Origin of the sequence: Anaerobacillus sp., assembly GCF_046314235.1 — a bacterium.
GTDB lineage: Bacteria > Bacillota > Bacilli > Bacillales > Anaerobacillaceae > Anaerobacillus.
This window is the reverse complement of record NZ_JBKBWN010000004.1, coordinates 346,030-389,229: the sequence shown is the minus strand read 5'-3', so window position 1 is coordinate 389,229 and position 43,200 is coordinate 346,030. Positions and strand designations below refer to the sequence as shown.

40 protein-coding genes and 3 other annotated features (1 of these 43 only partly in view) are annotated in these 43,200 nt (G+C 35.8%); of the genes, 4 read left to right on the top strand and 36 right to left on the bottom strand.

What is annotated here, in order from left to right; genetic code table 11:
* Positions 1-395: 395 nt before the first annotated feature.
* The 5 genes from ACK4M9_RS07940 to zapA all read right to left on the bottom strand — a co-directional run bounded on the left by ACK4M9_RS07940 (position 396) and on the right by zapA (position 5,900).
* The gene (locus ACK4M9_RS07940; RefSeq protein WP_409849203.1) at positions 396-806 is read right to left on the bottom strand and encodes a DUF350 domain-containing protein; all 411 of its coding nucleotides are present in this window, start codon (positions 804-806) and stop codon (positions 396-398) included.
* A gap of 77 nt (positions 807-883) precedes the next feature.
* Positions 884-3,241: an endonuclease MutS2 gene (locus ACK4M9_RS07935; protein ID WP_409849161.1), complete on the bottom strand. Its 2,358-nt coding sequence runs from the start codon at positions 3,239-3,241 to the stop codon at positions 884-886.
* 13 nt (positions 3,242-3,254) lie between these two features.
* On the bottom strand, positions 3,255-4,970 hold the full coding sequence (polX, locus tag ACK4M9_RS07930; protein WP_409849159.1) for a DNA polymerase/3'-5' exonuclease PolX: 1,716 nt from the start codon (positions 4,968-4,970) through the stop codon (positions 3,255-3,257).
* A 126-nt stretch (positions 4,971-5,096) separates the two neighbouring features.
* A complete protein-coding gene (locus ACK4M9_RS07925) occupies positions 5,097-5,636 on the bottom strand; it encodes a CvpA family protein (protein ID WP_409849157.1) in 540 nt (179 codons plus the stop codon).
* Positions 5,637-5,639: 3 nt separating this feature from the next.
* The gene (zapA, locus tag ACK4M9_RS07920) at positions 5,640-5,900 is read right to left on the bottom strand and encodes a cell division protein ZapA (RefSeq protein ID WP_409849155.1); all 261 of its coding nucleotides are present in this window, start codon (positions 5,898-5,900) and stop codon (positions 5,640-5,642) included.
* A 397-nt stretch (positions 5,901-6,297) separates the two neighbouring features.
* Here zapA and rnhC point away from each other — a divergent pair, with 397 nt between their 5' ends.
* Positions 6,298-7,239: a ribonuclease HIII gene (gene rnhC, locus ACK4M9_RS07915; protein WP_409849153.1), complete on the top strand. Its 942-nt coding sequence runs from the start codon at positions 6,298-6,300 to the stop codon at positions 7,237-7,239.
* A 22-nt stretch (positions 7,240-7,261) separates the two neighbouring features.
* Here the strand turns inward: rnhC and ACK4M9_RS07910 are convergent, their stop codons facing one another.
* From ACK4M9_RS07910 to ACK4M9_RS07895, 4 genes are all read right to left on the bottom strand, one after another.
* Positions 7,262-7,693, bottom strand: coding sequence for a hypothetical protein (locus ACK4M9_RS07910; RefSeq protein WP_409849151.1), 432 nt, complete (start codon positions 7,691-7,693; stop codon positions 7,262-7,264).
* A gap of 124 nt (positions 7,694-7,817) precedes the next feature.
* Complete coding sequence (gene pheT / locus ACK4M9_RS07905) at positions 7,818-10,244, bottom strand: phenylalanine--tRNA ligase subunit beta (RefSeq protein WP_409849149.1); 2,427 nt, start codon at positions 10,242-10,244, stop codon at positions 7,818-7,820.
* Between the two features lie 53 nt (positions 10,245-10,297).
* Positions 10,298-11,332 carry a phenylalanine--tRNA ligase subunit alpha gene (gene pheS, locus ACK4M9_RS07900; protein WP_409849147.1) on the bottom strand — a complete coding sequence of 345 codons (1,035 nt, stop codon included), beginning with the start codon at positions 11,330-11,332 and terminating at the stop codon, positions 10,298-10,300.
* A gap of 132 nt (positions 11,333-11,464) precedes the next feature.
* Positions 11,465-11,695 (bottom strand) — a binding site (T-box leader).
* Between the two features lie 88 nt (positions 11,696-11,783).
* Positions 11,784-12,545, bottom strand: coding sequence for a TrmH family RNA methyltransferase (locus ACK4M9_RS07895; RefSeq protein ID WP_409849145.1), 762 nt, complete (start codon positions 12,543-12,545; stop codon positions 11,784-11,786).
* Between the two features lie 177 nt (positions 12,546-12,722).
* On the opposite strand from ACK4M9_RS07895, the gene sspI reads away from it, so the two are divergent.
* Complete coding sequence (gene sspI, locus ACK4M9_RS07890; RefSeq protein WP_409849143.1) at positions 12,723-12,932, top strand: small acid-soluble spore protein SspI; 210 nt, start codon at positions 12,723-12,725, stop codon at positions 12,930-12,932.
* A 45-nt stretch (positions 12,933-12,977) separates the two neighbouring features.
* Here sspI and ACK4M9_RS07885 read toward each other — a convergent pair whose 3' ends face one another.
* The 3 genes from ACK4M9_RS07885 to ACK4M9_RS07875 form a co-directional block, all read right to left on the bottom strand.
* On the bottom strand, positions 12,978-13,115 hold the full coding sequence (locus ACK4M9_RS07885) for a hypothetical protein (RefSeq protein ID WP_409849141.1): 138 nt from the start codon (positions 13,113-13,115) through the stop codon (positions 12,978-12,980).
* 149 nt (positions 13,116-13,264) lie between these two features.
* Complete coding sequence (locus tag ACK4M9_RS07880) at positions 13,265-14,341, bottom strand: M42 family metallopeptidase (RefSeq protein WP_409849139.1); 1,077 nt, start codon at positions 14,339-14,341, stop codon at positions 13,265-13,267.
* Positions 14,342-14,604: 263 nt separating this feature from the next.
* Positions 14,605-15,090, bottom strand: coding sequence for a dUTP diphosphatase (locus tag ACK4M9_RS07875; RefSeq protein ID WP_409849138.1), 486 nt, complete (start codon positions 15,088-15,090; stop codon positions 14,605-14,607).
* A gap of 129 nt (positions 15,091-15,219) precedes the next feature.
* On the opposite strand from ACK4M9_RS07875, the gene ACK4M9_RS07870 reads away from it, so the two are divergent.
* Positions 15,220-15,603, top strand: coding sequence for a sigma-w pathway protein ysdB (locus ACK4M9_RS07870; RefSeq protein ID WP_409849136.1), 384 nt, complete (start codon positions 15,220-15,222; stop codon positions 15,601-15,603).
* Between the two features lie 167 nt (positions 15,604-15,770).
* Here the strand turns inward: ACK4M9_RS07870 and ACK4M9_RS07865 are convergent, their stop codons facing one another.
* The 6 genes from ACK4M9_RS07865 to ACK4M9_RS07840 all read right to left on the bottom strand — a co-directional run bounded on the left by ACK4M9_RS07865 (position 15,771) and on the right by ACK4M9_RS07840 (position 20,660).
* Positions 15,771-16,355, bottom strand: coding sequence for a TVP38/TMEM64 family protein (locus tag ACK4M9_RS07865; protein ID WP_409849134.1), 585 nt, complete (start codon positions 16,353-16,355; stop codon positions 15,771-15,773).
* A gap of 66 nt (positions 16,356-16,421) precedes the next feature.
* Entirely contained in the window at positions 16,422-16,685 is a 264-nt protein-coding gene (locus tag ACK4M9_RS07860) for a DUF1294 domain-containing protein (RefSeq protein ID WP_409849132.1), read from the bottom strand.
* 129 nt (positions 16,686-16,814) lie between these two features.
* The gene (gene rplT / locus ACK4M9_RS07855; RefSeq protein WP_409849130.1) at positions 16,815-17,168 is read right to left on the bottom strand and encodes a 50S ribosomal protein L20; all 354 of its coding nucleotides are present in this window, start codon (positions 17,166-17,168) and stop codon (positions 16,815-16,817) included.
* 46 nt (positions 17,169-17,214) lie between these two features.
* On the bottom strand, positions 17,215-17,415 hold the full coding sequence (gene rpmI / locus ACK4M9_RS07850) for a 50S ribosomal protein L35 (RefSeq protein ID WP_071315687.1): 201 nt from the start codon (positions 17,413-17,415) through the stop codon (positions 17,215-17,217).
* A gap of 47 nt (positions 17,416-17,462) precedes the next feature.
* Entirely contained in the window at positions 17,463-17,966 is a 504-nt protein-coding gene (gene infC, locus ACK4M9_RS07845; RefSeq protein ID WP_409849128.1) for a translation initiation factor IF-3, read from the bottom strand.
* 161 nt (positions 17,967-18,127) lie between these two features.
* Positions 18,128-18,248: a sequence feature (ribosomal protein L20 leader region), on the bottom strand.
* Positions 18,249-18,485: 237 nt separating this feature from the next.
* A complete protein-coding gene (locus ACK4M9_RS07840) occupies positions 18,486-20,660 on the bottom strand; it encodes a sensor domain-containing protein (protein WP_409849126.1) in 2,175 nt (724 codons plus the stop codon).
* Positions 20,661-20,919: 259 nt separating this feature from the next.
* Between ACK4M9_RS07840 and ACK4M9_RS07835 the strand changes: the two genes are divergently transcribed.
* Positions 20,920-21,360, top strand: coding sequence for a hypothetical protein (locus ACK4M9_RS07835; protein ID WP_409849124.1), 441 nt, complete (start codon positions 20,920-20,922; stop codon positions 21,358-21,360).
* Between the two features lie 46 nt (positions 21,361-21,406).
* Here ACK4M9_RS07835 and thrS read toward each other — a convergent pair whose 3' ends face one another.
* The 18 genes from thrS to mdh form a co-directional block, all read right to left on the bottom strand.
* Positions 21,407-23,329, bottom strand: a complete 1,923-nt coding sequence (gene thrS, locus ACK4M9_RS07830) for a threonine--tRNA ligase (protein ID WP_409849122.1) — start codon at positions 23,327-23,329, stop codon at positions 21,407-21,409.
* A 59-nt stretch (positions 23,330-23,388) separates the two neighbouring features.
* Positions 23,389-23,610: a binding site (T-box leader), on the bottom strand.
* A 283-nt stretch (positions 23,611-23,893) separates the two neighbouring features.
* Positions 23,894-24,754 carry a putative sporulation protein YtxC gene (gene ytxC, locus ACK4M9_RS07825; RefSeq protein ID WP_409849120.1) on the bottom strand — a complete coding sequence of 287 codons (861 nt, stop codon included), beginning with the start codon at positions 24,752-24,754 and terminating at the stop codon, positions 23,894-23,896.
* Positions 24,755-24,905: 151 nt separating this feature from the next.
* Positions 24,906-26,015 carry a cyclic dehypoxanthinyl futalosine synthase gene (gene mqnC / locus ACK4M9_RS07820; RefSeq protein ID WP_409849118.1) on the bottom strand — a complete coding sequence of 370 codons (1,110 nt, stop codon included), beginning with the start codon at positions 26,013-26,015 and terminating at the stop codon, positions 24,906-24,908.
* Positions 26,016-26,185: 170 nt separating this feature from the next.
* On the bottom strand, positions 26,186-27,115 hold the full coding sequence (gene dnaI / locus ACK4M9_RS07815; RefSeq protein ID WP_409849116.1) for a primosomal protein DnaI: 930 nt from the start codon (positions 27,113-27,115) through the stop codon (positions 26,186-26,188).
* Positions 27,116-27,118: 3 nt separating this feature from the next.
* Complete coding sequence (locus ACK4M9_RS07810; protein ID WP_409849114.1) at positions 27,119-28,567, bottom strand: replication initiation and membrane attachment family protein; 1,449 nt, start codon at positions 28,565-28,567, stop codon at positions 27,119-27,121.
* Between the two features lie 183 nt (positions 28,568-28,750).
* Entirely contained in the window at positions 28,751-29,215 is a 465-nt protein-coding gene (gene nrdR / locus ACK4M9_RS07805; RefSeq protein WP_409849112.1) for a transcriptional regulator NrdR, read from the bottom strand.
* A gap of 162 nt (positions 29,216-29,377) precedes the next feature.
* Entirely contained in the window at positions 29,378-29,773 is a 396-nt protein-coding gene (locus ACK4M9_RS07800) for a hypothetical protein (RefSeq protein WP_409849110.1), read from the bottom strand.
* Positions 29,774-30,378: 605 nt separating this feature from the next.
* On the bottom strand, positions 30,379-31,413 hold the full coding sequence (locus tag ACK4M9_RS07795; protein ID WP_409849108.1) for a glyceraldehyde-3-phosphate dehydrogenase: 1,035 nt from the start codon (positions 31,411-31,413) through the stop codon (positions 30,379-30,381).
* A 244-nt stretch (positions 31,414-31,657) separates the two neighbouring features.
* Positions 31,658-32,251 carry a dephospho-CoA kinase gene (gene coaE, locus ACK4M9_RS07790; RefSeq protein ID WP_409849106.1) on the bottom strand — a complete coding sequence of 198 codons (594 nt, stop codon included), beginning with the start codon at positions 32,249-32,251 and terminating at the stop codon, positions 31,658-31,660.
* A gap of 15 nt (positions 32,252-32,266) precedes the next feature.
* Complete coding sequence (gene ytaF / locus ACK4M9_RS07785; protein WP_409849104.1) at positions 32,267-32,902, bottom strand: sporulation membrane protein YtaF; 636 nt, start codon at positions 32,900-32,902, stop codon at positions 32,267-32,269.
* A gap of 94 nt (positions 32,903-32,996) precedes the next feature.
* Positions 32,997-33,827 carry a DNA-formamidopyrimidine glycosylase gene (gene mutM, locus ACK4M9_RS07780; RefSeq protein WP_409849102.1) on the bottom strand — a complete coding sequence of 277 codons (831 nt, stop codon included), beginning with the start codon at positions 33,825-33,827 and terminating at the stop codon, positions 32,997-32,999.
* 60 nt (positions 33,828-33,887) lie between these two features.
* Positions 33,888-36,503, bottom strand: coding sequence for a DNA polymerase I (gene polA, locus ACK4M9_RS07775; protein WP_409849201.1), 2,616 nt, complete (start codon positions 36,501-36,503; stop codon positions 33,888-33,890).
* A gap of 209 nt (positions 36,504-36,712) precedes the next feature.
* Positions 36,713-37,642, bottom strand: coding sequence for a protease modulator HflC (gene hflC / locus ACK4M9_RS07770; RefSeq protein ID WP_409849100.1), 930 nt, complete (start codon positions 37,640-37,642; stop codon positions 36,713-36,715).
* On the bottom strand, positions 37,642-38,625 hold the full coding sequence (gene hflK, locus ACK4M9_RS07765) for an FtsH protease activity modulator HflK (RefSeq protein WP_409849099.1): 984 nt from the start codon (positions 38,623-38,625) through the stop codon (positions 37,642-37,644). The genes hflC and hflK overlap by 1 nt, the downstream gene beginning before the upstream one ends.
* 328 nt (positions 38,626-38,953) lie before the next feature.
* Positions 38,954-40,729 (bottom strand): two-component system histidine kinase PnpS, encoded by a 1,776-nt coding sequence (pnpS, locus tag ACK4M9_RS07760; protein WP_409849097.1) that lies wholly within the window; start codon positions 40,727-40,729, stop codon positions 38,954-38,956.
* Entirely contained in the window at positions 40,722-41,441 is a 720-nt protein-coding gene (locus ACK4M9_RS07755; protein ID WP_409849095.1) for a response regulator transcription factor, read from the bottom strand. The genes pnpS and ACK4M9_RS07755 overlap by 8 nt, the downstream gene beginning before the upstream one ends.
* Before the next feature lie 228 nt (positions 41,442-41,669).
* Positions 41,670-42,149, bottom strand: coding sequence for a MaoC/PaaZ C-terminal domain-containing protein (locus ACK4M9_RS07750; protein ID WP_409849093.1), 480 nt, complete (start codon positions 42,147-42,149; stop codon positions 41,670-41,672).
* 285 nt (positions 42,150-42,434) lie between these two features.
* Positions 42,435-43,200 carry the 3' portion of a malate dehydrogenase gene (mdh, locus tag ACK4M9_RS07745; RefSeq protein ID WP_409849091.1) on the bottom strand. Its footprint extends 173 nt past the window's final position, so the window shows 766 of its 939 coding nt (coding positions 174-939); its start codon lies beyond the right edge, outside the window; it ends in the stop codon at positions 42,435-42,437.

Genomic DNA, 43,200 nt, shown 5'->3' with positions numbered 1-43,200 from the left:
CCAAAAAAGATTAAACGGCCTTAGCCCTATGGAATTTAGAGCTAAAGCCGCTTAAATCATTTTTATTATTTCCACTGTCTACTTGACAGGGGGCAGTTCACATGTGTCAGTCTCTTTCTTTTAACCAAAATTAATTTAATACGAGCTTTGTTTCGGTGTTAAGATTTCCAAAGGTTTAATAAGATACGTTTATTTTTAGTGACAATAGTCGGAAATTAATTTTTATCAGTCAAGACTACGCAATGAAAAATAAATAAACAATCCCTGCAAGCATAAAAATCCCACAAAAAACAAATAAAACTTTCCAAAGTGTTTCCAAATACTTCTCTCCATTCCCTAATTTAAGAGTTGAGCTATGATTGGTTGTAAAAGCTGGCATCTCTCTTATTTTTCAGTTATTTAATTATCCCAGCTCCGATAACAAATGAAAGTCCGACAGAAATGATAAATGAAAGTAACCCAACTGCTCGGTTATCTTGAGCAATTTCCTCGTCAACTTTAAACTTTGGTGTTAAAAATTCAAAAATAAAATAACCGAACAAAAGCAAGGTAAATCCATAGGCTCCCCATATTAACATTGTTAAGATAGAGTCATTATGCTGGATTGAAAATCGAAAGATGTTTGCTACACCAAAGATTTTCCCGCCTGTTGCTAAGGCAACGGATAAGTTTCCCTTCTTAATTTCTTCCCAATTGTTATATTTTGTCACGGTTTCAAAAATAGCTAAAAATAAGACAGTTGCTAAAACGACGACGCTATAGGAAGCTGCCGTGTATACAAACTCAATTTGGAACAAGCGATCCATATATTTTCCAACTCCCATAAAGAAAAAAATTAAATGCACGAATGCTGCTCCACACTCGTTTTCTAGCTTATGATATATTATTTAAATTGTACAATTGTATTCCCAAGGCCGCCTTCACTCATACCTGCCATCTTTAATTCTTTTACATGAGGGTGTGTTTTTAGCAGTTGTAAAACACCCTTTCTTAAGGCGCCTGTTCCTTTACCGTGAATAATAGATACTTGGCTGTAACCAGCTAGCAGAGCATCGTCTAAATATTTTTCAACCCGAAGCATTGCATCCTCAAAGCGCTCTCCTCTTAAATCTAATTCAGGCTTAACATGATGAGAAGTACCACGAACTGTTGCCATTGGCTTTTGTTCAACTGGTTTTGGACGCTCAATTAACTGAAGGTCATTTATTGCTACTTTCATCTTCATAATCCCCATTTGTACTAGGAACTCTTTCTCAGAGATTTTTTCGACAACATGGCCCTTTTGGTTAAAGCTAATTACTTTAACCTCATCACCCGGTAATAGCTGTTTGACGATATTTTTTACAACAGCTTTTTTCTTCTGTTCTGTTAGTTTTGGAGCTGCTTCATTTAAACGTTTTTTCGCATCGATTAACTGATGCTCTTTGACAATGTTAGCATCTTTTTGAAGCTCTCTTAGTTCTTCAATGATAAACTCAGCTTCTTCTTTTGCAGTTTCAACTGCTTCTAACGCTTTCTTTTCCGCCGCTTCGATTATCTTTTCTTTTTCCAATTCAAGTTCCGATAATTTAGCAACTAATTGTTTACGTAATCGTTCAGCCTCTTCGCGAATTTTCACAGCTTCTTCAATTTCTTTCTCTGCCTGTTTTTGGCTTGTTTCAAGAGAGGTTATCATATTTTCTACTTTATTTGTCTCTGTAGAGATTTGCGCTTTTGCTTTATCGATAATGTCTGTATTCAGACCAAGTCGTTTGGAAATTGCAAAGGCGTTACTACGACCTGGAACACCAATAAGCAACCGATAGGTAGGACTCAATGTTTCAACGTCAAATTCAACACTAGCATTAATCGCTCCAGGGCGATTATAGGCATATGCCTTTAGTTCACTATAATGTGTAGTTGCGACGATTCTTGCACCTCGTTGATATACATCATCTAAAATTGCGATAGCCAATGCCGCACCTTCAGTTGGGTCTGTACCTGCTCCAAGCTCATCAAATAAGACGAGACTTTCATGATCAACATGCTCCAAAATATCAATAATATTAACCATGTGCGATGAGAATGTACTTAAATTCTGCTCAATCGACTGTTCATCACCAATATCAGCAAAAATAGATTGGAAGATCGCCATTTCAGAACCTTCATCGACAGGAACATGTAAACCAGATTGCATCATGAGCGTGAGTAAGCCGGTTGTTTTTAATGTGACTGTTTTACCACCTGTATTTGGCCCTGTAATGACGATTGAGCTATAGGTTTTCCCTAGCTCAATATCAATTGGCACTACTTCTTCATCTAGAATAAGAGGGTGGCGTGCCTTTTTCATACTAATAAACCCTAGGTCATTTAGTTTAGGTTGAGTTGCTTTAATTGCACTTGAATATAGGGCTTTGGCAAAAATAAAATCTACTTCTGCCAGAATCCGTACATTTTGCGTTAGTTCATCACTTACTTCGGAAACACTTGCTGTAAGCTCATGTAAGATTTTCTCGATTTCTTGTTTTTCTTTAGCACGAACTTCTCGTAGTTGATTGTTAATCGACACGACAGCCTGGGGTTCAATAAATAATGTTGCTCCTGATGCAGATTGATCGTGAATTAACCCTCCGAAATTATTACGATATTCTTGCTTAACGGGAATGACATAGCGATCATTGCGAATTGTAATAATCGAGTCTGATAACATTTTTTGATTATTTGATGAGCGAATCATACTCTCTAGCTTTGAACGAACAGAGGCCTCATGGCTTTTAATTTGTTGACGAATTGTCCTAAGAGTCGGACTAGCTGAATCTAGGACATGCCCATTGTCGTCAATGCACATTTTTATTTCGCGTTCAACATCAGTTAAAGGAGTAATAATCGCTACTAGCTCTTGTAATATAGGTAACTCTATTTCATCTTCAATCATATCTTCAATAAACTTCTTAAAGCGGCGACCACCATAAATCGTGCTAGCTATATCTAATAGTTCCAACTCATTGAGCATGCCACCGATTTGGGCACGCTTCACACTTGCTCTAATGTCACGAATTCCACCTAATGGTGCTTGCCCCTTTAGACGAATGACTTTCGCTCCCTCAAACGTTGCATTTTGCGCTTCTTGTATTTCCTCAATGTTCACCATTGGACTGAGTTCTTCAACTTTTCTTCGTCCAAGAGAGGAACTAACATGCTGTAATAGCTGGTCTTTCATTTTATCGTACTCGAGGAGACGACATACACGCTGTTGTAACAACTGCTCCAACTCCTTATTTGTTTCTATTTAAATAGTTTAGAACATCTGAAAGTTCCCAACTGTTAATAACGTTTTCCTTTTTGAGCCAACCTTTCCTTGCACTAGCAACTCCAATTTCCATATGTTCTAGCATGTCCAAATTATGAGCGTCTGTATTAATAATAATACGAGCTCCTTTCTCTTGAGCTTTTTTAATCCAGAGAGCGGACAAGTCAAGGCGGTGCGGATTTGCATTTAGTTCAAGCGCTGTATCTGTTTCTATTGCGATATCAATTAACAACTCGACATCAACATCATATCCCTCTCTTTTACCAATAAGCCTTCCGGTAGGGTGAGCAATTAAATCGACATGATGGCTTTGTAAAGCTGTTGTTAAACGCCTCATAATTGTTTCCCGATCTTGTGAAAAAGAAGAATGTATAGAAGCTATTACAAAGTCTACTTCTTCAATGACGTCATCTGCATAATCTAGTGTTCCATCTGGTAAAATATCCATTTCCACTCCAGCTAGAATCGTAAAATCTTCCCACTTCTCATTTAATTTAGCGATTTCTTCTCGTTGCGCTTTTAATCTTACTTCTGTAAGACCGTTAGCCACCTTTAAAAATTTTGAGTGGTCGGTAATAGCTATATAGGAATATCCCATTTCTCTAGCTCTTTCAGCCATTTCTTCAATGGAATTTGCTCCATCACTCCACGTCGAGTGCATATGAAGATCACCGCGGATATCCTTCAATGTAATTAACTCATTTGGCTGTTGCCAAGCATCAATTTCTCCATCACCTTCTCGTACTTCAGGTGGTATGAACTCGAGCCCAAAATGATTAAAAAACTGTTCTTCAGACACAAATGTAATAACTTCACCAGTTTCCAAATTCTCAACACCATATTCACTTATTTTCTCGCCACGATCTTTGGCAAGCTGCCTCATTTTAACATTATGGTCCTTAGACCCTGTAAAATGGTGTAGAGCAGTAGCAAACTCTTCATCTTTTACGAGACGAAAATCCACAGAAATTCGGAGATCTTCAAATTTTAGTTGTAATGAAACTTTTGTATCTCCACTAGCGATAACATCACCGACATTTTGAAATTTCAAAAGTTCCTCTTTCACCGTTTTAGGATCTGCTGTTGCGATAATATAGTCTAAATCTTTTACCGTTTCCCTTAACCTACGTAAGCTTCCTGCTCGACAAAAACGAATAATCCCATCCATTTTTGCAAGGTTCTCTTCAACTTTTTGGGCAACTGGTAGCACTAAAGCAATCGGCAAACGCTCCGGCTGTTTCCCAAACTCTTCAATAGCCGCTAATATTTTTTCTTCCGTTTTCTTGCCAAACCCTGCGAGAACTTGGACCTTTTCATCTATACAAGCTTGCTTCAATGTTTCAACATCAACGACTTCTAACTCTTGATATAGCTTACCAATCTTTTTCCCACCAAGCCCTGGTAACTTCAATAATGGAATTAACCCACATGGCAGTTCATCTTTTAATTCGTCTAATAGACTTGATTTCCCTTCATGTTTTAACTCCTCAATCACTGTAGCTGTTCCTTTTCCGATACCTTTAAGTTTTGAGACATCCTCAATTTGATCTAATATTCTTTCATCCATTTCTAATGCTTGAGCTGCTTTTCGATATGCTGACACCTTAAAACTATTTTCACCCTTAATTTCCATATATATAGCAATCGTTTCTAACGCTTGAATTACTTGTTTTTTATTCATAAAATCCCCTCACTCCTAAGCTAAAAAACTTCCTCAACCTTTATGATACCTAGTTTAGATAGGACAAATCAACCTATACAACTGAAGGGACTGACTTTATTACAAAGTGGCAGTCCCTCATAGTGGCTAAAACCTATTTTCGATCCATAATTCTTTTAATTGATTTGACAAAATTGGTGTATAATCTAAAATCAATTTTGCTAAAGTGGATTCTTTTAACGTGTCTTGAACAAGTTCGACTGGTAATAAAGCTGCTATATGTAAAACAACAACTAAAATCAACAAAACTTCTAAGAAGCAAAGAATTCCACCGAGCCAACCATTAATAACGTTTAAAATCGGTAAATGTGCCAAGAAGTCAAACATTGACCCAATAATTTGCATCGCTATTTTTGTTCCAAAAAATAAAATAGCAAAAGCAATCCCACTATAATAGACGTGTTCACCATTAAATGCATCTATTAACATAAACGCAGGATTATCGCTTGGAAACTGCGGGTATGGAATCCATAAGCGAATATGAACTGCCAAATCGCTGTAATAACGGTATGCAACAAAAAAAGCAATGATAAAGCCTGTCAAATGAATTAATTGTAAAACAAAGCCTCTTCGAAAACCAATAAAGAAGCTAGTAATTAGTAGAATAATTAATAATAAACTAAGCATGTTTTAATTTTCCCCATCTCTCTTTTTACGTTCTTGTTCCATTTGTCTTCTTAAGCGCAAATATTCATCACTAATATTAACTGCTGTCAAAACGGCAAGCTGCGTCTTGTCTAAGTAAGGGTTAATTTTACGCATTTCTTTCATTTTCTGATCGACAAAATTAGCCACTTCATGAATGTGACTGACATCCGCTTTGCCGGAAATAACATAATTTTGACCATTTATTAATACCGTTGTTCGTCGTTTACCTGGTTCTTCTCCCACAACGAGCCTCCCTTTAGAAAAACTTTTGCCAACTCCTGAAATTCATCCTACCAAACCTCTGTGCTTTATGTGCTTAACACTTTGTAACTTCGACTTTTAAAAATTATCTTATTGTAACGTGTAAAAAACACTTCCCTTTTTAAGAACCTATGTATTAGTCGAGAAAATAAAAAGAATAGCAAAACTTTAATGCCGCATCTTACAGAATTAACTACTTTAATTATAACAAAAATCTTAGATTCTATCATAACACGAACGGCAACGATTGAAAATATGGTGAACGACAATTGAGAAAGATTGGGAATTAGTGATACAATTAAACCGACGAATTTCAAAGCGAATCAATCTAGGAATTGTACGTATTTTTTTATTTTGAGAATATAAAGGGGTTTTCAGTTTGTCACAGCGAGTTTTAATTTTAGATAGTAGCACAATAGAAAAAATGAAGACATTTTATCAAGATGATTTAGCAACTAAGCTACCTCAAGGCGCACTCTTTGCAGCTAAGCCTCATAATTGCTCGATCACTGCATACAAGTCAGGTAAGGTATTATTTCAAGGTGCAAATCATGAGCAAGAAGCTTTGATTTGGGCTGAATTTGCTAAAAGACAACCTCAACCTAATAGTAGATCAAAAGTTGTTAAAGAAAAAACTGGTGGGAACAGCGCTCATTTTTCCCGCATGTCTTTAATTGGCTCTGATGAAGTAGGAACTGGTGACTACTTTGGACCAATCACAGTTGTTGCTACTTTTGTATCTAAAGAGGATTTTGCAGAACTTACAGAACTTGGTGTCAAAGATTCCAAAGGTATGAAAGATGACCAGATTTCCAAAATTGCAAAGATATTAATTAAGAAAATACCATACAGTCTATTAGTACTTCCAAATGAAAAATATAATTCATTACAGGCAAAAGGTATGAACCAAGGAAAAATGAAGGCGATATTACATAATCAAGCGTTGCTTCATTTAAAAAAGAAGCTGACTACTCCCTATGACGGCATTTTAATCGATCAGTTTGTTGAACGTGGAATTTACTATCGTTATATCGCAGACCAAAAGGATAAGGTGCAAGAAGATAACATGTTTTTTCAGACAAAGGCAGAATCACTTCACTTATCAGTTGCAGCCGCATCGATTATCGCTCGCTATTCCTTTGTAAAGGAAATGGATAAGTTAAGTGAACAGGCTGGTTTTGAAATTCCAAAAGGGGCGGGAAATCATGTAGATAAAGCCGCTGCAAAACTTATCGAAATTCACGGTGTGGATGCGCTAACTAAATTTTGCAAAGTACACTTTGCCAATACAGAAAAAGCAAAAAAACTCCTAAAGCATTGATCGCAATACTTTAGGAGCCTTTTTATTCTTTTTGACGATTTTTAATTCGTTGTAAATTACCGTAAAAACGATTTTCTGAAGCTAATTCTTCCCATTTAGTTTTATTATTTACAACAAGAACATCTATTGATATCTCGTCTGGTTGTTTGTCAATTTCCTTGGCTACTTGGTTACGGAATTGATTATTCTTAATTATTCCTTGCTTAACAAGTTTAAACTCATGACTCGTAACAAAACAGGCAATTTTCGTTTCGCCACAATAAATACAAGAATGACCTAGCATTAGACTTGTTAGCTCATGAGTAACGAGCGAATTAATCACCCACTTATTTTCTTTTAATAGATATAGGAAATCCGTTGCATACTCAAGTGGATGATGATCCATTTGAAAGATCACATGCCAAACACAATAATCTACTTTCTTTAAGGATACGATATTAGAAATTGTATACATTTCGAGACCCCTCCTATCTAAACTATACTTGAAACATAGTGAGTAGACAATTGCTAATTAAAGTCGCTGAACTTCCTTTCTCTATAAAAAGAACGGAAGGGATTTTTTCCTTCCGTTCTTGTCTTTATGCTCTTAGTGTTACTCCTAATTGTTCTTTTAATCCTTCTAGTACTTGACTATGAACCTTTGTTACTTCTTCATCTGTAAGTGTTTTGCTCGGATCGAAGTACGTCAACGAAAATGCTAATGATTTTAATCCAGCCTCCATTTTGTCTCCTTGGTATAAGTCAAATAGTCGAACTGACTTTAATAACTTACCTCCATGCTCGACAATGACATCTTTTACAGCTTGTGCTTGAAGAGTTTCATCAACTACAAGTGCGATATCTCTCGAAATTGCTGGGTATTTTGGAATTTCTTCATAGAAAACATCTTTTCCTGCAAAAGATAAGACCGCTTCTAAGTCTACTTGGAAAACGAATGTTTCATTTAAATCCAACTCTTTTTGAAGGGTAGGGTGAATTTGACCTACAAAGCCAACCTCATTACCTGCTAAGGTAATTGCAGCGGTCCGTCCTGGGTGAAAACCAGATTTTTTCGCTACCTCATAACGAATACTGCTGGTTACACCCAAACTTTCAAACAACCCCTCTAAAACACCTTTTGCTACAAAGAAATCAACCTTCTTTTTCTCACCTTGCCAAAGGTGACTTTGCCAAGTTCCAGTAAGTGCCCCAGCTACCATTTCCTTTTCTTTCGGTTGTTCTTTTAGCTCTTTTTCTTCAGTTAAGAAAATTGAGCCTACTTCATAGATGGCAACATCATCAAGTTTACGATTATTGTTGTATTGTAGTACATCTAGCACGTGTGGAATTAAACTAGTTCTAAGTGTACTACGATCTTCGCTCATTGGCATTGCTAAACGAATTGGAGTGACATTACCGACATCTTCCACAAAAGCACTTGCTTTCTTTGCACTTGTTAAGGAATAGGTAATTGCTTGATTTAAGCCAACACTTTCTAAAAAGCGTCGGACTTTACGTCGCTGCATTTGATATGGCGTTAATGAGCCAGCTGTTGTTAAACCGACTGGAAGTGTCGTAGGTATGTGGTCATAACCATAAAGCCTTGCTACTTCTTCAATTAAGTCTGCTTCAATCGTAATATCTGCTCTTCTGGTTGGAACATAAACGCTAAACAAATCATCACTTTGAGAAAATAGGAATTGAAGTCTCTTAAAGATTTGCGCTACAATCTCCTCTGTTAACTCAGTCCCTAAGGCTTGATTAATTTTTTCTACAGTAATATTGATCTGTAACGGTTTTACGTCAAGTTCATTTACTTCGGCACAGCCCTCAACGATTGATCCACCTGCAAGTTCACAAATTAAATGGGCTGCCCGCTCGGCAGCTAACGCTACTCGATTTGGATCAATTCCTTTTTCAAAGCGAACACTCGAATCACTTCGTAAGCCTAAATCTTTCGAAGCTCTTCTAACTGTTTTCCCTTTAAAATAGGCAGCTTCAAGTAAGATTGTCGTTGTGTCAATTTGCACTTCTGATTTAGCTCCACCCATAACACCGGCAACAGCAACAGGCTCTATACCGTTTGTAATGACAAGGTGGTCTTTCGAAAGTTTACGTGTTGTGTCATCTAAAGTAACAATTTCTTCGCCGTCTGTCGCTCTTCTAACGACTACTTCTTTAGAGCCAAAGCGGTCATAGTCAAAAGCATGAAGTGGTTGGCCATATTCTAAAAGTACATAGTTAGTTATATCAACAACGTTACTGATTGGACGGATTCCAGCTGCCATTAATCTATTTTGTAACCATAGAGGTGAAGTAGCTACTTTTACGTCTTTAATAACCATGGCACGATACAACGGATTATCTTCAAGGCTTTCAACTTTCACTTGAATATAATCTGAGACATGGTCTGAACAATTTTGAATAATTGGAATTGGAATGTTGACTTCTCTACTTAAAATCGCACCCACTTCATAAGCAACCCCAAACATATTTAAACAATCAGCACGATTTGGTGTTAAATCAAGTTCTAACACTTCATCATGTAAGTTTAAATATTCTAATGCATCTTTGCCAACTTCTACATTTTGAGGGAATACAAAAATACCTTCAGATACTTCTTTAGGGACGAATTTTGTTTCAACTCCTAATTCTTGAAGAGAACAGATCATTCCATTAGAAGCTTGACCACGTAGCTTTGCTTTTTTAATTTTAAAATTACCAGGTAACACTGCGCCCACTTTAGCAACGGCTACTTTTTGATCTTGAGCAACGTTTTTCGCTCCGCAGACAATTTGAACAAGCTCTTCTTCACCTACATCTACTTGACATAAGCTTAACTTATCAGCATCAGGATGCTGCTCTCGTGAGACAACATGCCCAACGACAACATTTGAAACCCCTTTATTTAATTGATGAACAATATCAACAGCAACACCGCTTCTAGTTAAGCGTTCTGCTAATTCTACAGCCGTAATATCACTAAGCTGGACATAATCTTTAAGCCAATTAAAAGATACTAACACACTAGTTTCCTCCTCGATATAAAAGCGCAGAGCGCTCATTGTTTTGTAATGATTTATGCTCGTTTGAACTGTTCTAAAAACCGTTTATCATTCAAGTAAAAATGACGAATATCATCAATACCGTATTTTAACATCGCTAATCGCTCAACACCCATTCCAAAAGCAAAACCTGAGTATTTGTTAGGATCAAAACCACCCATTTCTAAAACACGCGGGTGAACCATTCCAGCACCTAACACTTCAATCCAACCTGTTTCTTTACAGATACGGCAACCATTGCCATTACAAATCACACACGAAATATCTACTTCTACGGATGGTTCAGTAAACGGGAAAAAGCTTGGTCTTAATCTAATTTTTTGGTCAGGTCCAAAGAATTTTTTAGCAAACTCTAAAAGGACCCCTTTTAAATCACTCATCCGAACATTTTCATCAATGTACAGACCTTCAACTTGCATAAATTGATGTGAGTGTGTTGCATCATCATCATCACGACGGAATACTTTTCCTGGACAAATAATTTTTACTGGACCTTGACCATTAAACTTTTCCATTGTTCTGGCTTGAACTGGTGATGTATGAGTTCGTAGCAAAATATCATCTGTTATATAGAAAGAATCTTGCATATCGCGAGCAGGATGGTCCTTCGGTAAATTTAACGCTTCAAAGTTGTAATAGTCTGTTTCTACTTCAGGCCCTTCCGCCACTTCGAAGCCCAAACCAATAAAGATGTCTTCAATCGTTTCTACTACGGCAGTGAGAGGATGACTAGAACCTACTTGAACCGGACGACCTGGTAACGTAACATCAATGCTTTCAGTAGCTAATTTCTTTTCAACCTCAAGTTCTTCTAGCTTTGATACCTTCTCTTCTAACTTATTTGCAATTGCTCCTCTTACATCATTAGCTAATTGACCAATCACTGGACGCTCCTCTTCAGAAAGCTTTCCCATTCCTCTTAAGACTTCTGTTATCGGACCCTTTTTTCCTAAGTAAGAAACTTTAATATCCTGCAACTCTTTTAATGATGTCGCTGCTTTAATTTGGCTTAAAGCCTCTTGCTCTAACTCCTTTAAACGTTCTTGCATTGTTTTTCCTCCTTTATTTATGTACCTAAGATTTCTTATAATTAGAGTACTAGCTTGTTGCTAAGTTCTAAGGCGTTAAGATCTATTTCTCCTTTACCTTAAAAAGGTAAAAATAAAAAAGCCTCTCATCCCAAAAGGGACGAAAAGCTTCGCGGTACCACCCTAATTAACGAATCAAACTGAAACGTTCACTCTAACTTGATAACGGTCTTTGACCGATGCAACCTTAATAAGTACTTCTTATGTTCCGGTGCCGACTCTAGAGCGAATTCAATTGCTTCTATCATAGAAACGCTTCCAGCCTAAGGCGTCTCATCCCTGGATGACGTATGGCAATTTACTACTCTCTTTCACAGTCTTTCAAATATGAAATTCGTTTACAATTATAAATTATTTTTTTCGAGAAGGCAAATCTTCTTTTGAACTTTATAAGTACAATCCAGGTTTAGCGTTATTTCCTTAAATGGTAAAGCAATATCCCAGCGGCAATCGAAACGTTCAAGGATTCTGCTTGTCCATAAATAGGAATGTACAAGTTTTCATCTGTTAAATGCATTAGTACATTGGAAAGACCACTGCCTTCATTCCCTACTAATAAGGCAAAGCTTTCTTGACTTTCAACGTCTTTATAAGCTTTTGCGTCTTCATTTAAAGCTGTTCCATAAATAGGTATGTATGCTTCCTTAAGTTTTTCAACCCATTCTACAAGATCGCCTTTTATAACTGGTAAATGGAACAACGAACCTTGCGTTGATCGCATGACTTTACTATTATAAACATCAACGGTTCCATGACCGAGGATGACACCAGATAGTCCTACACTGTCTGCTGTTCTTATCATTGTCCCTAAGTTTCCTGGATCCTGAACTTGATCAATTAATAAGTACTTTCCATTTCTCTCAAGCTGTAATGGCTTTCTCCCTAAAAGTTCACAAATAGCAACTACGCCTTGAGGAGTTTCTGTTTCACAAATTTCTTTCATAATTTTTTCATTCACTATGTAAACTTGGACATTATCGATCTCCCATTTGGATGGGATGATAAAATTTTCTTCAATATAAATTTCGTTAATGATTACATTTGAGTTTAATGCCTCTTCAACAAGATGTTCTCCCTCAATTAAGAAACTCCCTAATTTTTCTCTACCCTTACGTGTATGTAATTTTCTCGCATTTTTAATTCTCACATTTTTCGTTGATTCAATACGTTCCATTGTAAACTCCTTTTTCAATGTAAAAAATGTAGATCTTTCCTCAATTACGCTACTTTGTATACATTTTTATTTTTTACAAGTTCTATTCATATTCTCGTCCATATGCTGGCATACTATAACAGAACTGCCAAATGGCTCTGATTATTTTTTTATTTTACCATAAAGGAGTGGCCAACATTGGGATTTAATTTACGTGGTGCAATTTTAGCAAATGTCGCTAATAGTACTGAAGATGATGTAAAAGCAACAATTGATGATGCAATGCAAAGTGGCGAAGAGAAAATGCTACCAGGTTTAGGTGTATTATTTGAGGTATACTGGAAGCAAGCAGATGAAGAAAGTAGACAGCAAGTTATTTCTTCGATTTCACAAGGGTTACAAAGATAAGAAAAAGCTTGGCAAATTGCCAAGCTTTTTCTTATCTTTGTTTATTTAACGTGCATTTTGAACTTTCCTCAGGATCTCATATGCCTCAGTTCCTGCAAGTACAATAAGTTCTTCCAACATCTCATCTCTAATAAGATCAAGACGAATGATCTCTACAGCTAATTTTAATGCTTCTTTTTTCATGTCTTAATCCCCCAATCAACTTTAAGTTACTTTATTTTAACGGGGATTAGATCATACTGCAGTAATTTCGGAAGATTTTGTTACGTTAATAATTATCAACCATATTCACTACGAGGTACACTGACACTTATGGGTCAGCATCGTTATTTTTAATCAAATGTAATTTTCGCTACTGTCTCTTTGTCTAACTTTTTGATCACTTCAACAATTAATTTAACTGCGTTTTCAAAGTCGTCTCTGTGTAAAATTGCTGCATGACTGTGAATGTAGCGAGTTGCAATCGTAATTGCTAAAGCTGGTGAGCCATTTGCAGTTAAATGAATAGCACCTGCATCTGTACCTCCACCTGCTACATAATCAAATTGGTATGGGATTCCTGCTTCATCAGCAGTATCCGTTACAAAATCACGAAGGCCTTTATGAGCGATCATTGACGCATCATACATGATGATTTGTGGACCATTGCCCATTTTTGCTAATGCTTCCTTGTCCGTGACTCCAGGCGTATCTCCAGCAATACCTACATCTACTGCAAAGCCAATGTCTGGTTGGATATTGTGGGCAGAAGTCCTTGCTCCACGCAGACCTACTTCTTCTTGAACTGTACCTACACCGTATACAGTGTTAGGATGCTCAACGTCTTTTAACTGACGAAGCACTTCAATGGCGATGGCACAACCAATGCGATTATCCCAAGCCTTTGCCATTAGCATTTTTTCATTTTTCATCACTGTGAACTCGCAAACTGGAACAATTGCATCTCCTGGACGCAACCCAAACTCCATTGCCTCTTCTTTACTTGAAGCTCCAATATCAATGAACATATCTTTTATTTCAACTGGTTTTTTACGAGCTTCTGGAGGTAAAATATGTGGTGGTTTTGAACCAATAACCCCAGGAACATAACCATTACGCGTCATAATTGTCACTCGCTGAGCAAGCATTACTTGGCCCCACCAACCGCCGACGGTTTGAAAGCGTACAAACCCTTTCTCATCAATGCTTGTCACCATCAAACCGATTTCATCTAAATGGCCTGCTACCATAATTTTCGGTTCAGCTGCTGTTCCTGTTTTCTTAGCAATTAAACTACCAAGATTATCTTGTGTCACTTCATCAGCAAATGGTTCAATGTACTTTCTCATTACATCGCGAGGTTCTTTTTCGTTTCCTGGAATTCCATTTGCGTCTGTTAAATCTTTTAACATCTTTAAAGTGTTATCCATATGTATATACCCCCTATAAAAATTATCTACCTGAGTGAATTTCATCATTACCTTAATTGAGCTATATCAATCTAAATGTAGTTGCGAACGGTTTCTACGCAACTACATTTAGAACTTAATAGCGAAAATAATGAATGATGAAATTCATTAACAAATACAATTATAACGATACCCGAAATAAATCTCAATGATTAGCCAATGATGTTAGCTACCACACTTCGTACAAGCAAAAATGTATAAATAATGCTCTAAACTTTTTGCGGCTAGTAGCCCTGATTTTGTCGTTGGTGGTTCACTTCATTTTTCCCTATGTAAGCCGCTTCTATTTCTGTCGATGTGAAATTTAAAAGAGTTCCTAAAAACCAATACTGTTGGAAAAGTTCAATAAACTCTTTTTTTACTTTTGTTCTTGCTAGCTGACTACTTTGCTCATAAATCATTGAGAATTGTTTAGTCAAATTCCCTTCGTTTTCTTGATCTTCTACTGAGATATCGACTGTCTGTAAATCAATTCCGATTGAAAGCAAAAAATGAATGCCATCAACGTATTCCTCTAAAATAACCTCTTTTGGGCTCGCTTGTTTTAAACTCCAATATTTAAAGCACCTCGTCTCATTCGCAAGTTCCCCTAGTTCAACTTGAAAAGCTAAAATTTTCTCATCAATTAAATTGACATTCATAAGCTTGTGCTCGTTTCTAATACGTTCATCAAGCTCCTTTTGCATTTGAAACATTTGTTTGAAATTCATAAAAATTAATCAACTCCATAACTAAAAAATTTGAAACTTTTTTGTTATTCATTCGTAGCTAAATATAAGATAGTTTTTTTTGTCATTACGTAATATACTAAGATGAACTTTAGCTAGGGGTGAAGAGCAATGGCTGTTTTTCTGTTTCGACTTTTAATTTTAATTGCCTTGTTTATTTTAGCATATAGTGCCATTAAATATTTGGTGAATCCAAAACGAAAACTTGAATTAGCTCACGAGAAGAAACTATTTTATTTTTTAGATGACAGTCAAAATGTGCGAAAAAACTTTTTGATTACTTACCGGGGTGTCCTTTTTGAAGGTGAAAAGTATTTAGGGACAACGGAAAATGCCTTCGAGGTTGTAAGTGTGCAAGTATGGGCTAAAAGCACAGATAAGTTACAAGGCCTAAATAAAGAAGACTTTTATTTTATTGAAAAAGAAATTTTATTGGCATACCCTAATACGACAATTAATTGGAAAAGTCCAATTAAGGAATTATTATTACGTTAAGAAAGCGTGGATTAGTAATGAGGCTGTCCCATAAATGTCAGAGCACCGCGAAGTCATACTATAAATAGGTTTGTACAAAATCTATTTATAGTAGGCTCGGTGACTGATACTTTGATTATGGGACAGCCTCACTTTTTATTAGCTATCGTATAAAACCGGTATAAACTTCATTCTCCTACAGAAAAAAACTTTCTCCACTGAATGCTCTTCTGTTTTTCGATACTTCTTTTTCTTACACCTATAAAAATGACCGATAAAAATAGCAATAGAAAAATCGAATAAAACAACGGTAAATCTATAATCATTTGTCCAAAACTTGTAAAAATGACTCCCGGTAAAATAACACCTAGAAACGAATATTTTGCATATTCCTTAAATGAGTTAGTTTGTTCCATTACATATAACGACAATAGATGAAAGTGAGCGAAAGGGACCATTCTCAAAATCATAATTTGATTCATTGTTAATGGACGATTTTTAAGCATCTTATTATTCATTTTTTCAAACCTTGAAAGGACATTTGGAAACTTTCTGACTATAAAATAAAAAATAATACACATTAAGGTCAGACCAATAATAGAAAATATAGAGCCGTAAATTACCCCAAATAAATAGCCGCCGACCATACAAACAAAAATAACGGGAAGAAACAATAACGGGCGAATAAGGTGAAATAAAACAAATAAGATAGGTGCTATTACACCGCTCTGTTCAATATAGATGGGAATGGATTCTGATAACTGCTCAATCATGTGTTCCCTCCTCCTTTTAAAAAGCGGACTTTTAGAACAACCTCTATAAAGCAATATGATATAGAATTATAGATAATAACCAATGAGGATGATTTGTAGTAAAAAGATCATAGGTATTCCTATTTTAAATGATAAATGCTTCGTTTTATGACGAAACAACCTCATTGCGATAAAAATGCCGATACTGCCGCCTGCAAGTGCCAACATAAAAAGACTTCTTTCTGGTATCCGCCAGTCGCCACGTCGGGCTTTTTGCTTGTCTACATACATATAAATGAATGAAATCAGGTTAATCAAGAAAGCATATGCGACTAGTGCTTTGATTGTCACTGCTAAAACCAACTTTCTTTTAATTACGTTAGATTTGTTTCGTAACATCTTAACTAGATATTTTAACTCTACACTCTAAAAGAGAAAAAAGCCACTCTCATGGTCGAGAGCGACTTTTCAATTTTGTATTTATAGACTCGCTTTTGCTTTTGCAGCTAATTCTGCGAAAGTTTTTTCGTCATTGATTGCTAAGTCAGCAAGCATTTTACGGTTCACGTCAATACCAGCAACTTTTAATCCGTGCATTAAACGGCTATATGAAAGACCGTTAATACGAGCAGCTGCGTTAATACGAGTGATCCAAAGCTTACGGAAGTCGCGTTTCTTTTGACGACGATCACGGTAAGCATAAAGTAATGATTTCATTACTTGGACTTGCGCAGTTTTAAATAATCTATGTTTGGAACCATGGTAACCTTTAGCTAACTTTAATACTTTCTTACGACGACGACGAGCGACATAACCGCCTTTTACTCTTGGCATCGTGTTTCCCTCCTCAAATTCTCAACATTCTGTTGAAAAAAATCAATTATTTTTTGTACGTTAACATTTCACGAATACGTTTGTAGTCTCCACTAGAAACAATAGCGGCTTTACGAAGCTTACGTTTTGCTTTTGTTGATTTGTTTGCAAATAAGTGACTTGTGTATGCGTGCGAGCGCTTAAGCTTTCCAGAGCCTGTTTTCTTAAAACGTTTTGCCGCACCACGGTGAGTTTTCATTTTAGGCATCGGTAAATCCTCCCTTATTCATTCCTACTATTTAAAACCAGTTAAGTTTATTTTTCAGCTTTTGGTGCTAAAATTAAGAACATGCTTCGGCCTTCCATTTTTGGAGCCGATTCAATCGTTGCAATGTCTTCACATTCTTTAGCTAAACGCTCTAAAACAACTTTACCGATCTGAGAATGAGTAATAGCACGACCGCGGAAACGAATCGCCGCTTTTACTTTATCTCCTTTTTCAAGAAATTTTCTTGCATTACGAAGCTTAGTGTTAAAATCATTTAACTCAATCGTTGGGCTCAAGCGAACCTCTTTGGTTGTGATGATCTTCTGATTTTTACGAGCTTCTTTATCTTTCTTTTGCTGTTCATATCTAAACTTTCCGTAGTCCATAATACGACATACTGGCGGTTTAGCAGCAGGTGCAACCATAACTAAGTCAAGGTTTGCGTTTTGCGCCATTTCTAAAGCTTCTTGTCTCGTTTTGACCCCAATTTGATCTCCGTTAGCGCCAATAAGACGAACTTCTCGAGCACGTATGCCCTCATTGACTAACATGTCTTTACTAATAACTAGCCACCTCCATGATATTTTAGAAAAACTTTGCTAATTGAAAGCAATCGTAAACCTAGTTTAACGTAGATGAACATTTCAGTTGCTCTACTAAAAGGACCAAGCATGAAAAAGCTACTTACTCATTTGGAAGATTGACTGTCTTTTCCAAATAAAAAAGGTGTAGACGCATAAACGCCCACACCTGTATTGATTTGTAATCAACTAAAGTAACCTGCAAACTCAATTAGTCAGCCAGGTGAGAAGCGGGCGCTTCTTCTTGCATTGGTTCCAATATTTAATTCACTAGGTAACTATATCAAGAAGCAATTAGTTTGTCAACTTATCGCAGTAAGTAATTAGTGTTTAGTTTTGTTACTCGCAAAACTCTTTAGAAGTCTTCGAAAAACTTTCCTATTTTACACTTCAACTCTTCTACAAATAATTACGTAAAGTATAAAAATTCGACTTGTTCATCTTAACAAGAAACTAGGAAACATTTCAAGTGTTTTTTTAAAAATTATACTAGAAATTATTGTCATGTTTTTCTAAAAAATTTTTAACATCATCAGCAGGAATTGGCCGACTAAAGTAATAACCCTGCATTTCATCGCAATTTTCTGCTTGTAAATAATGTAACACTTCCAGGTTTTCTACTCCTTCTGCAACAACCCTTAAACCCAAATTATGCGCTAAATTAATAATCGAAGAAACAATCGCTCGATCTCCATCATTCTCTGGAAGTTCATACACAAATGTTTGATCAATCTTCAATGTCGAAATTGGAAACTTTTTCAAGTAACTTAATGATGAATAACCTGTACCAAAATCATCAATAGCAATTTGAATGCCTAATTCCTTAATTGCTTCAAGAGTACTAATCGTTGACTTTGTACTGTCGAGTAAACTATTCTCAGTTATCTCAAGTTCTAGTGATTTCGGTGATAACGCGACTCCCTCTAAAATCTTTGTAACATCAGAAACAAAACTAGGATGTTGAAAATGTTTCGTTGCAATATTTACACTGACCCTCAAGTTAGAATGACCTTGATCGTGCCACTTTTTCAACTGTGTACAAGCTTCTTTTAAGACCCAATCCCCTAAAGGAATAATTAGTCCACAATCTTCTGCTACTTGGATAAAGTCTAGAGGCGGTATATAGCCTTTTTCGGGATGAAACCAGCGAATAAGTGCTTCTAATCCAACAATTTTATTTTTCCGAATATCCAGTTGTGGCTGATAAAACAGCTGCAACTGCTCACCAATTTCCAATGCTTTACGGAGATCATTTTCAATTTTGAGCTTTCTGACTAACGATTCGTTCATCCATGAGTCATAAAACAAGTACGTATTACGGCCTTTGTCTTTCGCTGCAAATAAAGCAATATCACAGTTTTTCACGAGATCTTCAGGAGTTTCTCCTCCTGATGGATAGACAGCTACACCAATACTAACTTTCAGATGAATATCTGCTTGTTTGTATAAAAATGGACTTTCAAAAACCTTTATTAGAAATTCGCATACTTTTTGAACAGATTCTTCTGAAATATCATCTAAGACAAAAACAAATTCATCACCACCAAGGTGATATAACCTTGATGATTTTGCGTAGTTTCTAATATTCAACTTTTGTAAACGGTGTGCAGCCATAATTAAAATATAGTCCCCAACTGCGTGACCTAACGTATCATTGATCCGTTTAAAATGGTCTAAATCTATAAATAGGACAGCAATTTGTTTATTCACTTCTCCTGCTTCAGAAAGCAAATACGATAAATCTTTGTCAAGGACTCTTCGATTTGGTAAGTCTGTTAATGAGTCGTGATATGCCATATGTTCAACAATTAGCTCAGAATTTTTCAAATCGCTAATATCACTGACAGAACCTACAATTTCTCTTACTAGTCCTTCTCGGTAGAATGGAGAGAGCGTAACAAATAAATATTTTTTATTATATCTCACTTCAAATTTACTTGTGCCACCATTGAACGTTTCTTCAACTGGTTTTAATAGCCTTTTGTAGATATCCTCAGGAAATATATCGATGACAGCTTTGTGTAAGTGTTCTGTTTCATCAATTCCTAATTCTTTAGCCAACTTCCCAGCAATTAATGTAAAAACGAATGAGTTGTCTTGACATTTCTCGAGCTTAAAAACAAAATTATCTAAACTCTGCATTACTTGTACAAAATCATTTTTTAGTAATTCCCTCACTTTATCTTCATAAAGCTTACCTTCAGTAATATCTGTGCGGACCGAGATAAATTTAAAAGGAACACCATGCTCATCTTTTAATGGGAAAATCACGGTTTTTACCCAATATTCACTGCCGTCTTTCGCGCGATTTTTCACTTCACCTTCCCAAACATCTCCTGAAGTGATAGTTGTCCACATTTGTTTGAAAAATTCATCAGTATGGTATCCTGATTTAAGTAGGGTGTGACTTTTGCCTACTAATTCTTCGCGCGTATATTTAGAAACTTGGCAAAATGTATCATTAACACTTAAAATGATGCCGCGTTTATCTGTTATGGTGACGATCGTTGATTGGTCAAGTGCGTTACAAATATCAGTTAAATCATCCAGAATTGCCAGTACTTCTTCATTATTCAATTGTAAATTTATAAGTTGTTCTCTTAATTCTGAGATTAAACTTGTTGGGGAAATAGATCCTTCTATATTCACAACTTTAGTCAACATTATTCCTCCTTGAGAAGACAAGCTTCCCCTTGCCAGATAGAAATCGTATCTATTTCATATATCGGGTTTATTCGTCATTTATTTACTATCAATTTAGCATAACATCTTTTTTTAAGTCTGTGCTATAAAAATGTTACCAATAATTAAACTTCTACAATAGGATAAATTTATATTAATTGATTCATACTGCTATAGTATCTGTAGAAAATTATTTTCGTGAAAATCCGAATAACGTCGTTAACAAAGGGAAGGTGAACAAGTGAGTAAATATTTATTAGTCTTTTTCAGTGTCTTACTTCTTCCGCTCCAAACTGTACTAGGGCAAGAGCAAAATTATTTAGAAGAAAAATACTTACCGCAATTTCAGGAAATTGAACACCTAGCCGTTACATCACTCAATGAACTAATTAATGAAGCTTATATTGAATATGAGCGGAAAAAGGAAAATGGTGAGCATACTCTCCCAATTCTTTTTTCTTACATCGAAAAGGGGAAAAAGATTGAAAGGGATATTGACCTTGCATTTCAAAGTTTGTTGACTGAAATGAAAACGGAGATAAAAGCAAAAGGACTACAAGAGGATATCGCAATTCGATACGAGCAGCAATATTTAAAATCGAAACGAAAAAACAAATTAAATATCTTAAAAAACATCACAATTGATGGACCTACTATTCATTTAGAGAAAAAGTTTAACTAAGAATAGAAAAAACTGCTGCAAGATTTTCCGCAGCAGTTTTTTCTTTTTAAGCTAGGTTATTTTTCCTTGTTGCAATTTCTTCCTTCAGGTTAAAGATAAATGTTTCAAGGCCAACAGCTTCAGAGTTTTGTTCACCGTATTTACGAACGTTTACAGTACTTTCTTCAATTTCCTTATCACCAAGTACAAGAATGTATGGTGTTTTTTGCATTTGTGCCTCACGGATTTTGTAACCTAGTTTTTCGTTACGAGTATCGATGTGAACACGGACTCCAGCTTCTTGTAGCTTCGCTTTTACTTGTTTTGCGTAGTCTAAATGAACATCATTTACTGCAATGACTTCAACTTGCACAGGAGCAAGCCATGTCGGGAATGCTCCAGCAAAGTGCTCGACTAAAATGCCAAAGAAACGATCAATCGAGCCATAAATCGCACGGTGAATAACAACTGGGTTTACTTTGTTGTTATTTTCGTCAACGTAAGTTAAATCAAACTTCTCCGGCATTTGGAAGTCAACCTGGATTGTTGCACATTGATGACTACGCTTAAGAGCATCTTTAATGTGGAAATCAATTTTCGGACCATAAAATGCTCCGTCACCTTCGTTTAATTGATATGGTAATTGAAGGTCTTCAAGTACATTACGAAGAGCATCTTCGGCTTGATCCCAAAGTCTGTCATCGCCCATTGAATTTTCAGGGCGAGTAGAAAGTTCCACAGAATACTCAAAACCAAATGTTGTATAAATTTTATCGACTAACTTAAACACTTCTTTAATTTCTGACTCAATTTGGTTTGGTGTCACAAAAATATGTGCATCATCTTGGCAGAACGTACGAACACGAATCATCCCGTTTAATGCTCCACTTAACTCGTGACGATGGACTTGACCAAACTCAGCCATTCGAATTGGAAGATCACGGTAAGAATGAAGTTCATTCTTAAAAATCAGCATATGCCCTGGGCAGTTCATTGGCTTCATCGCAAATTTTGTGTTATCTACTTCTGAGAAGTACATATTTTCATGGTAATGATCCCAGTGGCCTGATTGTTCCCATAAACGTTGATTCATCATGAATGGTGTTCGAACTTCGTCATAGCCTGCATTACGTTGTAATTCTCTTGAAAAATCTTCTAATTCAGTGCGGACAACTTGTCCCTTCGGTAAGTAAAAAGGCATTCCAGGAGATTCTTCAGAGAACATAAATAGTTGTAGCTCTTTCCCTAATTTACGATGGTCACGTTTTTGAGCTTCCTCAATGAAGTGTAAATATTCATCAAGTTCACCTTGCTTAGGAAACGCTGTTCCATAAATCCGTTGAAGCATTTGGTTATCACTATTTCCACGCCAGTAAGCTCCAGCAATACTCATAAGTTTGAAAGCTTTAATTTTCCCTGTTGCAGGAAGATGTGGTCCACGACAAAGGTCGAAAAATTCACCCTGCTCATAAATCGAAATTTCTTCTCCCTCAGGAAGTTCACGAATTAATTCAAGCTTTAAGTGATCACCAATTTCCTCATAAATGCGTAACGCTTCTTCTCGAGATACAACTTTACGTTCAATTTTAATGTTTTCATTAATAATTTTTTTCATCTCTTTTTCAATGGCAGGAAGGTCTTCCGGTTTAAGCGGATTCGCAAGATCGACGTCATAATAGAAGCCATTTTCAATGACTGGACCAATTCCTAGCTTGATTTCTGGATATAGGCGCTTTAATGCTTGAGCCATTAAATGAGCCGTACTATGACGATATACTTCTAAGCCTTCTTTTGAGTCTAGTGTAACAATTTCAACTGCAGCGTCATCAGTAATGGGTAATAGTAAATCTACTACGTTTCCATTCACTTTACCCGCAACCGCTTTTTTCTTTAAACCTGGACTAATAGAAGCTGCGATGTCCTCTGTCGTTACGCCATTATCATACTCCCGTACTGCCCCATCTGGGAAAGAAATTTTCACTTGTTCCATGTTGAACACTCCTTTTATCTGAATTTTCTGTTAAAAACAAAATAAACACTCATCCCTCTAAAAGGGACGAGTGTTGTGCTCGTGGTTCCACCCTCATTCTTACATATAGAAGACTATATGTAACTCATGAGAAATAACGGTTGTAGCCGTCAGTAGATACTTTAAGTTCCCTACTGAAGTTCAGAGGTGGTAAGGATTATTTCCGTGTTAGGAAGTTCTCAGCAATACTTCCCTCTCTTTAAACCGTAAAATAAAACTCATATCCTCGTCAAAACATTTTTCGATGTAATTATCTTATGTAGGTTATTATATGAATTAATGTTTAGAAATGCAAGTTTGTTTTCAAATTATCTCTTTAAATTTTTTACGTTTAAAATTTTTCCAGTTAATAATAAAACATTCCTTAGGTTTTTGGAAGGTTTATAGGAAAAATGAATAACTACTGAGTGAATTTCATAATTACCTTAATCGAGCTATTTCAAACTAAATGTAGTGGCGAATGGTTTTAACGCAACTACATTTAGAACTTAGTAGCGAAAATAATGAATTATGAAATTCATTGACTTATAACGTTTTATAATTTTTTTTATGGAAGCTGCCTTTATTGTAAAGCTTAACTCGTTCCTGAAAAATGTTTCGAATGGAATGAATGACACCTTTGTCTAACTCATCACTATAGATGTGGATTACTTTGGGAGCAATACTCACAAGTGGACTAATCACCATTTCTTGTATAGGAATACCTTTCTCAAAAATAATTGATCTATCTAAGTACTCTTCGAGTTTTTCAGCTGATAATTTATTAAGGTATTCGTCATAAAAAGTAAAATTAGTATCAATAACAAGATGAACACAAGTTATTTTTGATGTTCGCTTTTTTAAATAGTAGCGTAGATTTTCTACTAAATTTTGATATTCTTGCTCTAGCTGAAATTCATCAATAGCCATCTCTACACAATCAATTAACTTATCAAAGTAGCCTCGCAGACGGAATGTTAAAAACGATTCATAACAAAACTTACTATCTTGTGTTATAAAACCTTTAAAGGCATTATCAATAAGTTTTTCTGTTAAAAAAAGTTTTTTGACATTTGGAAGGTCTAACCGTTCTCCAGAAAGGATTGATTTAGCCATTGCTAATATTTCTGCTTGCTCTTGGGGGTCATCGTAGAAAAAGACATTCTTAATAATATCTAATAGCCAGACTTCCTCTTTTGTTTCAATCACATGTTTTTTTAACACTTCAGTTACTAATGGCTTTATTTCAGTTTCAAAGTTAATGGTTTCTTTTATGTCTATAATTAATCTGTCACTAGCTAATGAAAGTACAACTACCTCATTTTTAATAAAGGCATGAAGCCCATCTTTAATATTTTTCATAAAATATACTCGATCGAGCTCATTTTCTAAATAAATCTCTATCAATGAAAGCCCCTCCTACAACAATTAGACGCATACTACACCTAGTGTCCATTTTTCTTTACATGTATATGGGAGCTTATCCTAAAAAATGATTAAATGTTTTTAAAAAATGAAAAAGGGTAGGATAGTTTTTATTCCTATCCCACCCTTTTGCTTAATTTTGCATAACAAAATCTTTGTCTGTTTTCTCTTCTTCTTCAAACACATGAAGCGTATTGTATTTTGTGTCACGTTGCGCAGGTATTTTACCAGCTTCACGAATTAATCTTAAAATTAAATTCGTATTTACTTTATGAGTTGCTCCTGCTGCCGAAACTACATTTTCTTCCATCATCGTACTTCCAAAATCATTGCAACCATAAGAGAGCGACTTCTTACCAATTTCAGGCCCCATTGTTACCCATGATGATTGGAAATTAGGAATATTATCTAGAAACAATCTTGAAATCGCTAAGTTCTTCAAATATTCATCAGGAGTTACTTTTTCGGCTTTAAGATTAGTGTTATCTGGTTGGAACGTCCAAGGAATAAACGCTAAGAAGCAGTTTGTCTCATCCTGAGCGTCTCGAACTCGCTGGAGATGCAAGGCACGCTCGTGGTGAGATTCACCAAAACCAATAACCATCGTTGCTGTGCCATGCATTCCAACAGTTTTCACCATTTTCATACATTCAATCCATTTTTCCCATGATCCTTTTTTCTTACTAATCTTTTGTCTAGTACGGTCATCTAATATTTCTGCTCCACCACCAGGAATCGAATCGAGGCCGGCTTCTTTAAGTTGTAATAGCACTTCCTTTAAACTAAGCCCAGAAACTTCTACCATTTTCCAAACTTCTGCTGGTGAGAATGAATGCATCGTAATGTTAGGAAAGCGTTCCTTAATCTTTCTTAGTAGATTTGTATAGTAGCTAAGAGGAAGATCTGGGTGTGTTCCACCTTGCATCAAAATCTCAGTTCCATTTACATTTTCTGTTTCTTGAATTTTCTCCAAAATAACGTCATCTTCTAAGATATAACCATCTTCATGTCCAGGTGGTCGATAAAAAGCACAAAAACGACAATACGTATCACAATAATTTGTATAATTAATATTTCTCCCAATTACAAACGTAGTAATCGGTTCTGGATGCCACTTCTTCATGACCTCATTGGCTGCAGCACCAATTTTTTCTACTTCATTACTCTCATATAAACGAATCGCATCTTCAATCGTTAGACGCTCACCTTTAACTGCTCGCTCAAGAATATGATCAATTGTCATGGAAAAACCCCCACTTCTCATAGTAGATAAACTCTATAAAAATAGTACATATTATAATTAGCTCTTTTAATATCCTAACATATTTTAGCTAATTTTAGAATGAATAGCGTTTAAAGTAAAAAACGACAAATATCATTGCAAAAAATTTTAATTAATATTAATACTCTCACTTAGCCTCTCCGATTATCGCCTTGGATATATACCGGTTCAGCAAAATGACGGATGCGCTCCATAATTCTTTTTGATTTTAATTGTTCTATTCCACCTTTTTGGGAGTATGACAAGTGTTCCTCTAATTCGTCAAAGTCATAGTTAGATGTATATAAGGTCGGCAACTTTTCTAGCATTCTATATTGCAAAATAACTCCTAATATATCATCTCTTACCCAACTAGACATTGTTTCAGCTCCAAGGTCATCTAAAATAAGAACTGGAACTTTTTTCACTATATCTAATTTTTCATTATAAGAGCCATCATGAATACCACTTTTCAATTCTCTGAAAAAGTCTGGAGTGTAGACAAGCATTGAAGAAATATTCCTCTCTGCTAGTTCATTTGCAATAGCTCCCATAATAAAAGTTTTCCCGACGCCAAATTGACCGTGAAGATAAAGACCTTTTCCTGTTTCCCCTGGGTTTGTTGTCGTTGCAAATTCAACCGCTTTGGCAATCGCAAAAATTCTAGAGCGGTTATCTTGGTCAAGTTCATCAAAGGTAGCACGTAAGATTTCCTTTGGAACAAATAAACTTTTAATTAGAGAATGCTGACGTTTGCTCTCATCTGCTTTCAACTTTTTCTGGCATAGGTTATAACGAATTTGAATTTGCTGTCTTTCTAAATATAGTTCAGGCTGATACCCTTTCATCATGTTTGGACATGCTTGCAAACTCGTACAAATGTGACAGTTTCTTCGCTCATTACGGTATTCGAATAAGCGCGATATATTACGATCAAGTTCACTTTCAGGAAGACCTGGATGAGCAGCAATAAATTCGTTCACCCATTTGTCTGAAAGAACATCATCTTTTAAAGCTTGAAAATGCCCTAAAATACTTTTTGAGTTTTTCATTTTTTTAAATGTTTGCTGAATCGATTCCACCTACTATCCCTCCTGTTTTCGTTGTGACTTTAACCGTTTTAATTTCTCTTCTAACTCTTCTTTTACTTTCGCAATATCATCGTCTTGCTGTGGCTTTGCCTCTTTTTTCTCTTCTGTCAGCCATTTAGGAAGGCGATCTTTTCGAACGTAACGATTTGAATTATTTGCTCGTTGCTTCACTGGCTTTTCTTTTGTAGCAGCAGTCTCAGCAATTCCTAGATCCCACTGGCCACGCTTTTTGTATTCCCCTTTTGCTAAATCCATTGCCTCTTTTACTGTTTTTACATTTTTACGTGCCCACTGGCCAGCAATTTTTTCGACATACGATTTTGTTAATTTCATATCATTAATTTCTAGGATAAAGTCGATGAGAACATTAGCAACGCCTGGCAGAAGTTTATAGTCTAATAGCAGCGCTTCTACAATTCTTGCATCGCCTAACGGCACTTTTGCCCCATCAGAAGATTTACTCTCTAAAAGAGTTAGTGGGGATACAGTTTCATAATGTAATATCATTTCTTCTTCTTCACTTGTTGGCTTTTTGTCAGACATCGTCCGATATTTTTCAGGATGCGTTCTTAACCCTAGACCAGGTGGTTCACTCTCATAAGTAAACTTATACCAGTTTTTCACTTTTTCTCTCATCACATCAAGATCGACCGTATCATCATGGAGAAGAGAATCTTGAATGATTTTACTCATCTCAAAAGGATCAATCCGATAGACAAAGGCTAGACGGACAATTGTCTCTTTCACCTTTTCAGTCAACAAAGTGGTTGGATTTATCATGTTCGATAAATAGGCGATAAGTAACGAAAAGTCAAAAGCATTTTCTAGAATTTTGTATGATCCTTTATCATCATCATTACTAATTATGTCGTGATTTTGATGATCAATCGCTAAGGAGGAAGAAATTTCTCCTTGTTGAGAAGAAATTTCTGAATGATGCAAAGATGTAAATACATCGCCAAATGATAATGTAATATCTTTAAATTCGTCTTTATCTACTTTACTTATCGTAAAACGCTCTCGTAATTGAAGGTAGCGATGCTTTCCTACACGATTGTACAAATACACACTAAGAACATCGTCCTTAAAGAACTCTTGTGGACTAAATGGTTTTTGTAATTCATATAAATAAGTAATATCGTCATCATGTTTATGCTTATAAACATTTAATAACCCAATTCCCTCTAACTTTTTCCGTTCCTCATAAATTTTATCTAAAGGAAGTCCCATCATCGTCATTAAAGTTTTATGCGTCGTTTCCGTACTTGTATACTGATCGCTTTCTAGTTCACTTAGTAAAGCTAAATAAAGACTATGAGCAATAGCACCAATAAGTGGTTGGTATAATAGGGTTAGTATTTTCCGATCTACCCCATTAATAAATGAACTTGTGCGAACGACATAACGATCAATAGGTAATAAATGCATCCAATGTAACGCCATTCTTTCATCACCCATATCTATAAATTTACTAATCTATTTTAACATTATTTCCATTTAATTAAGAGCCTACTCTTTTTAATTTTACAACCATAATTGTTTAATTTTGTGATTTGTGTAAGATATAATTAACATATCTTAATTCACTAAAAAAAAGAGCTAAAGATTGTCTATCTTAAGCTCTTTTTATTTCGTTTCTCCTTTTTGTAAAAGGTCTTTTAATTCATCAATAAATACATTTATATCTTTAAATTGACGATAAACAGATGCAAATCGAACATATGCAACATCATCAACATTTGCCAAATATCCCATGACAATTTCACCAACATCGTGACTATTCACTTCTGCAGCACCGGCATTCCTCAAGTCCTTTTCAACTTGATCAACGATATCTTCTAACTTTTGTAGTGGTACTGGTCGTTTTTCACAGGCTCGAATAAGACCGCGGAGTATCTTTTCTTTGCTAAATTCTTCCCGATTTCCGTCCTTCTTAACAATAATTAGCGGTGTTTCTTCAACGGTTTCGAAGGTAGTAAAACGATAATTACATTCTTCGCATTCGCGTCGTCTTCTAATTGAGCGACCTTCGTGGCTTGGACGTGAATCAAGTACTCGCGTACCGTTATAATTACATGTTGGACAGCGCATATCATCAACTCCATATGTTTGCCTAAATTTCTTATATAACAATTAACTTATTTCTTAATGATATTAAAAATTACTTCTAAGTACAAGTGGTAGTTTAGGGGATTTTGTTTAAAAATTTTCTTTACTAGTTTGTAAAAATGCTAATAAAAAAACTACATTTTTTTAAGCCCCTAAGCCAGATCCCACATATTCTAGACGTTGGTCAAGTTTTTGATAAATTTCTTTTATTACTTTGGCACTGTAACCAAAATCAAATGGCAAACTTGTTTCTGTTGTTACTGCAAAATCAACTGCTGTTCTGAGTGGTGAAACCATAATAATTGTCGCTACTAAGAATACTTTTCTTTTCCCTTTCCCAATGACGATAATCTCTCCACGTTCTGTAGAACTGGATTTCACCTCAAACTGAGGAGTTTGTCCAAATAACGTTAAAACTTCATTAAATGCCTTATCCTTCATAGCTTTATAGTAGCGAGTTTTTAACGCCTCATCAGAATGAGCTTCTCTAGTTTCTGTATGTGTAGATACAAATTTGTTAATCTTGTCTTTAAATCCCATTACTGTCACCTCTTAAAAAGTTATGTATGATGTCTTAGTTTTTCCTAAAAAGGTTGCCCTTTCGTCTATATTATACTTTAATCCTTCATTAAAGTTAAATTATCTCATAGAAAATATATTTTAACACGAAAAAAATATTTTTTTTGAAAAGTCGCTGGTTTTCCTTTCTCTTCGCTGTAAAACTCTAACGAATTTTAGAGGCTTGTTCAAGGAAATCCAGCGGCATATTATAGATATTTGTAAATTAACCGATATCGCACATAAAAAAGTCGCTGGATTTCCTCTCTCTTCGCTGTAAAACTCTAACGAATTTTAGAGGCTTGTTCAAGGAAATCCAGCGACATATTTTAGATAATTGTAAATTAACCTGATATCGCACAAAAAAAGTCGCTGGTTTTCCTTTCTCTTCGCTGTAAAATTCTAACGAATTTTAGAGGCTCGTTCTAGGAAATCCAGCGCATATTTTAGATAATTGTAAATTAACCTGATATCGCACATTAAAAAATCGTTGGATGTTCTTTCTCCTCGCTCAAGTACTCGACCGATATTTTCACGCAGAAAAAAGAGGTGATTTTACACCTCTTTATCTGGTCGAATAATAGATATTAAGAAACACCAATTTTCGTATGTGTTTTTATTTTTTCTGCTACATAATTTACGAGGTCAACAACGCGACAAGAATAGCCCCACTCATTGTCATACCAAGCTAAAACCTTTATTTGCTTTTTCCCGATTACCATTGTTGATAAACCATCAATAATCGAAGAATTTTCGTTACCATTAAAGTCAATGGATACAAGTGGTTCAATCGTAAAACCTAAAATTCCTTTTAAAGGACCATTAGCTGCTTCCTCAAATGCCTGATTGATTTCTTCAGCTGTAATATCTTTTTCAACTGTTGCGACTAAATCGACTAATGAAACGTTTGGTGTCGGAACACGCAACGAAAGACCATTCAATTTCCCTTCTAATTGTGGCAGTACTAATGAAAGTGCTTTTGCAGCTCCTGTTGTAGTTGGAATAATCGATTGTCCACACGCTCTTGCGCGACGAAGATCTTTGTGCGGATTATCAATATTTTTTTGATCATTCGTATAAGAATGCACGGTTGTCATTAAGCCACTTTCTATACCAAATTTCTCATCAATAACCTTAGCTACAGGGGCTAAACAGTTTGTCGTACAAGATGCGTTTGAAATGATATGATGATTTTCGTGATCGTACTTATCTTCATTGACACCCATAACAATTGTTACATCCTCGTCTTTACCAGGCGCAGTGATAACGACCTTTTTCGCACCTGCTTCAAGGTGATAAGAAGCTGTTTCCTTTGTTTTGAATTTACCTGTTGCTTCAATAATAATATCAACATTTAACTCTTTCCAAGGAAGATTTCTTGGATCTCGTTCGCTAAGTAAATGAATGTTTTTTCCGTTAACAGTAATTGTTCCATTTTCCTCAGCTTTAACTTCCCCCAAAAATTCTCCATGGATACTATCATATTTAATAAGGTGAGCAAGCGTTTCTGCTGGATAACTTGCATTTATAGCAACAAGATCTAGTTTATTATCAAGAATTGCTTTTCTAAACACCATTCTTCCAATTCTTCCGAACCCATTTATTGCTACTTTCACTTTCATATGTGATATCCCTCCACACTAATACGTTATACTAAATAATCTTTTATATAAAAATAGTATAACATATAATTCAGATATATGAAGTTTATTTTTAACTTTTTGTTATAAATTGGACGAATGCCTATAGATTGGTGTTTTCAATTATGAATTTCTTCATTGAATCAAAATAAAGGCTAGCGTCGGCATTCGTGACGTAGCCTTTATTTTAAAGTTTGGCAAGGTTTTCTTTATCTTATAATAGCCTTTACAAGCAATTCCATTTTGTTAAGATAGTTAATAATTGGTTCTTCGTTTCATCCAATGAGCCGTTGTTATGAATGACTTCATCAGCATACGTAATTTTTTCCTTTAAAGGGAGTTGTGCGTTAATCCGAGATAAAGCCTCTTCATCACTATATTGATCCCTATTTTTTAAACGCTCTTTTTGCAACTGCTGGTCAACATAAACAACAATAACCTTTTCCACCAAATTTGTTAACTTACTTTCATATAAGAGTGGAATATCTAGGACTATTGTTTTAAAGCCTTCTTGTTTCCATTGTTCAATCTTTTCTTGCATTCTTACTCTAATCGCAGGATGAACAATGTCATTTAGTAAAAAGCGCTTGTGCTCGTCACTAAAAACAATTGATCCAAGTTTTTTTCGATCTAGGGTACCATCAACGGTTAAAATTTCAGTACCAAAAACCTTTACAATTTGTTCGTACGCTGTTTCCCCTTTTTCAACCACTTCTCTAGCGATTAGATCGGCATCAACAACTGGTATTCCTTCAAGTTTAATTAGATTTGATACAGTACTTTTTCCACTTGCAATTCCACCCGTTAATCCAATAATCATAAATGTTCTCCTTAATTACAGTCGAAATATTCCTAACACAATAAGTAATAATCCCGGAATGAAAGAAAATTTACGCATCATTTTTGAGTCTGAAAATACATACCCACTCTTCATCCCTAAGGTAACACATAACGCACTCATTAGGGCAACACTTAATGCCATAAACATTGGTGAAAAACCTATTAATGCAGCTCCAATACCAGCTCCAAAGGCATCAAGGGATAGAGCAATTCCCAAGAAAAAAGCTTCTCTTCCTGTGATCGTGCCTGAATTATCAAAATCGGCAACCATTGGTTTGCGGAGGATCTTAATAACGACGCCTAAAACTTTGATTTCAAAGTTTAGGATTACTTCATCTTCATTACCTTTTTCATCCCTTTTTGCTGGACGATAAATTTGGTATAGTGCCCACGCACCAATGATGATTAATATTAGACCACCAATTGTTTCTGCGACCGCTGGTGATAAATACTTAACGACTAAGCTACCAATACTCATGGCGATGAGGATTGATATCGCTGAACAAGAAGCAATAAAGAGTAATGACTTAAAGGGAAGCTTCATTTTCCTTAATCCATAAGTTAAACCAACGCCAAAGCTATCCAAACTAACTGCTAATGCTAATAATAGTAAGGAAAGAAATTCTACCATATCCAAAAGCTCCTTCCAACCACTGATAGGATAGTATATGGTCGGAGCCCATCCAATGTACTTACTTTTTTATGGTGGAGGTTTCTTTACAGTATTATTTATATTTTTGGCATTTAGGACAATAGTGAGTGCCTCTTCCTCCAACAACTGTTTTTTCAATTGGAGTCGTGCAAACCTTGCAAGGCTCTCCCTTTCGACCATAAACGAACAGTTGCTGTTGAAACATTCCCATTTCCCCTTGTCCGTTTACATAGGATTTTACAGAGCTACCACCTAAATCGATGGCTTCTTTTAAAGTTGCCTTTATTTCTTTGTGTAATTTCTTTATTTCTCTGTCTGATAAATCAGTGCCGATCCTTTCTGGATAAATACCGGATCTAAAAAGCGCTTCATCTACATAGATGTTTCCTAAGCCCACTAGTTTCGATTGGTCTAGTAAGGTAACCTTTACTTTTCTGCTTGTTCCTTTGAATAGCTCCTTAAGTGTCTTCGCTTGAAATTTATCATCAAAAGGTTCAATCCCTAATTGGGCTAATGGCAGATTATGCTTTTCCTCCCCTTTTAAAAAAAGGTGCATCGTACCGAACTTCCTTACATCTCGGTACCTAAGCTCTGTCCCATCTGTAAAGGTAAAAATGACATGTGTATGTTTATCAATGTCTTCATCCTCAGAATGTAGACCATATCTTCCTTCCATACGGAGGTGTGAGACGAGCACATAATCATCTAGAATGAACTTTAAAAATTTAGCCCGCCTTTCAATATTGGTTATCGTTTGACCAATTAATAAATGACTAAACTGCGCAACATCATCTGGCCTCTTTATGATCTTGCCCCAATGAACCGTAATACCCTTAATCGTCTTGCCAATTACTAGTTGTTGTAATGTTCGCTTCACCGTTTCAACTTCTGGTAATTCCGGCATGAGATCACCACTTTCTTTTTATTATCGGAGTTAAGGATTACATAGCTAATACATTTTCAATTATTTTGCGTCATACCAAGAGCTGCCGTAGGCATAGTCAACTTTTAAAGGAACCTTTAAGTCGATAGCTGACTCCATTACTTCAGGCACGATTTCTTTCAGTCTTTCTAGCTCGTGTTTTGGTGCTTCAAAAATCAACTCATCGTGTACTTGCAACAGCAATCTTGCTTCTAATCCTTCTTGTTCAATTCGTTCACTAATATTCACCATTGCTTTTTTTATTATGTCTGCTGCCGTCCCCTGGATTGGTGTATTCATAGCTGTTCGCTCTGCAAAACTTCGCAAATTAAAATTACGACTAGTAATTTCTGGGAGAAACCTACGACGATGCAATAGCGTCGTTACATATCCATTTTCCCTTGCTTCTTGAACAATATTGTCCATATAGTCGCGAACACCTGGGAAGCTTTCTAAATATTTTTCGATAAAGGTTCCTGCTTCTTTTCGAGTAATACTTAAACTTTGCGACAACCCATAATCACTAATCCCATAAACGATACCAAAGTTTACAGCCTTAGCATGACGACGCATTAAGTCCGTGACAGCATCTGCTTCAACGTGGAATACGTCGATTGCCGTTCTTGTATGAATATCCATTCCTTGATTAAAAGCCTCTATTAAATTCTCATCATTTGCAATATGAGCTAGGACCCTAAGCTCAATTTGAGAGTAATCTGCAGCAAACATGATCCAGTCCGGGTTTGAGGGAACAAATGCTTTTCTAATTTTCCGTCCTTCTTCAAGTCGAATTGGAATGTTTTGTAGGTTAGGTTCAGTGGAACTTAACCTTCCTGTTTGAGTCAACGCTTGATTAAACATCGTATGAATTTTGGCTGTATCGTTATGAACAACCTTTAATAAACCTTCTATATAAGTTGAATTTAGTTTTCCCAGTTGGCGGTAATGAAGGATACTAGGAATGATCTCATGTTTATCCGCTAGTTTTTCTAATACTTCTGCAGATGTTGAAGCTCCTGTTTTTGTTTTCTTAATTACCGGTAGATTAAGTTTCTCAAAAAGAACTTCTCCAAGCTGCTTAGGAGAATTAATATTAAACTGAATTCCAGCAAGTCCATGAATTTCTTGCTCAAGCTTCTTTAATTGTTCAGTTAAGTCTTTTCCGATGTCTTGTAATTGCCCAATATCGACCTTAACCCCAGTCATCTCCATCTTCCCTAAGATAATCGATAAAGGCATTTCTAAATCATAGAAAAGTTCCTTTAACTGATTATCCGTTAGCTCTTCATGAATTTCCTGCCTTAACGTATAGATTATATTTGCTTTATTTACGAGGTGTTCTGCTAATATTTCAGTAGTTGGACAGCATCTTTTTGCGCCTTTACCGTAAATTGTTTCATCGGTAGCCACCATGCGCTTTCCTTTACGATTCGCAATATCAGCTACTTCATGAGACGCAGCAGATGGGTCTAGGATATACGAAGCGATTAGAAGATCAAAATTAATTCCTTCCAGCTCAATTCCCTTCCATCCTAATGCGACAACTGCGCGTTTCGCATCAAAAACTGCTTTTTTAGCGTCATTATTTCTAGCCCACGTTCTAAATTCATTACTCGCTAAAGCTTGTTCTATTGTTATAAAATAACGGCCATTCTTATTCACAATAGCTAGTCCTAGAATATCTGCTTCATGGTAATTTTCCGCTAACACTTCAACGACTAGAGCTGATTCATCGGTAAGCATCTCTGGAGTAATATTACTAGAGATTGTAAGCTCAAGCTTTTCGATTTCTTCCTCTAATTCAGGTTCAACCGTACCAAAGCGCTCTATTAATGAGTGGAAATCGAGCTCCTTAAATAAGGAAATAACCTTCTTTTCATCGTACTCTCCAAAAAGAAGTTCTTCTTTTTCGATTTGATGTGGGACCTCACAAAAAATAGTCGCAAGCTCCTTACTCATTAATGCCTTTTCTTTATTTTCAGATAAGTTCTCTTTTAATTTCTTTCCTGAAATTTCGTCAATAGATTTAAGGACTGTTTCAACTGAGCCAAACTCTTTTAACAATTTAATCGCCGTCTTCTCACCAATCCCTGGTACTCCAGGAATGTTATCAGAAGGATCACCCATTAGACCTTTCATATCAATAATTTGTCTAGGGGTCAGGCCATATTTTTCATTAACGAAAGCCTCATCATATGTATCAACATTTGAAATGCCTTTTCTCGTTAGTGCAACTGTAACTTTAGGTGAGACAAGTTGGAGTAAATCTTTATCACCAGAGAAAATCTTCACTTCCCACTCCTCTTGTGCCCCTACTTCTTTTGCGATCGTTCCAATAATGTCGTCTGCTTCATAGTTTTCTAATTCAAATCGCTTTACTGAGAAAACATCTAAGAGCTCACGTATTAGTGGAAATTGTTCTGAAAGCTCTGGTGGTGTTTTTTGTCTGCCACCTTTATATTCTTCGAACGTTTTATGTCGAAAAGTCGTTTTCCCCGCATCAAAAGCAACGAGCATATGTGTAGGTTTTTCTTCTTCAATAATCTTTAAGAGCATTGTTGTAAAGCCGAAAACCGCATTTGTATAAACACCTTTATCATTATTTAAAAGCGGCAGAGCAAAAAAAGCTCGATAAGCAATACTATTACCATCAATCATCACTAATTTTTTCGTCAAGACTACGCACCTCAATCAATTCTAAATTTCTACTTATAGTTTATCATGTTTAATCAACAAATAAAAAAAAGACTGTCCAAAAACAAAGGATCTGACACACTTGGCACCCAATATAGACATATGATAAATCGGTACGTCTATAATTAGTAGTAGCGGCGTAGTGTCAGACACTTTTTGGACAGCCTCCTCTTTTAGTCTGTGTACCCCATTAAGATACGAGCATAAGGAGAATTTGCCGGAAGAACAATAACCGTTTGATCGTTTATTGTTTTCTCATAGCTAATAAGTGTTCGATAAAGATTATAGAATTCAACATCTCTACCAAAGGATTCATTATAAATTTGCGCAGCTCCTGCTTCACCCTCACCAATAATTTCATTGGCGTCAGCATTTGCCTTTGCAACAATTTCTTTAACTTCACGATCTGTATTTGCTCGGATACGGTTTGCTTCTGCATCCCCTTGCGATAAATAGTCTTGAGCAATCGAATTACGTTCAGATATCATCCGACGATAAACGGCTTGCTCATTTTCTTCAGGTAAGTCCGTACGTTTCATTCTTACATCCGTAACGGAAATCCCATAATTATCTCTTTCTAATAATTCGTTTACTCTTTCTAAAATACGATCATTAAAACTCCCACGCGAAGACTGCTCTTCATTAATAATCTGGTCATAATCTAACTGACCAAGTTCTGCACGGATAACTGAGTAAATAAAGTTCATCATAATCATTTCGGCACGGTCGATCGTTTGTGCACTTGAAATCATTTGTTGAGGGTTATCGATTCGCCAAATTGCATAATTATCAATAAGAATTCTCTTTTTATCACGGGTGTTAATTTCTGTTGGTTCTACATCTAAGATCATTTGTTTCTTCGTTAACGTTGAAACTGATTGAATAAAAGGAACTTTAAAACTCAAACCCGGTTCTTGCTTAACATCAACAACTTCACCAAATTGTCTAACTACTTTAAACTCCCCCTGCTCAACAATGAACAAGTTTGATAGGATAATCATAAATAACCCTAATAATATAACTAAGACAATTCCTAGTTTTGAATACTTCTTCCATTCGTCTGTTGGCTTTCTCTCGCTGAAATCAATAATTTTATCGCTCATTAGCTCCCACTCCCATCGCTAGGTTTAGTAGTATTAGTTGCGGGTGGATTTACTTCCGTCGATCTTTCAAGTGATCGAATCGGCAAATACTTCACTGTATCACTACTGCTGTCCATAATATAAATTTCTGTATCTGGTAAAACTTTTTCTAATGTTTCTAAAACTAAGCGACTTCTCGTAACTTCAGGATTTATTAAATATTCATTGTATAAAGCATTGAACCTTGCTACATCACCACGAGCTCGTTCTAAACGCTCAGTTCTTGTTCCTTCAGCTCTTGACATAATCGCGTCTTGTTCACCTTTTGCTTCATTCATTTTTTGATTACGATATTTAGTAGCTTCGTTAATCTTTGTTAAACGTTCTTCCCTTGCATCGGTAACTTCAGTAAACGCTCGGCGTACATCCTCATTTGGTAGTTCAACATCTTGAAGTTTTACGTCCATAACCGAAATTCCAATATCATATTTTTCAATTAACTCAACTAAGTAATCCCATACTCGGGCTTCAATCGCAGGACGTTGGTCAGTTAAAGCATCATCAATCCTAGAGCTTCCAATTACACCACGAAGTGATGCTGACGTTGCACTGAATAAAATTTGCTCAGGGTCATTAGAGTTAAATAGAAACCTCTCTGGGTTTGTTATTCTCCATTGCACAACTAAATCTGCTAGTAAGATATTTTCATCTCCAGTGATCATTTTCGCTTCGTCTCGATACTCAACTACTTCACCATTTTTTTCATCGTAACCTACAGTTGTTGTAAAAGTCCCTCTCGATAATATTTCTACTCTTTGAATCGGCCAAGGCAACTTAAACTTTAAACCTGGCTCAGTAATATGCTCATCCACTTTACCAAAGGTAATTAGCGCTGCCTGTTCTGACTCATCAACTATATACCATCCTGTCGTTAAAAACAGAGCTAATATTGCAATTGAGATGAGCGAAAGGAAGCCAACTATAATCTGCTTCACAGTAACCATGAACGTTCCCCACTTTCTACGTTATATTTTTATGTTCCGTTACCAATTATACTTACGTATGAACAAAAATAAAAGTTTCATAACTTTCCAGTTTCCGTCAATATTTTTTTAAAATACAATTGTCTACAAACTAAAAGCTTCTCCTTGTAACTACTCTGCCTTGAAAACATAAAAAAAGAGGAAGCCTAGGGCTGTCCTCTAAGAAAGGGGGGCTGTAAGACAATTAGTCGCTTTTTAGCGTTACGTTGCTTACTTTGCAATTCATATCCATAATATACTCTTTTAATATTAAATCAGTATAGAGAAGTTGTTAATATTTTGTAAAGCTTTATTGTTTCATTTGTTCTTTATTGAAATTTATTGTAAATTTAGTCCCTTTACCGACTTTACTTTCTACAGCAATTTCTCCATGATGGGCTTCAACTAAGTGTTTAACGATGGCAAGTCCTAACCCAGTGCCACCCGAATTTCGACTTCTGGCCCGGTCGACACGGTAAAAACGTTCAAACACTCGAGATATCTCCTCTTTTTTTATACCAATCCCAGTATCCTCAACAGTAAATAAAACTCTCTCTTTTAAATTTGAAATAGATACCACGATCTTTCCATCTTTTGGCGTATACATAATTGCATTATTAATTAAATTAATCATAATTTGTTTAATTCTTAATGGATCTCCATCAATAACATCGGCCCCGTTGTTATTTTTGGTTATAATAATTCCCTTTTGTTCTGCCTTATTGCTGAGCATCATGATGACATCATCGGCTAACATATTTAAATCAACCCGTTGCCAATTTAGTTGAAACTGACTATGTTCAATTTTTGACAAATCTAATAAATCTTGAATTAAGCTTTGGAGCCTTTCGGATTCATCCCAGATAATTTTTAAGAAGCGGTTTCTTAAGGCCTTATCTTCAGCAGCTCCATCAAGTAACGTCTCCGTAAATCCTTTCACAGAAGTAACGGGTGTTTTTAATTCATGAGATACATTAGCAACGAAGTCTTTTCTGATTTGTTCAAGTCTTTTTAATTCGGTAATATCGTGAAAAACTAGAACAATTCCTTTTAGCCGTTCTTTTCCACCACTACTAATAATCGGTGCGCCATAAACATCAAAATGACGCATCTCCATTTGAATCGGTAAAATAATTTGTTTTCTTTGGCCTTTTTCTGTTAAAAAAATCTCTTGGACAATTTTGACGATTTGTTTATGGGGAAGGACGTTATGATAAACCTTATCAAGCCAATGGTCAATGTCCTCTTGAAAGATTGATTTACATGATTTATTAACAAGACTAATCTCACCTTTATAATTAATCAATATGAGTCCGCTACCCATGTTTTCAATAAGTGTTTCAAGTCGTTCTTGTTGCACTTGATACGTTTTTGTAACTTCGTCCAAATTTTGGGCAAGTACATTAAGCGAGCGACTTAGTTGACCTGTTTCATCATTTTTCCCACGAGTAGCTCTCGCTTTAAAATTACCTTTAGCGAGCTGGTTAGCAACAGTCGTTGCCTCTTCAATTGGTTTGGCCATTTCATTTGAAATTCGCGAACTAAGGATTATGATGAGCAGAAAAGCGATTGAAAAGCTGAAAAAGATTAATCCCCAAATCTTTTTATAAATTTCGTCTAACATGTTAATTGGTAATCCTAAACGCACATAACCGACTAATTCTTCATTCTCTATAAGTGGTACCGCATAAAAAAGCAAATCAGCTGCTACTGTGTCACTAAAACGGATCGCTCTTCCCTCGCCTTGCTCTCTCACTTCTATAATTTCAGGTCTTGAAAGATGATTTTCCATTAGCGTCGGATCTCCATTTGTTTCTGCGATAACCTCTCCAGTAGCGGTAATTACAGTGACCCTCGCTGCAAGTTGTTCGCCCATTCCAGCTACAATTACAGATAATTCAGGGTGTTGCAGACCTGTTTCAAGTACACTTATGGCGACAATTTTTGCTTCTTTAGAGACCCTCTCACTAAGTTGTTCAAAATAGAATTCTTTAAAAAGCTGACCTAGGAGCAACCCTAACCCTACTAAAACAGAAAAAATCGCAATAAGTAAAGAAATCGTAAGTTTATTTCTATATTTATTCATTTAGAACAGGTTCCTCTAATTTGTAGCCTAAACCACGAATTGTTTTTATATAGATCGGCTTTTTGGTATTTGGTTCAATCTTCTCTCGCAAATGGCTAATATGGACATCTACAATTCTTGTATCTCCTACGAATTCATAATTCCAGACCGCATTAAGAAGTTGATCTCTAGTCAAGACACGACCTTTATGATTAGCTAAATATAATAATAATTCGAATTCTTTAGGAGTTAATTCAAGTTGACTCCCCTTATAGAACACCTCATAATTTTCAGGAAAAATCTCAACTTCACCGATCTTCAATAACGTATCTGAATTGCTCTCAACTGCTTTCACCTCTGTAATGGATCCGACACGACGGAGAATGGCTCTAGTGCGCGCCACAACCTCTCTTGGACTAAATGGTTTAGTCATGTAATCATCAGCGCCAAGTTCGAGTCCCAGTACTTTATCAAATTCATCATCTTTTGCAGTCAACATTAAAATCGGTACACCTATCTTATTTTGTCTTAACTGTTTACAGACTTCTAAACCATCCATTTCAGGGATCATTAAATCTAGAATAATTAGATCAAAATTTAATTCACTCGCTTTTTCAAAGGCGGTTTTACCATCCATAGCAGTTTCAACTTCATAACCTGCTTGTTCTAAATTAAATTGCAATAATGTAACAATAGATTCCTCATCATCAACTACCAATAGTCTTTGACCCATATATTTGCCCTCCCAATAGTCCCATTATAGCTATGCATAGACTCTCTACTATTCTTTTGTAAAGAATATTACTTTAACTTTAATAGTACTACCTTTTAAGTTTTTATACAAAATAGTTATTGTAAATTTTATGTAAAGGTTTTGTTTAGTTAAAATCCAAAAAAAGTGGCAAGAACCGTTGCAGTTCTTGTCACTTTCTTAGATTAAATTCCTTATTGAAGATTTACGTCAAAAGTTCTCAAAAGCACCAGAATTATATGCAATCGGCTTTAACTCGTAAGGTGGACAAATTCCTATAGTACCTTCGACAACAACCGATCCGAACTCGTCTTTGCCTTCAATTTTCAACTCTAAATAATGATCCTCTTCGTTAACAACAGTTGTTTCAAATAACAACGTTAATGACCCATAATGAAATAACGGTTTTGGGAAGCTTATATTTTGATTGACAATTGTACTACCAGGTCCGGGTAAATATTTAGATATAGCTGACGTAATAATTCCTGTAATCATAATTTGTGGGACAATTGGTTTTTGGAAAGGGGTTTGTGAAGCATAGTCATGTTGAATAAAAATAGGATTTGCATCATCAGTTAAACCTAAATACAATAGGATCTCTTTATCCTCAATTTTCTTCGTAAGTTCTAACTTTTCACCAACCTTAATAGAATCAATTTTTCTACCTAATCTACGTTTTTTATTAAACATAGCGCAAACCTACTTTCTTCTGTATTTGCTTCAGTGTAGAGAGATATAAAGCAATCAAAGTACTAGTATATATTCTATACGATTTAAAGCGCTTTCAAACCGAAGTAAATAAAACTCCTGTTTATGAGAAAAGCTTGCCTTACAGTAATTGTCTTGAAATTACACATCTCTGTGAAGACAATTACATCAGCAAGCATTTCTTCAAACCCTAACAAAACTTGGCTTTAGTATCGAAATTAATTTACGTTGCTACATTAATTAAATATTATGTAGCAATGTAACGTTTTAATTTAGGACAGTCATCACATTTTTAACGGAATCGACAGACTTTTGTAGAGCAGCTTTCTCATCATCTGTTAACTCTAACTCAATTATTTTTTCAATTCCGTCTCCACCAATAATAGTTGGAACGCCTAAGTATAAATCAGAAAATCCATATTCCCCTTCTAAATAGGCGATCGTTGGGATAATACGTTTCTTATCTTTTAAGATCGCTTCAACCATTTGAACGATGGAGGCTGCTGGTGCATAATATGCACTACCATTCCCTAGTAAATTAACGATTTCTCCGCCACCTTTGCGAGTGCGTTCGACAATTTGCTCTAAACGCTCTGCTGGGATGAGTTTTTCTAACGGAATTCCACCGGCATATGAGTAACGGACTAATGGAACCATATCGTCACCATGGCCACCAAGTACAAAGCCAGTTACATCTTCAACTGATACATTTAACTCTTGGGATACGAACGTACGGAACCGTGCTGTATCTAATACACCAGATTGACCAATAACACGATTTTTTGGAAACCCTGATTCTTTAAAAACTGTGTATGTCATTGCATCTACTGGATTGGTCAGAACGACAATATAGCAATCTGGAGAATACTTCACAATTTCTCTCGTTACCTTTTTCATAATTCCAGCATTTGTATTGACTAAGTCGTCACGACTCATGCCTGGTTTTCTGGCTATACCTGCAGTAATTACAACAATGTCAGAGCCGGCTGTATCTTCATAGTTTGAAGTTCCAACGATGTTTGAATCAAAGCCT

What these genes read in the sequence shown, in the direction of transcription:
- ACK4M9_RS07870 (WP_409849136.1), top strand. Translation starts at nt 15,220, where the DNA reads ATGGCTGTTTTTCTGTTTCGACTTTTAATTTTAATTGCCTTGTTTATT.
- ACK4M9_RS07885 (WP_409849141.1), bottom strand. Translation starts at nt 13,115, where the DNA reads ATGAAAAAAGAAGCATTAAAATTAGCTGTAGAGATCATTCGTCTTGAT.
- ACK4M9_RS07940 (WP_409849203.1), bottom strand. Translation starts at nt 806, where the DNA reads ATGGATCGCTTGTTCCAAATTGAGTTTGTATACACGGCAGCTTCCTAT.
- ACK4M9_RS07810 (WP_409849114.1), bottom strand. Translation starts at nt 28,567, where the DNA reads ATGGCGTTACATTGGATGCATTTATTACCTATTGATCGTTATGTCGTT.
- ACK4M9_RS07895 (WP_409849145.1), bottom strand. Translation starts at nt 12,545, where the DNA reads ATGGAACGTATTGAATCAACGAAAAATGTGAGAATTAAAAATGCGAGA.
- ACK4M9_RS07840 (WP_409849126.1), bottom strand. Translation starts at nt 20,660, where the DNA reads ATGTTGACTAAAGTTGTGAATATAGAAGGATCTATTTCCCCAACAAGT.
- ACK4M9_RS07925 (WP_409849157.1), bottom strand. Translation starts at nt 5,636, where the DNA reads ATGCTTAGTTTATTATTAATTATTCTACTAATTACTAGCTTCTTTATT.
- pheS (WP_409849147.1), bottom strand. Translation starts at nt 11,332, where the DNA reads ATGCAAGAACGTTTAAAGGAGTTAGAGCAAGAGGCTTTAAGCCAAATT.
- coaE (WP_409849106.1), bottom strand. Translation starts at nt 32,251, where the DNA reads ATGATTATTGGATTAACGGGTGGAATTGCAAGTGGAAAAAGTACTGTA.
- polX (WP_409849159.1), bottom strand. Translation starts at nt 4,970, where the DNA reads ATGAATAAAAAACAAGTAATTCAAGCGTTAGAAACGATTGCTATATAT.
- ytaF (WP_409849104.1), bottom strand. Translation starts at nt 32,902, where the DNA reads ATGGTAGAATTTCTTTCCTTACTATTATTAGCATTAGCAGTTAGTTTG.
- rplT (WP_409849130.1), bottom strand. Translation starts at nt 17,168, where the DNA reads ATGCCAAGAGTAAAAGGCGGTTATGTCGCTCGTCGTCGTCGTAAGAAA.
- rpmI (WP_071315687.1), bottom strand. Translation starts at nt 17,415, where the DNA reads ATGCCTAAAATGAAAACTCACCGTGGTGCGGCAAAACGTTTTAAGAAA.
- ACK4M9_RS07910 (WP_409849151.1), bottom strand. Translation starts at nt 7,693, where the DNA reads ATGTATACAATTTCTAATATCGTATCCTTAAAGAAAGTAGATTATTGT.
- ACK4M9_RS07865 (WP_409849134.1), bottom strand. Translation starts at nt 16,355, where the DNA reads ATGATTGAGCAGTTATCAGAATCCATTCCCATCTATATTGAACAGAGC.
- ACK4M9_RS07880 (WP_409849139.1), bottom strand. Translation starts at nt 14,341, where the DNA reads ATGGATAACACTTTAAAGATGTTAAAAGATTTAACAGACGCAAATGGA.
- pnpS (WP_409849097.1), bottom strand. Translation starts at nt 40,729, where the DNA reads ATGAATAAATATAGAAATAAACTTACGATTTCTTTACTTATTGCGATT.
- nrdR (WP_409849112.1), bottom strand. Translation starts at nt 29,215, where the DNA reads ATGCGCTGTCCAACATGTAATTATAACGGTACGCGAGTACTTGATTCA.
- mqnC (WP_409849118.1), bottom strand. Translation starts at nt 26,015, where the DNA reads ATGACAATTGATCATATTCTTGAGCGAGCAGTTAAAGGTGAGCGTCTA.
- hflC (WP_409849100.1), bottom strand. Translation starts at nt 37,642, where the DNA reads ATGAGCGATAAAATTATTGATTTCAGCGAGAGAAAGCCAACAGACGAA.
- hflK (WP_409849099.1), bottom strand. Translation starts at nt 38,625, where the DNA reads ATGGTTACTGTGAAGCAGATTATAGTTGGCTTCCTTTCGCTCATCTCA.
- ACK4M9_RS07750 (WP_409849093.1), bottom strand. Translation starts at nt 42,149, where the DNA reads ATGTTTAATAAAAAACGTAGATTAGGTAGAAAAATTGATTCTATTAAG.
- infC (WP_409849128.1), bottom strand. Translation starts at nt 17,966, where the DNA reads ATGTTAGTCAATGAGGGCATACGTGCTCGAGAAGTTCGTCTTATTGGC.
- mutM (WP_409849102.1), bottom strand. Translation starts at nt 33,827, where the DNA reads ATGCCGGAATTACCAGAAGTTGAAACGGTGAAGCGAACATTACAACAA.
- ACK4M9_RS07800 (WP_409849110.1), bottom strand. Translation starts at nt 29,773, where the DNA reads ATGGGATTTAAAGACAAGATTAACAAATTTGTATCTACACATACAGAA.
- ACK4M9_RS07795 (WP_409849108.1), bottom strand. Translation starts at nt 31,413, where the DNA reads ATGAAAGTGAAAGTAGCAATAAATGGGTTCGGAAGAATTGGAAGAATG.
- polA (WP_409849201.1), bottom strand. Translation starts at nt 36,503, where the DNA reads ATGATTGATGGTAATAGTATTGCTTATCGAGCTTTTTTTGCTCTGCCG.
- ACK4M9_RS07755 (WP_409849095.1), bottom strand. Translation starts at nt 41,441, where the DNA reads ATGGGTCAAAGACTATTGGTAGTTGATGATGAGGAATCTATTGTTACA.
- thrS (WP_409849122.1), bottom strand. Translation starts at nt 23,329, where the DNA reads ATGGAACAAGTGAAAATTTCTTTCCCAGATGGGGCAGTACGGGAGTAT.
- ACK4M9_RS07875 (WP_409849138.1), bottom strand. Translation starts at nt 15,090, where the DNA reads ATGAATTTCAAACAAATGTTTCAAATGCAAAAGGAGCTTGATGAACGT.